Here is a 56413-nt window from a genome sequence, read left to right as displayed (position 1 = left end):
AGGCCCTCGACACCGGCAGCAGGTTCGAGGAGAGCCTCACCACGGAGGAACAGATCGCCCGGACGGTCGGCCATCTGTCCGCCTTCCTGGACAAGCTGTACGCCTGAGCTCCCGGGCGGGCCGCAAGTCCGGGCAAAGCTCATGTCCGAGCCCCGGGCAAGCCGCAAGTCCGAACCTCTCGCCGGTGGGGTGGAACCGCCGTACGCACGCGGGTGAAACCGCCGCACGCACGGGGGCCGCCCCTCCTCCTGCCGAATCGTTCCGGTGATTAGGGTCCTCGGTCAGGAGTTCGGCGTACCGGCACGGGGAACAGCGCAAGGATGCGAGACGTACGTGGTGTGTGGACCCCGGTGAGGACACGGGTGTCCAAGTGGCGACAGGATCCGGTGGTCGTGCAGTCGGTGCGGTCGGCCGCCGCGGCGACGGTCGCGTATGTGGTGGCGCTGCAGTTCAGCACGTCGTCGGCCCCCCTGACCGCACCGCTGACCGCTCTCCTCGTCGTCCAGGTCACCCTCTACGCCACCCTCACCAACGGCATCCGCCGGGTGAACTCGGTGGTCGCCGGCGTGGTCGTCGCCATCGCCTTCAGTGTGCTGGTGGGCCTGACCTGGTGGAGCCTCGCGTTGCTGATCCTCGCCTCACTGGCCGTCGGCCACCTGGTCCGGGTCAGCGAGTACGTGCCCGAGGTGGCGATCAGCGCGATGCTGGTGCTCGGGGTGACGAGGGTCGGGGACACGGCGTGGACACGGGTGCTGGAGACGCTGATCGGCGCCGTGGTCGGCCTCGCCTTCAATCTGCTGCTCGCTCCCCCGGTGTGGGTGGAGGCGGCCGGTGAGTCCATCGAGGACCTGGCCCGCCGTATGCGGCGGCTGATGATCCGGGTCGGCGAGGAGGCCGCCGGCCGCCCCGCCTTCGAGGTGGCGGCGGCGCGGCTGCACGAGGCGCGTGAGCTCGACTTCGACATCGTCGAGGTGGACGCGGCCCTCAAACAGGCCGAGGACAGCCTGAAGCTCAATCCGCGGGTCCGGGAGGGGCTGCTGCACCGGGTCGTGCTGCGCACCGGTCTGGACACGCTGGAGATCTGCACGGTGGTGCTGCGCGTGCTGGCCCGCACCCTCACCGATCTGGCCCGCGAGCGGGAGCCCAGCCCCCTGTTCTCCCCCGAGGTGGGGGCGACCCTGGAACGGCTGCTCGGCGAGATCGGCGACGCGGTGGTCAGCTTCGCGGTACTCGTCACCACCGACGTCAGCCGCAGCGCCGAGTCCGCGGAGGACCGCCTCGCCGCCGAGCTGTCAACGGCCGCCGCGACCCGCGACAAGCTCGCCCAGCTGCTGCTGGAGGAGGTCCGGCGGGACCCGGGTCACTGGCAGCTGCACGGCGCCGTACTGACCGAGGTCAACCGCATACTGGACGAGATGGACACGCAGCACCGCTCCCAGCGGCTGCTGGAGGAACTCGACCGCTGCACCCGCGAACAGCGGGAGCGCGCCCCTCGCCTCACCGGCCTCCGTGACCGCCTGCGCATCGTGCTTCCCTCCCGGCGGAACCGGTCCGCCCTCATGGGACGTACTAAGGGACAAGGCACGACGCGATGACGAGGGGAGCGTACGGAATGGCCGATGGCACCGTGCGGATCGACGGGACGACACTTCACCTGCCGGGTGGGGTGCGGGTGCGCTTCATCCGCACCCTGCGCCTGCCCGAGACGGGTACGCACCAGCTTCCGCCCGGCCTGGGCGACTTCCCGATCCGCCGGGTCGAGGACTATCCGCACACGGCCCCCGAGGAGATGCGGGCGCGCGGCGGGGTGATGCTCCCCGTGTATCTGCGCGAGGCCATGTGGCTGCACTTCGGCGGCTCCCTGGAGCCGGCCGCGCTGCAGGTCGGCGTCGGCAAGGTGTGCGCCGTGTCGGGCGAGCCGTGGAGCAACCGGCTCAGCCGGGACCCGCAGAACTACGTGGTGCTGCCGCGTCAGCCGTGGCTCGACGGTATCAACTCCGGCAAGGGCACGGTCCGCCAGTTCGTCGCCGTACCGCTCGGGCTCGGTGCGACGGTCGAGGGTCAGGTCACCGGCGAGGAGGTCTTCGGCGGGGTGCAACTGCAGTCGTTCCCGCTGAACGACACCCGGCTCGCCCTCTGGCGGGAGGAGCAGCGGCAGCGGGCCACGCGCGAGCGGAACCCCGGGGCGTTCGGCGGGTACGGCGACCCGGTCCCGATGCCGCCGCCGGGCGCCGCGCCCATGCCCGCACCGTTCGCCGCGCCGCCCGGCGGTGCGCCCCTGCCTCCCCCGGCGCCGGGCGCCGCCCCGACGGCTGCGGGCGGCGCGTACCCGATGGCGGCTCCGGGTGCCGCGCCGGCGGCCCGTGCGGCGGTGCCACAGCGGGCGCCGGCCGCGATGGGGCTCGGTGTCGGCGGCTCGATGCGCCAGGAGGTCTACAAGGACACCTGGCCGCGCGGCAGCTGGGCGGAGCAGCCGGCCGGCCGGGTCTTCGTGCACCTGGTCACCCCGCCCGAGTGGCGCCGGATCACCGGTGAGGCCCCGCCGCCGTCGCCGGTGGACCGCGCGGCCTACACGAACGCGGGGCTCCCCTGGTTCGACTACTACGACCAGGACGGGATCGACGTCGAGCCCGCCGACACCCTCGGCGCGGTCAAGCCGGTCGGCGACTGGCTCGGCACCGACCTCGACCCCTGGCAGCCGCCCGTCCCCGGGCAGATCAAGCCGCTCGGCGACGCGCCGGGCAGGCCGATCCAGGACGGCGACTGGTAGCGGCCGGACAGGCCCTGTCCGGGGCCGTGGCCCTTGCCGGGGCCGTGGCCCTTGCGGGACCGCGACCGGACGGCCACCGCGCTCCGGGCTCCTCGACGGTGGACGTCGCATGGCGCGCGGCGTCCGACGTCCGTCTTTGCGCCGGGCCCCTCGCAGCCGTCAAGGTGGTGTCCGACGGGACGGGCGACACCTGGGGTGCGACGGATGACGAGTGAGGCGGGGCGGGAGCCCGGCGGCTGGAGCAGGCGCCGGGTTCTGGGCATGCTGACGGCGACGGCGGTACCGGCGTCCCTGGCGGGGTGCGGCGGGTCCGAAGGGACCGCCGGCCCCTCGTCGCCGTCGCCTTCGGCGAGCGCCCCGGCGGTGGAGGCGGAGGGCCGTTCCCCCTCGCCCTCCCCCGCCCCCACCGGCCCGCGGCCGCTGTTCCTCGGTACGTACACCTCGGCGGAGGGCGGCGGCACCGGTGTCGGCGTGGCGACGTACGACGCCCGCACCGGCCGGATCACCGGCCGGGGGACGATCAGCGGCGTCGGCGATCCGTCGTATCTCGCGGTCCATCCGGACGGCCGGACGCTGTACGCGGTGAACGAGCGCGCCGAGGGCGGGGTGACCGCGGTGCGGCTGTCCGACCGGAAGGTCCTCGGCACCCGGAGCAGCGGCGGCGAGGCCCCGTGCCATCTCTCGGTGCACCCCGGCGGGCGGTGGCTGCTGAGCGCGAACTACGGCACGGGCAGCGTGGCCGTGCACCCCGTCGAGGCCTCCGGTGCTCTCGGCGAGCGCACGGACCTGGTCGTGCACCGCAGCCCGGCGCCGGGCCCGGGGCAGCAGGGCCCGCACGCGCACCAGGTCGTCACGAGCCCCGACGGCGGTCACGTCCTCGCCGTCGATCTGGGCACGGACACGGTGTACACGTACCGCCTCGACGAGAGCCGGGGCACGTTGAGCGAGGTCTCCCGGGCTCGGACCCGGCCGGGCGCGGGGCCCAGGCACCTCACCTTCCACCCCGGCGGCCGGTACGCCTACCTGGCCGACGAGGTCGACAACACCGTCGTGGTCTGCGCCTACGACCCGGACAGCGGCCGGCTCACACCGGGCGCCCCCCAGTCCACGGGGACGGGGTCCGGCACGAACCATCCGGCGCAGCTGGTGGTGACACCGAACGGCGCGTACGCGTATCTGGCCAACCGGGGGCACGACAGCCTGACGCGGTACGCGGTCGAGGCCGAGGGCGCCCGGCTGCGGCTGTTGGACACGGTGCCGGTGGGCGGGGAGTTCCCCCGTCAGATCGCGCTCTCCCCCGACGGCGGTCTGCTGTTCGCCGCGCTCCAGCGGTCCGGCGCGGTCAGTGTCTTCCAGGTCGACCAGGAGTCCGGTGAACTGCGGCGCGCGGGCGAGCCGTTCGCGTCACCCGTCGCCGTCTGCGCGCTGCCGCTGTAGGGCGCGGGGGCAGGACGCGGCGCTCGCCTGCGAGAGCAGAGCGTGCATGCGCTCGGTGAGCTGCGCCATGTCGTCGGCGGGTCGGTGGAACGTCAGACGTACGTCTCCGTTGGTGCGGGCCCGTTCGATGCGCAGGGTGAGCCCGTGGCGGTCGACGGCGAGCGGCTGGACGCGTACGGCGCCGTGCAGCGTGTCGGGCGGGGCGAGTCGGGTGAGTCGCTCGACGGCGTCGGGGTGCGCGTCGGCGAGATGGGTCAGCAGCCGGGGCTCGGCCGTCGCCAGCGGGTCGGGGGCCGCGGCGGCGAAGTCGTCGAGGTCGACCACGACCGCGCCGGACGGCTCGCGCAGCACGATCCGGGTGGCCCGGAACTCCAGGTCGCCGTCCTTGGGCGCGAGCCGGCCGGCCAGCCAGAGCCGGGCCCTGATGCGGTCGCGCACGGGGACGGGCGCCACGTCGGCGAACTCCAGCACGGCGGACGGCTCGCCGCGCGGCGCGCAGATCGCGGCGGCGACGAGGGTGCTGTCCTCGGGGACGGAAAGGATCACCCGGCCGTCCTCGGTGACGCTGTGCGCGCCGACGAACTCCTCGCGGCCGCCCTCGGCGGTCACCGCACAGGACCACGCCGCGGCCAGCACCGAGCGGGCGCGCTCCGCCGCCGCGGGCGCGGCCGTCCAGGTGTGACGGTCAGCCATTCCCCACCTCCATTAGGTAAGCCTTGCCTAACCTATCGAAGATCCGGGCGCACGCCAACCGGCACCCGCAGAGTCCGCGGGCTTCGACTCGGGGACAGTGACGTCGGGTCAGGGAGCGAGGACCCCGAAGAGCGCCCGCACACACAGGTCCCGCACCTGCTCCCGTGAGAGCTCCGAACCGCGAAGCCACTCCAGGCAGACGGCGGTCGTGAAGGACAGCCACCCCCGAACGGCGAGCCGCGTCCCGGCCCGCCCGTCCAGCGCCGCCCCGAACTCGGCGTCGGTCGCGAGCACCTGAAGGATCTGCGCCTCCTGGGCGGCGAGCGCCCGCTGGTAGACCCTGCGCACGACCTGGTCCCCGGTGGCGTCGGCCCGGTGGAAGGCCCGGAAGCCATGGGCGTGCTCCTCGACGTACGCGAGGAAGACGTCGAGGCCGTTGGTGAGCCGCTCCCGTGCCGAGCGGCCGGGCGCCGGGGTCATCGTGCGCAGCATCCGCTCGCTCTCGCACTCCACGACGGCCGCGAAGAACTCCCGCTTGTTCGGGAAGTAGTGGTAGAGCAGGCCCCGCGAGACGCCCGCGATCTCGGCCACCTGCTCGATCCACACATCGTCGTACGGGCTCTCCGAGAACAGCCGGGCCCCGACGTCGAGGAGCTGCTCCCGCCGCTCGGCGGTGCTGAGCCGCCGACGCGGGCGCTCCCCCTGCTTGGCTGCCATGGCGTCACCTTACTTGACGTGTATTCAACAGGGGGCAGACACTGAACCCGTTATTGAACCCGAGTACAACAGCTTCGACGGGGCCTGTGCGCAAGGGAGACGGTGTCATGACGGCGACGAAGGGGGCCACGGCCGCCAGGGGTTTCCGCAGCGCGGAGCTGGGCTGGCCGGAGCTCCGTCGGATACCGCATCCGCCGCACCGGCTGCCCCTGATCGGCGACGCCCTCGGCTCCAGCCCCCGTACGCCGGTCCAGGACTCCACGCGGCTCGGGCAGCGGCTCGGGCCGATCTTCCGGCGGAAGGCGTTCGGCAAGGAGATCGTCTTCGTCGGGGGCGCGGCTCTCGCGGCCGACATGGCGGACGAGTCGCGGTTCGCCAAGCACGTGGGGCTGGGGGTCGCCAATCTGCGGCCGGTCGCCGGGGACGGGCTGTTCACGGCGTACAACGACGAGCCCAACTGGCAGCTCGCGCACGACGTCCTGGCCCCGGGCTTCAGCCGGGAGGCCATGGCCGGCTACCACCCGATGATGCTCGACGTCACCGAGCGGCTGATGGACCACTGGGACCGGGCGGGTGCGGCCGGGCGGTCCGTGGACGTTCCCGGCGACATGACCAAGCTGACCCTGGAGACGATCGCCCGGACCGGCTTCGGCCATGACTTCGGCTCCTTCGAGCGCGAACGCCCGCACCCCTTCGTCTCCGCGATGGTCGGCGTCCTGGGCTACGCCCAGCGCCGCAACGTCGTCCCCGACCCGCTGGCGCCCCTGCTGCTGCGGGCCGCCTCACGGCAGAACGCGGCGGACATGGCCTACCTGAACGACACGGTCGACGCGGTGGTGCGGGCACGCCGGTCGTCCGGTGCCGGCGGAGGCGGCGGCGCCGGAGACCTGCTCGACCGGATGCTGGAGACGGCGCATCCGGAGACCGGGGAGCGGCTGTCCGCCCGGAACGTGCGCCGCCAGGTCATCACCTTCCTGATCGCCGGCCACGAGACCACCTCGGGCGCCCTGTCGTTCGCCCTGCACTACCTCGCCCGGCGCCCCGAACTCGCCGCCCGCGCCCGCGCCGAGGTGGACCGGGTGTGGGGCGACACGGCCAGGCCCGGCTACGACCAGGTCGCCAGACTGCGCTACGTACGGCGGGTGCTCGACGAGACGCTGCGGCTGTGGCCGACGGCGCCCGCCTACTCAAGGGAGGCCCTGGCGGACACCGTGCTGGGCGGTGTCCATCCGATGCGGCGGGGTGCCTGGGCGCTGGTCCTGACGACGCTGGTGCACCGGGATGCGGAGGTGTGGGGCGCGGACGCCGAGCGGTTCGAGCCGGACCGCTTCGACGCGGCGGCCGTCCGCGCACGGCCCCCGCACACCTACAAGCCGTTCGGCACGGGGGCACGGGCCTGCATCGGCCGCCAGTTCGCGCTGCACGAGGCCACGCTGGTGCTGGGGCTGCTGCTGCGCCGTTACGAGCTGCGGCCGGACCCGGCGTACCGGCTGACGGTCGCCGAGCGGCTGACGCTGATGCCGGAGGGGCTGCGGGTGCGCCTGGAGCGCCGGCCGGAGGGCCGGGCCGAGGCCGCATCGGGCGCGGGCACCGAAGGGAGGGCCGGGGGCGCGGAGGTGGGGCCGTCCCGGTCACGCCGCCCAGTGGGCGGGGCGGGTGACTGACTCCGGGAGGCGGGTGCCGGCACTGCCCCGGGCGGCGTTGATCTGCGGCTGGGTGAGGAAGAAGGCGCCGGTCAGGTCCGCGTCGGTGAGGTCCGCGTCGCGCAGGTCAGCACCGATCAGATCGGCGCCGCGCAGGTCGGCTCCGGTCAGGTCGGCGGCTATCAGGTACGCGCCGCGCAGGCTGGCCTTCCTGAGGTCGGCGCCTTTGAGACGCGCGCCCATGAGGTCGGCTCCCCTGCGGTTCTTCCCACGTGCCGCGCCCGCCCCCATGAGGCCGCTGACCTTCAGCAGCACCTCGTTGACCCGCTGCCGGTGCGCTGCGACATCCAGCTCCGCCAGTTCCCCGGCCGTGCGCCGGGTCAGCCGCTCGGTCTCGTCGAGCGCCCGGCGGACCTCGGCGTGCGCCGGGCGGGCGGCGGTCAGGGTCAGCGCTTCGGTGAGGTACCAGAGCAGTTCGTGCAGGTGGCGTACGACCGGGAACACGTCGAACATCCGCCTGGCGTGCTCACGGCCGCCCGTACGCCAGTCCCGGCCGCCGAAGGTGACCTGCGAGACCTTCTGTCCGGCGCCGAAGCAGTCGTAGACGGTGCAGCCGGTGAAGCCCTCGTCCCGCAGCCGGGTGTGGATACCGCACCGGAAGTCGTCCCGGAGGTTCCCGCACGGTTTCCCCGCGGCCTTGTCGACGGCGAAGTCCGCCGAGGCGGCGAAGGGCAGCGCGACACAGCACAGGCCGAAGCAGTTGCCGCAGTCGGCGCGCAGGTCGTCCGGGCCCGGCGGGTCCTGCGGAGCCTGTGAAGTGTGCGGGTTGAGCACATCACCGGATGTTCGTTCCATAGGGCTCACCCTAACGACCCCGCCCGCGTCGCCGGCCGCGTCCAAAGGGCGGCGCAGGGCGGTGCCGTCGGCGTCCGGCCCGCCCCTGCCGGTGTCCTCGTCACTCCTCGTCGCGTGCCAGCGCCAGCAGCCGGTCCAGGACCCGCGGCCCGCCGGCCCGTACGCCGTCGTGTTCGAACTCGTCGGTGACCCAGGTGCGCAGGCCCCGGACGGCACGGGCCGTCCGCAGCGAATGGGCGGTGTCGACGTACATGTCGTCGTGGTAGATCGCCGCGGCGACCGGGACGTCGTTGACGGCGAGCCGGTCCGGGTCGTACAGGGGTCCCCACCCTCGCTCCCCGGCCAGGTCCTCGGCCGTCTCGCGCAGGGGGCGCAGGGCCGGATCGTTCTCGAACATCCAGGGGTGGACGGACTCGCCCGTGAACAGCAGCGGGCCGTCGCCGGTGAGGGTCTTGGCGGCGTCGAACTGCGGGAACTCGGCGCGCACCCGCTCCGCGGCCCAGTCCGTGGGGCCCGGGTCCTGGCCGTAGATCGCCTCGTGGAGGAGCGCGTACAGCGGATGGCCCGCGTACGACAGGAGCCCCTGGACCTCCTCCTGGAAGGCGTCGGAGAGGGCGGGCCCCGTGGGGGTGCGGACGAAGGCGTCCTCCAGCAGGAAGTGCAGCCGGTGGCTGCCGTCGGAGCGGCCGAGCATGATGCCCAGCGACTGGAACGCCTCGACGGTGAACCGGTAGCCGTTCGGCAGGACCACGTCCTGCTGGAGCAGGTGCTCGGCGATCCGCCGGGCCCGCTCGACGTCCTGCGGGTAGCGGGCGTAGTGGGCGGCGACCTTGCGTTCGATGCGCGGGTAGGCGGCGCGGTAGACGTCGTCGGCGGTCGCGTCGAGGGAGGGCAGTCCGCCGGTGATGACGGCGGTGCTCAGCCCCTCGGGGGCGAAGGACAGATAGGTGACCGCGCAGAAGCCGCCGAAGCTCTGCCCGAGGACCGTCCAGGGGGCGCCGCCGGTGACCTCGCGGCGGATGGCCTCGCAGTCGCGGACGATGGAGTCGGCGCGGAAGCGGGCGAGGTAGTCGGCCTGCTCCCGGGGCCCGCCGCGCAGCGGGAGCGTCTGGCGGTTGGCCGGGGTGGAGGCGCCGGTGCCGCGCTGGTCGAGGAGGAGGACCCGGTACTCCTTCAGCGCCCGGTCCAGCCACGCCTGACGGCCGACGAACCGGTTGGCGCCGAAGCCGGGGCCGCCCTGCAGATAGAGCAGCCAGGGCAGGTCCTGGCCGGCCTTGCCGCTCGCGACGACCTCACGCCCGTAGAGCTCGATCCGCTCCCCCGCCGGGTCGTGGTGGTCGAGGGGGACGGCGAAGCGGCGGTCGGTGAGGACGACACCGGGCTGCCGGTAGCTGACGGACAACAGGGCTCCTTGAACGGACGGACTCCGGGCCGTGGCCCAGTCCAGCACAGATTCTCCGCCCGGCCGAGTCCGTGGATCAAGAAAATCCGGCTGACTCCGGAGTCGGTAAGAGCGGCGGTGCGGCCGGGCGGCGGCCGGCCGCTCAGCGCGCCGAGAGGCTGGAGCGGCGCACCACCAGCTCCGGCTGGAGGACGACCCGCCGGTGCTCGTGCGGGCTCGGCGCTGTGTCGGCCTCGGTCTCCTCCAGGAGCAGCTCGGCGGCGAGGGCGCCCATGGTGACGGCGGGCTGGCGTACGGAGGTGAGGGGGACGGCGGCGGCCGCGGCGAACTCGATGTCGTCGTAGCCGACGATGGCGAGGTCGTCGGGGACGCTGACACCGGCCGCGTACATGGCCTGGAGGACGCCCAGGGCGAGCAGGTCGTTGGCGCAGAACACGGCGGTCGGGCGCTCCGCGAGACCGAGCAGTCGGGCGCCCGCGTCCCGCCCGGCGGCCACGTCGAGGCGCTCGGTGGGCAGTTCCCGCAGGGCCTCGGGGCCGAGGCCCGCCTCCTCCAGCGCCTTCAGGGCGCCGGTGCGGCGGTCGCGGACCTGGTTGAGGCCCGAGGGGCCGCTGACATAGGCGATGGAGCGGTGGCCCGCGTCCACCAGGTGCCGCACGGCGAGGGCGCCCCCGGCGACGTCGTCGACGGACACCGAGCACTCGGTGGTGCCCTCGGCGACCCGGTCGACGAGGACGAAGGGGATGCCGTGGCGGCGGAACGCCTCGATGTTGCGCCCGGTCGCGTCCGCGGGGGTCAGCAGCACGCCCCGTACGCGCTGTTCGGCGAAGAGCGACAGGTACTCGGACTCCTCGCCGGCGCTCTGCGCGCTGTTGCAGACCATCACGCCGAGCCCGGCGTCGCGCGCGGCCCGCTCGGCACCGCGCGCGACGTCGACGAAGAAGGGGTTGCCCATGTCGAGCACGAGCAGCCCCATGATCCGGCTCCGCCCGGCCCGCAGCTGGCGCGCCGACTCACTGCGGACGTAGCCGAGTCGGTCGATGGCGGCCAGCACCCGGGCACGGGTTCCGGAGGCCACCGAATCCGGCCGGTTGATGACGTTCGACACCGTGCCGACGGAGACTCCGGCGGCAGCGGCGACGTCCTTGATACCCACCGACTGGGCCATGGGGTGGGGACCTCCAGGAAGGTGCGGAGCGGCGGGCATACGTTCACATTACCTTCGGGCCACCGCAGGAATGACCGGGTCGGGCGCAGGAACGCCGCCGTCGTGGGGGAATCAGGCGGGGAGGGCGAAGTCGATGACGCGGAGCGCCGACGGAGTGGTTCCGCTGGACTTCACCTGGTACATCACGGACAGGACGTTGTCCTGGGCGATGCGGGTCTCGTCGATGACGACCTCGCCGAAGGCGTTGAGTCCTGCGCCGTCGAAGAGGATCCTCCAGTCGGTGTGCCCGGAGGCCACCGAGGCACCGGCGATCCGGCCGAACGGGAAGATCGCGTAGGCGTTGTCGTACTTGTCCATGACCAGCTTGGTGCGCTGGCTGGAGTTGAGCGGCACCGGTATCTCGGTCTTCGCCCACGCGCCGGAGGAGCTCTTGCGGACCAGGAAGGCACGGCCGTTGGCCGTTCGGTCGGCGACGTAGTTCGTGGTGCACTGGCCGAAGCGGCCCGGAACGTAGCTGATGACGGCGTGCGGGCGGCCGGCGGAGTCGGTGGTCTGGCTCTCCTGGTTCATCAGCGAGTGGTCGGGGTTGAGCGGGTCGACGACGAGGCCCGCGTCGTTGACGGATACGCGGTCGGAGCCGCCGGTGACGCCGACGACGGTGCCCGCGTTGTTGCGCCAGGTGCGGCCGCGGTCGTCGGAGTAGACGTAGCCGGTGTCGTGGTTGGTGATGCCGCCGCCGTTGCACATCACGGCGCCGTTCTGCTCGCGCCAGGTGAACATGGCGTGCAGGCGCCCGCCTCGGTCGTAGTCGATGCCGTGCAGGTACATGTTGCGGGCCGTGCTGGAGCCGTGCTCGCTGGTGTACGTGCCGGTGGAGCTCGTCCACTCGCCGAGGTTGGTCCAGGTGGTGCCGTTGTATTCGGCGAGGGCGTTGCGGCCGTTGCCGGAGATGCCGGCGCGGTAGCTCAGCTGGAGGTTGCCCTCCGGGGTGGAGATGAACTGCGGGTAGGTGAACTGGGAGGTGAGGGCGAGCCCGTCGAGGGTGGTCTGCGGGGCGCCGAAGCGGCTGGTGGTCCAGCTCAGCCCGGCCGGGTTGTCCATGAGGCCGGCGACGGACTTGACGTAGGTGAAGCCGTCGCTGTGGGAGTCCATGTTGAGGTGGAGGCGGCCGTCGCCCTTGGAGACGCCCATGGAGATGACGTTGTGGGAGTCGTTGTAGCGCAGCGTGTGGCCGACCTTGACGGTGGACCAGGTGCCGGAGCCGAGGGCGCGGCGGCCGACGACGGCGTTGCGGTCGGCGGTGTACCAGACGGCGTACTGGTAGCCCTTGTAGGTCAGCAGGCCGTTCTTCTGGAACGAGTTGTTGTTGACCAGCCCGTCGTAGGAGACGAAGTAGATGGCCTGGCCGTCCAGCAGGGTGTTGCCGGTCTGGCTGACCGAGGGCCCCGGGTCGGCGGCGCGTGCGGTGGCGGAGCCGAGGGCGGGGGTCACCACGGCGCCTGCGACGGCGGCGCCGAGCAGCGTGCGTCTCTTCATCTCTGGGGACTCCGTTGTCGTCGAAATGAGAAGGGGAGGAAGCAGGTCGAGCAGGAGGTCAGGCCAGGTGGAACACCTCGGTGAGGGGCTTCATGGCCTCGTCGGGGCGGGCGCCGTCGAGGGACTCGAAGAACGGCCCCATCTCCTTCTGCCAGCGGGCGTTGACCTCGGTGGCCTCCATGCCGGCGAGGGCGGCCCGGAAGTCCTCGGTCTCCAGGTAGCCGACGAGGAGGCCGTCGTCGCGCAGGAAGAGGGAGTAGTTGTGCCAGCCGGTGGCCGAGAGCGCCTGGAGCATCTCCGGCCACACGGCGGCGTGCCGCTCGCGGTACTCGTCGATCCGGTCCTCGCGGACCTTGAGCAGGAAGCAGACGCGCTGCATGAGATACCGCTCCTGGGGGGGTGAGGGGGGTGGCTGTGGCTCGTTCGGAGGATCGGGGGATCAGACGGTCGGGTGGCCGGTCCGCCGGTCAGAAGTCGAACTTGTCGATGTTCTCCTTGGTGAAGACGGTGGGCTTGCCGAGGTTGATCACACCGTCCTTGCCGATGGTGTACTCGCCCATGTCGCCGGCGGTGAAGGTCTCGCCCTCCTTGCCGGTGATCTGGCCGGAGACCAGCGCCACCGCGGTGCGGGCGGCCAGCTCGCCGAGCTTCGCCGGGTCCCACAGCTCGAAGCCCTCGACGGTGCCGTCCTTGACGTACTTGCGCATGTCGTTGGGGGTGCCGAGGCCGGTCAGCTTGACCTTGCCCTTGTACTTGGAGCCCGACAGGTACTGGGCGGCGGCCTTGATGCCGACCGTGGTCGGGGAGATGATCCCCTTCAGGTTCGGGTACTCCTGGAGCAGGCCCTGGGTCTGCTGGAAGGACTTCTGGGCGTCGTCGTCGCCGTAGGCGACCTTGACGAGCTTGATGTCCTTGTACTTGTCCTGCTTGAGCTCGTCCTTCATGAACTCGATCCAGGTGTTCTGGTTGGTCGCGGTCTGCGCGGCCGACAGGATCGCGATCTCGCCCTTGTAGCCGATCTGCTCGGCGAGCAGCTGGACCTCGGTGCGGCCCAGGTCCTCCGCGCTGGCCTGCGAGACGAAGGCGTTGCGGCACTCGGGCTTGGTGTCCGAGTCGTAGGTGACGACCTTGATGTCGTTGGACATGGCCTGCTTGAGCGCGGTGCACAGGGCGCCGGGGTCCTGCGCGGAGACGGCCATGGCGTCGACCTGCTGCTGAGTGAGGGTGTTGACGTAGTTCACCTGGCCGGAGGTGTCCGTGGCGCTGGAGGGGCCGACCTCCTTGTAGCTGGAGCCCAGCTCCTTCAGGGCGGCCTCGCCGCCCTTGTCGGCGGAGGTGAAGTACGGGTTGTTGACCTGCTTGGGCAGGAAGCCGACCGTCAGGCCCTTCTTCAGCTCGGCGTTCGGGTCGGCCTTTCGGGTCGCGCTCGCCGAGGCGGCGTCGTTCTTGACGTCCTCCTTGGTGGTGCCGCCGCAGGCGGTGGCCGCCAGGGCGAAGGAGGTGACGGCCGCGAGTGCCGCACAGGAGCGACGCAGGGTTGCCTTGCGCATGAGGATTCCTTGGATACGGAGGGACGGGCGGGTGTGCGTGTGCGGATGGCGGTGGGGGCCCAGCCGTCAGGGGGCTGGAGTGGGCGCCTTGGGAACCGGCGCTGAGGCCGCGCCGCGGCCGGCCCTCGCGACGGAGATCTGACGTGCGACCCGGGGGCCGAGCACGGAGAGGACGAGCAGGACACCGGTGACGACGATCTGCGACTGGGCGGAGACGTCCTGCAGGCTCATCACGTTCTGGAGGGTGCCGAGGAGGAACACACCGGCGATCGCGCCGCCGAGGGTGCCCTTGCCGCCGTCGAAGTCGATACCGCCGAGCAACACGGCGGCGATGACGGAGAGTTCGAGACCGGTGGCGTTGTCGTAGCGGGCGCTGGCGTAGTGCAGGGCCCAGAAGATTCCGGTGAGGGAGGCCATCAGACCGGTGACGGTGAAGAGGATCAGCTTCTGGCGCCTGACGCGGATGCCGGTGAAGCGCGCGGCCTCCTCACTGGCGCCGATCGCGAACAGGGAGCGCCCGAACGGGGTGGCGTGCAGGGCGACCACGGCGATGACGAGCAGCACCAGGAAGGGGATGAAGGCCTGCGGGACGAAGCTGTCGCCGATGCGGCCGGCCGCGAAGTCCAGGTACTGCGTGGGGAAGTCGGTCACCGCGTCGGAGCCGAGCACGATCTGCGCGATGCCCCGGTAGGCGGCGAGGGTTCCGATGGTGACGGCGAGGGAGGACAGACCGAGCCGGGTGACCAGCAGGCCGTTGATCAGGCCGCACACCACACCGAGGGCCAGACAGATCGGAATGATCGCCTCGATGGTCATGCCCTGGTTCCACAGGGCGCCCATCACCGCGCCGGACAGCCCGGCCGTGGAGGCGACCGACAGGTCGATCTCGCCGGACACCACCAGCAGGGTCATCGGCAGGGCGATCAGCGCGATCGGCAGGGTGTTGCCGATGAGGAACGACAGGTTGAGCGCGTTGCCGAAGCCGTCGACGGTGGAGAAGGACAGCAGGAGCACGACGATCAGGAGGGCGCCGACCACGGTGTCCCAGCGAATGGCGCGCGACAGGGTGGAGTCAGCCATGGCGGGCGTTCCTCTTCTTCAGGGCGGTCGCCACCCGCAGTGCGACCGCGCGGTCCACGGCGATGGCGAGGATGAGCAGGATGCCGTTGATGGCGAGCACCCACACCGAGCTGACGCCGAGGGCGGGCAGCACGCTGTTGATGGACGTCAGCAGCAGGGCACCCAGTGCGGCCCCGTAGACGCTGCCGGAGCCCCCGGTGAAGACGACTCCGCCGACCACGACCGCGCTGACGACGGTCAGTTCGTAGCCGTTGCCCGTGCCGGAGTCGACGTTGCCGAAGCGGGCCAGGTACAGCGCTCCGGCGAGGCCGGCGAGAGCGCCGCAGAAGGTGTAGGCGACCAGGATCCGCTTGCGGACCGGGATGCCGGCGAGCCGGGCGGCCTCCGGGTTGGAGCCGAGCGCGTACAGCTCGCGTCCGCTGCCGAAGTGCTTCAGGTAGTACGCCGTGGCCACCAGCACCGCCAGGGCGATCAGCGCCAGGTACGGCACCGCGGTGATGCCGCCGGAGCCGAAGTCCACGAAACCGTCGGGCAGGTCGGCCGCGGTGATCTGACGGGAACCGACCCAGATGGAGTCGATGCCGCGGATGATGTACAGCGTGCCGAGGGTGACGACTAGGGCCGGGACCTGGCCGAGGCTGACGAGCAGTCCGTTCAGCAGCCCGAAGCCGATGCCCATCAGGACCGCCAGGAACACGGCGACGACCGCGTTGCCGCCGCCCTGGAGATAGGTGCCGGCGGCGAAGGCGCTGATGCCGAGCGTGGAGCCCACCGACAGGTCGACGTTTCGGGTGATGACGACCAGCGACTGGCCTACGGCGACCAGCACCAGGATGGTCGCGTTCAGCAGCAGGTCCTTGATGCCCTGCTCGGTGAGGAACTCGCTGTTGCCGAGCTGGGTGACGACGATCATCGCCACGAAGACGACGAGGATGGCGAGTTCCCGCATCTTGAAGACGCGGTCCACGAGCCGGGTGCCGCTGGACCGGGGCACCTCGACGGGGGTGTTCTGCGGAGTGGTCACCGTCATGCGGCGGCCCTCCCCGTGGCTGCGGCCATCACGGATTCCTCGGTGGCTTCGGAGCGAGGGATCTCGGCGGTGAGCCGGCCCTCGTGCATCACGAGCACGCGGTCGGCCATTCCGAGGATCTCGGGCAGGTCGGAGGAGATCATCAGCACCGCCACACCGTCGGCGGCGAGTTCGCTGAGGAGGCGGTGCACCTCGGCCTTGGTGCCGACGTCGATGCCGCGGGTGGGCTCGTCGACGATCAGCACCTTCGGGCCGGTGGCGAGCCACTTGGCGAGCACGACCTTCTGCTGGTTGCCGCCGGACAGGGTGTTGACGGTGTCGGCGATACGGGCGTACTTCACCTGGAGCCTGACCGCCCAGTCGAGGGAACGGCTGCGCTCCGCTCCGCGGTCGACCAGGCCGGCCTTCACGGTCGTCCGGAGCCCGGTGAGACCGATGTTCCGCTCGATGGACATGTCCATCACCAGCCCCTGGGCGCGGCGGTCCTCGGGGACCAGGGCGAGTCCGGCGGACATGGCGGTGGAGGGCGCCCCGTTGGTGAGGGGCTTTCCGTCGACGGCGACCTCGCCCGCGTCCCAGCGGTCGATGCCGAAGACGGCCCGTGCCACCTCCGTGCGGCCGGCGCCGACGAGGCCGGCCAGGCCGACGATCTCGCCCCGGCGGACGTCGAAGGAGACGTCGGTGAAGACGCCCTCTCGGGTCAGCCGGCGGACGCTCAGGGCGACTTCACCGGGCTCGACCTGCTGCTTGGGGTACAGCTCCGCCAGGTCGCGGCCCACCATGCGGCGGACGAGGTCGTCCTCGGTCATGCCGTCGAGGGGTTCGCTGGAGATCCAGGCGCCGTCGCGCAGGGTGGTGACCCGTCGGCAGATCTGGAAGATCTCCTCCAGCCGGTGGGAGATGAAGAGGACCGCCGAGCCCTGCTCGCGCAGGGTGCGGACGACGCCGAAGAGCCGGGCCACCTCGCTGCCGGTGAGGGCCGCCGTCGGCTCGTCCATGATCAGGACGCGGGCGTCGAACGAGAGCGCCTTGGCGATCTCGACGATCTGCTGGTCGGCGATGGACAGGCCGCGTGCCGGGCGGTCGGGGTCGAGTTCGACGCCGAGCCGCTGCATCAGGGCGAGGGTCGCCGTGTGCGTGGCCTTGTGGTCGATCCGGCCGAGGGCGCGCCGCGGCCGGCGGCCCATGAAGATGTTCTCGGCGATCGACAGGTCGGGGAAGAGCGTGGGCTCCTGGTAGATGACGGCGATGCCCGCGTCCCGGGCGTCGGCCGGACCGTGGAACACCGTGGGCGCTCCGTCGAGGAGCACCTGGCCGGAGTCCGGTCGGTGCACCCCGGCGAGCGTCTTGATCAGGGTCGACTTGCCCGCGCCGTTCTCACCGGCGAGTGCGTGCACCTCGCCCGGGAACAGTTCGAGGGACACGTCCCGCAGGGCGCGTACGGCGCCGAAGGACTTGGAGATGCCCTTCAGTGCGAGAACGGGGGCCGGACCCGTGTCGGACCGGTCTGTCATGAGGGCTCCTTGACGACGCCGGTGGCGGAGGGCGGGGCCCTCACTGCGTCGTGAAAGGTTTCAACTTGGTTGCCGGGACGTTAGGCACCACACGCAGGTCACGTCAATGGGTTTCGATCGAAATTTTTTCGACAGGAGAGGTCACAACAGGGTCACGACCGACGGTCTTGACCTGGGGGGTTGACAGTCGGACGAGCCGCTCATAGTTTCCCGTGCTGAATCGTTTCAGACATCAAAGCCGGTAGGAGCCCTGACGTGACCGAGCTCGCCGCGGTGAAGGCCGCCCTCAAGACCCAGGCCGTCGAGACGCCGTCGTGGGCGTACGGAAACTCCGGAACCCGTTTCAAGGTGTTCGCCCAAGCCGGTGTGCCGCGCAACCCCTGGGAGAAGCTCGACGACGCCGGCAAGGTGCACGAGTTCACCGGTGTGGCCCCGACCGTGGCCCTGCACATCCCCTGGGACAAGGTCGACGGCTCCGATGGATACGCAGAGCTCGCCAAGCACGCCGAACAGCGCGGGGTGAGGCTCGGCGCGATCAACTCCAACACCTTCCAGGACGACGACTACAAGCTGGGCAGCATCTGCCACCCGGACGCGGCCGTGCGCCGCAAGGCCGTCGACCATCTGCTGGAGTGCGTCGACATCATGGACGCCACCGGGTCCCGCGATCTGAAGCTGTGGTTCGCGGACGGCACGAACTACCCCGGCCAGGACGATGTGCGCGAGCGGCAGGACCGGCTGGCCGAGGGTCTGGCCGAGGTGTACGAGCGGCTCGGGGACGGGCAGCGGATGCTTCTGGAGTACAAGTTCTTCGAGCCCGCCTTCTACACCACCGACGTCCCGGACTGGGGCACCGCCTACGCGCACTGCCTGAAGCTCGGGCCGAAGGCGCAGGTCGTGGTCGACACCGGGCACCACGCGCCCGGCACCAACATCGAGTTCATCGTGGCGACGCTGCTGCGCGAGGGGAGGCTCGGCGCGTTCGACTTCAACTCCCGGTTCTACGCGGACGACGACCTGATGGTCGGGGCCGCCGACCCGTTCCAGCTGTTCCGGATCATGTACGAGGTGGTGCGCGGGGGCGGGTTCACTCCCGAGGTCGCGTTCATGCTCGACCAGTGCCACAACATCGAGGCGAAGATCCCGGCGATCATCCGGTCGGTGATGAACGTCCAGGAGGCCACGGCGAAGGCGCTGCTGGTGGACCGGGAGGCGCTTCGCTCCGCCCAGCAGGCCGGGGACGTGCTGGAGGCCAACGCGGTGCTGATGGACGCGTACAACACGGATGTGCGGCCGCTGCTTCGTGAGGTGCGGGAGGAGATGGGGCTGGACCCCGACCCGATCTCCGCGTACCGCCGGTCCGGGTGGGCCTCGAAGATCGTCGAGGAGCGGGTCGGCGGGGAGCAGGCGGGGTGGGGAGCGTGACCGCTGCGGTGGGCTGACGGCGATGGCCGAGCCCCGTCTGCCGGGTCCTGCCGGTCGCGGACTGCGGGCCGGTTCGTGGCTGGTCGCGCCCACGCGGCGGTGGCCGCCATTCGGCACAGCCCCGTGCCCCTGAGAAGTCTCCCCCTGGTTACATCGTCACGTAAGGATTGATCGCACATGGCTACCCATCCCGAAGCCGCCGCCCTGCTCGCCCGGTCCCGTCGCCTCGGTGCCGACCCCCGCAACACCAACTACGCCGGCGGCAACGCGTCCGCCAAGGGGACCGCCACCGACCCCGTCACCGGGGGTGATGTGGAGCTGATGTGGGTGAAGGGGTCCGGGGGTGACCTCGGGACGCTCACCGAGGCCGGCCTCGCGGTACTGCGGCTGGACCGGATGCGGGCCCTCGTCGACGTGTACCCGGGGGTGGAGCGCGAGGACGAGATGGTCGCCGCGTTCGACTACTGCCTGCACGGCAAGGGCGGGGCGGCGCCGTCCATCGACACGGCCATGCACGGCCTGGTGGACGCCGCCCACGTGGACCATCTGCACCCCGACTCCGGGATCGCGCTGGCCTGCGCGGCCGACGGGGAGAAGCTGACCGCCGAGTGCTTCGGGGACAGCGTGGTGTGGGTGCCGTGGCGACGGCCGGGCTTCCAGCTGGGGCTGGACATCGCCGCCGTGAAGCGGGAGAACCCGCGGGCCATCGGGTGTGTGCTCGGCGGACACGGCATCACCGCCTGGGGCGACACGGCCGAGGAGTGCGAGCGGAACTCGCTCCGCATCATCCGTACCGCCGAGGCGTTTCTGAAGGAGAAGGGGAGGGCCGAGCCCTTCGGAGCGGTCATCGAGGGCTACGAGGCCCTCGACGCCGCCGCGCGCCGGGAGCGGGCCGCCGCACTGGCGCCCCACGTCCGGGCCGTCGCCTCGCAGGACAGGCCGCAGGTCGGGCACTTCACCGACTCCGAGGCCGTGCTCGACTTCCTGTCCCGTGCGGAGCACCCGCGGCTCGCCGCGCTGGGCACCTCGTGCCCGGACCACTTCCTCCGGACGAAGGTCCGTCCGCTCGTGCTGGACCTGCCCCCGAGCGTGGACCTGGACACGGCGATCGCCCGGCTGAAGGAGCTGCACGCCGAGTACCGCGAGGAGTACGCCGCCTACTACCGGCGGCACGCCGAGCCCGACTCCCCGGCGATGCGCGGCGCCGACCCGGCGATCGTGCTGATCCCGGGCGTGGGCATGTTCAGCTTCGGCAAGGACAAGCAGACGGCACGGGTGGCCGGCGAGTTCTACGTCAACGCGATCAACGTGATGCGGGGGGCCGAGGCGGTCTCCACGTACGCGCCGATCGAGGAGTCGGAGAAGTTCCGCATCGAGTACTGGGCGCTGGAGGAGGCCAAGCTCCGGCGGATGCCCCAGCCGAAGCCGCTGGCCACACGGGTGGCGCTGGTGACGGGGGCGGGCAGCGGGATCGGCAGGGCCATCGCGCACCGGCTGGTCGCCGAGGGCGCGTGTGTCGTCGTCGCCGATCTCAACGGCGACAACGCCGCCACCGTCGCGGAGGAGCTGGGCGGGCCGGACAGGGCCGTCGCCGTGACCGTCGACGTGACCGACGAGGAGCAGATCGCCGGGGCCTTCAAGGCGGCCGTGCTCGCCTTCGGCGGTGTCGACCTCGTCGTCAACAACGCCGGCATCTCGATCTCCAAGCCGCTGCTGGAGACCACCGCCGGGGACTGGGACCTCCAGCACGACATCATGGCCCGCGGTTCGTTCCTCGTCTCGCGCGAGGCGGCGCGGGTGATGATCGCGCAGGGGCTGGGCGGCGACATCGTCTACATCGCCTCCAAGAACGCCGTCTTCGCCGGCCCGAACAACATCGCGTACTCCGCGACCAAGGCCGACCAGGCCCACCAGGTGCGGCTGCTCGCCGCCGAGCTGGGCGGGCACGGCATCCGCGTCAACGGCGTCAACCCGGACGGTGTGGTGCGCGGGTCCGGCATCTTCGCCGGCGGCTGGGGCGCCCAGCGGGCGGCGACCTACGGTATCGAGGAGGAGAAGCTCGGCGAGTTCTACGCCCAGCGGACCATCCTCAAGCGCGAAGTGCTGCCCGAGCACGTGGCGGCCGCGGTGTTCGCGCTGACCGGCGGGGAGCTGACGCACACCACCGGGCTGCACGTCCCGGTCGACGCCGGCGTCGCCGCCGCCTTCCTGCGATGAGCACGGCCGTGACGTCGTACGCCGCGGTCGACCTCGGCGCGTCCAGCGGGCGGGTCATGGTCGGCCGGGCGGGCCGGGACTCGCTGGACCTGGTCGAGGCGCACCGGTTCCCGAACCGGCCGGTGCGGACACCCGAGGGGCTGCGCTGGGACGTGCTCGGCCTGTACGCGGGGGTCCTCGACGGGCTGAGGGCGGCCGGGCAGGTCGACTCCGTCGGCATCGACAGCTGGGCCGTCGACTACGGGCTGCTGGACGCCGACGGCGCCCTCCTCGGCAACCCGGTGCACTACCGGGACACCCGGACCGAGGGCGTCGCGGAGAAGGTGTGGGCCACCGTGCCCGCCGCCGAGCTGTACGCGGCCACCGGCCTGCAGTACGCCCCTTTCAACACGCTGTACCAGCTGGTCGCCGCCAGGTCGTCCGCGCAGCTGGCGTACGCGAGGCGGCTGCTGCTGATCCCGGACCTGCTGTCGTACTGGCTCACGGGCGAGTTCGGCACGGAGCTGACGAACGCCTCCACGACCCAGCTGATCGATCCGCGCACCCGCGACTGGGCGTACGACGTGGCGGAGCGGCTCGGCGTCGACCTGGGGCTGTTCGCCCCGCTGCGGCGGCCGGGCGACCCGGCGGGGCTGTTGCGTCGGCGGGTGCTGGAGGAGACGGGGCTGACCGGACCGGTGCCGGTGACGACCGTGGGGTCCCACGACACCGCCTCGGCGGTCGCCGCCGTGCCCGCGACCGGGGAGCGGTTCGCGTACATCTGCACCGGCACCTGGTCCCTGGCGGGGCTGGAGCTGGAGGCGCCGGTGCTGACCGAGGAGAGCCGGGCCGCCAACTTCACCAATGAGCTGGGGCTGGACGGCACGGTCCGTTACCTGCGGAACATCATGGGCCTGTGGCTGCTCCAGGAGTGCGTACGGGACTGGGGGAACCCCGATCTCGGGGCGCTGCTGCGGGCCGCCGCCGATGTGCCGGCGCTGCGGTCGGTCGTGGACGCCGGGGATGCGGCGTTCCTGGCGCCCGGCCGGATGCCGGAGCGGATCGCGACGGCGTGCCGGGAGTCGGGGCAGCCGGTGCCCTCCTCCCCCGCCGAGACCACCCGCTGCATCCTCGACTCCCTCGCCCTCGCCCACCGGCGGGCCGTCGCCGAGGCCCAGGCGCTCGCCGACCACCCGGTGGACGTCGTCCACATCGTCGGGGGCGGCACCCGCAACGCCCTGCTGTGCCGGCTCACCGCCGACGCCTGCGGGCTGCCGGTGGTGGCGGGCCCCGCGGAGGCTGCGGCCCTGGGCAACGTACTCGTCCAGGCCCGGACGCACGGTGTGGTGGGCGACCGGGCCTCGATGCGACGGCTCGTCGCCCGCACGCAGCCGCTGGTGCGGTACGAACCGCGGGGCGACCCGGCTGCCTGGCGCGCCGCGGAGGACCGGCTCGCCCCGAGGTGAGCTGCGCCGTGCCGGGGCGGCCGGTGAACGACACCCCGGTGCGGCGGCCGATGGACGCCCCCGGCACCCGGCTCCGCGGCCGGGTGAGTGAGCGACGGCCCGCGGCATGCCGTCCGGCTGGACGACCCCGTCCCGCCCGGCGCACGTTCGGCTTGGCGCCCCGTACGCACAGCCGCGAGCCGGACGCGCGCGGCCAACCCCGCCGCCGGGGCCCTCTCGCCCTCCGGGCACAGGCGTCGTACCCTGCTTTCATCCGATGACCGACCTTCAAGGAGCCGCGATGCGTGTCGCCCTGTTCCTGACCTGCGTCAACGACACGCTCTATCCGGACACCGGCCGAGCCGTGGTGAAACTGCTGACCAGGCTAGGCGTGGACGTGGACTTCCCGATGGGTCAGACCTGCTGCGGGCAGGCCCACTACAACACCGGCTACCGGCATCAGGCAGAACCACTCGCCCGTAAGTTCTCCGATGTATTCGGAGGGTACGAGGCGATCGTGACGCCGTCCGGTTCCTGCGGGGCGATGGTGCGGGAGCTGTATCCGCGCATGGGTGAGCGGGCGCGGGCCGAGGGGCGCGGCGACACGCTGGCGCGGACTCTCGCGCCGGTCGTGCCGAAGACGTTCGAGCTGACCGAGTTCCTGGTGGACGTGCTCGGTGTGACGGACGTCGGGGCGTACTACCCGCACACGGTGACCTACCACCCGACCTGCCACGGCCTGCGCGGTCTGGGGCTCGGTGACCGGCCTCGCCGCCTGCTCCAGGCGGTGAGGGGACTGGAGCTGGTGGAGCTGCCGGGGGCGGAGGAGTGCTGCGGCTTCGGCGGCACCTTCGCCGTGAAGAACTCCGACGTCTCGGCGGCGATGGGCAGGGACAAGGTGCGCAACGCCGAGTCGACGGGCGCGGAGGTGCTGTGCGCGGCCGACAACTCGTGTCTGATGCACATCGGCGGCACCATGGCACGGCTGCGCACGGGTATGCGTCCCGTCCACATCGCGGAGATCCTGGCGAGCACGGAAGAGGAGCCGGCGGCATGACGGTTCGTACGGAGCAGACGGTGAGCGGGACCGGGAGCCGCGGATGAGCGGGACGTTCGTCGGGATGCCGGCGTTTCCGAAGGCGGCCCACGAGGCCGTGCACAACGCGACCCTGCGCGGCAATCTGCGGCACGCCACGCACACGATCCGCGCGAAGCGGGAGAAGGCCGTCACGGAGGTGTCGGACTGGGCGGAGCTGCGCGAGGCCGGAAAGCGGATCAAGGACCACACGCTCCGTCATCTCGACCGGTATCTGGTCCGGTTGGAGGAGTCGGTGACGGCGGCGGGCGGCACCGTCCACTGGGCCGCCGACGCGGACGAGGCCAACCGCATCGTGACCTGTCTGGTCAAGGCGACCGGTGAGACGGAGGTCGTCAAGGTCAAGTCGATGGCGACGCAGGAGATCGGGCTGAACGAGGCGCTGGAGGCCGAGGGCATCCACGCCTACGAGACGGATCTCGCGGAGCTGATCGTGCAGTTGGGCAAGGACCGCCCGTCGCACATCCTCGTCCCCGCGATCCACCGGAACCGGGGCGAGATCCGGGACATCTTCGCGCGTGAGATGAGCGAGTGGGGCCGCCCCGCCCCCGAAGGCCTGACCGACACACCCGCGGAGCTGGCGGAGGCGGCGCGGCTGCATCTGCGGGAGAAGTTCCTGCGGGCCAGGGTCGGCGTCTCCGGCGCCAACTTCATGGTCGCCGACACCGGCACGCTGGTCGTGGTGGAGTCCGAGGGCAACGGCCGGATGTGCCTGACCCTGCCCGAGACGCTGATCTCGGTCGTCGGCATCGAGAAGATCGTGCCGACCTGGCGGGACCTGGAGGTGTTCCTGCAGACCCTGCCCCGCTCCTCCACGGCCGAGCGGATGAACCCGTACACGTCGACGTGGACCGGCACGACCGACGAGGACGGCCCGAGCACCTTCCACCTCGTCCTCATCGACAACGGCCGTACCGACGCGCTCGCCGACCAGGTCGGCCGTCAGGCGCTGCGCTGCATCCGCTGCTCGGCGTGTCTGAACGTCTGCCCCGTCTACGAGCGGGCGGGCGGCCATGCGTACGGCTCGGTCTACCCCGGGCCCATCGGCGCCATCCTCAGCCCTCAGCTCCGAGGCATCGGCAGCGAGATCGACGCGTCGCTGCCGTACGCATCGTCGCTGTGCGGCGCCTGCTACGAGGTGTGCCCCGTGGCCATCGACATCCCCGAGGTGCTGGTGCATCTGCGGGAGCGTGTCGCGCAGGGCGGGCAGACGACCGAGAGGGGCAACAAGGTCGTCCTCAAGCCCGCGAGGGGACACGCCGCCGAGCGGGCGGCGATGCGGGCGGCCCGCTGGGCCTTCAGCCACCCCGGCGCGCTGCGCACCGGCCAGCGGCTCGCGTCCCGCACCCGCCGCTTCCACCCGCGCACGCTGCCGGGCCCCGGCATGGCGTGGAGCGCGAGCCGCGACCTGCCGACGCTGCCGGCGGAGCCGTTCCGCGACTGGTGGCAGCGGACGGACGGGGGGCGGACGGAGGCCGGGGGCGCGGACGCCGGCCGAGGGGACGAAGGGCGTCCGAGCGGCGGGCGTGTGAGGGGCGAACGGGCGGACGGCGGAAGGGACACCGGCAAGTGAGCAGCAGGGATCTGATCCTGGGGCGCGTGCGGCGCGCCCTCGCCGACGTGCCGCGCGAGGACATTCCGTACGAGCGGGCCGTTCCGCGAACCTACCTCCGGGAGCACGGCGAGCGCAGCGTCACGGAGACGGTGGATCTGCTGGCCGGGAACCTGGCGGACTACCGGGCGATCGTGCACCGCACGGACACCGCCCAACTCCCCGGTGTCATCGCGGGGTTGCTGACCGAGCACGGGTCGGCCTCGGTACTCGTCCCGCCCGCGCTGCCCGAGGAATGGCTGTCGGCGACCGAGGTGACACGGGTCCCCGACCGCGTCGAGAGCACCCCGCACGAACTGGACGGTGTGGACAGCGTCGTCACGGCCTGCGCCCTCGCCGTCGCGGAGACCGGCACGATCGTGCTGGACGGCTCCCCGGACCAGGGCCGCCGCCGGATCACCCTGGTCCCCGACCACCACATCTGCGTCGTACGCGTCCCCGACCAGGTCGTCTCCTCGGTCCCCCGGGCCCTGGAACGCCTCGACCCCACCCGCCCGTTGACCTGGATCTCCGGCCCCTCCGCCACGAGCGACATCGAACTGGACCGCGTGGAGGGCGTCCACGGCCCGCGCACGCTGGAGGTGGTGCTGGTCGGCGGGGGCGACGGCGAGTGAGCGTCGTCGGCTGCCCGTGGACGGCGGGCAAGGAGCGGCGTCCTCGCGGACTCGCGCCCTCGCCGAAGACCGTCCGCGTGGCGTCCTCGTACAGCGGGCAGCCGCGGCAGTCGGCCGCCGCGCGCCGGTGTGCCGCGAGCCCGCCACGGCTCGGCAGGAACGGTTCCGCGTCGTAGGCCCGGCCGCTGTCGGGCGAGGCGCTCCTGGACCGGGTGCCGCTCGTGGACCGGGTGTCCCTCCCGGGCTCTGTGTCGCTCGTGGAGCGTGTGACGCTCGTGGGTCGGGCGGGGTGCGGGGTTCATCCGGGTCCGCCTCCTTCGCCGGAGCCGGTGCTGCGGGGCCCGTCCCGGGTACCCCGCCCGGCGGGCGTCCACCCCGGACCGCCGCGCCCGGGGTGGCACCGGGCTCACCCGTCCTCCAGCGCCGCGAGGACGTCGTCGTCCGTGAGCTGGTCGAAGTTCTCGTACCAGAGGCCGACGGCGCGGAAGCCGTGCGGGCTGCGCAGACAGATCACCCGGTCGGCCTCACCGCGCAGCAGCTCGACGGACTCGGGTGCGCCGACGGGCACGGCGAGGACCACGCGGGCGGGACCCCCGCGGCGGACGGAGTGCAGCGCGGCTCGGGCCGTGGCGCCGGTGGCCAGTCCGTCGTCGACGACGATCACGGTGCGGCCGCGCAGGTCGGGGGCGGGGCGGCCGCGCCGGTAGCGGCGCTCCCGGCGGTGCGCTTCCTCCCGCTCCCGTGCCACCACGGCGGCGAGGTCGGCTTCGGTGAGCCCCAGCCAGGCGAGTGCCGACCGGTCGAACAGGGGCGGGTCGTCGCCGACGAGGGCGCCGACGCCCAGTTCCTCCTGGAACGGCGCGCCGATCTTGCGGGCCACCAGCACGTCGAGCGGCGCGCCGAGCGCCCGTGCGACCTCCCGCGCCACCGGGACGCCACCGCGCGGCAGGGCGAGGACGACCGGGTCGGGCAGCTCCCCCCTCTCCCCCGCCCTGCGCAGGCGCGCGGCCAGCTCCCGGCCGGCGTGCGCACGGTCGCGGAAGCGTGTCGACGCCGGGGCGCCACCCCGGCTCAGGCGCGGATTCATGACATCCCTCGGTTCCAGTGTCACCGCACCCGAGCGGGCCGTCACGCCGAACCGTCGCACCGACGCACCGACGCACCGACGCACCGACGCACCGACGCACCGACGGTGTCCGAAACCGTTCACCAAACTTGGGTCATTCGTTTTCTTGAACAGTTCGTGTTTGAGGGAGTAGGTTGGGCGTCATGACCGAGCCCCAGACTCCGACCACCGCCGAGGCGCTGCGCGGTGCCGGCCTGCGGGTGACGGCCGCGCGGGTCGCTCTGCTGGAGACCGTCCGGGACGGCGACCACCTCGGCGTCGAGGCGATCGCCTCCGGCGTGCGCGATCGCGTCGGCCACATATCCGTCCAGGCCGTGTACGACGCGCTCAGCGCACTCACCGAAGCGGGACTCGTACGCCGCCTCGAACCACCCGGCAGCCCGGCCCTGTACGAGGGCCGCGTCGGGGACAACCACCATCACCTCGTGTGCCGGTCCTGCGGCACCGTGGTCGACGTCGACTGCGCGGTGGGCCACGCCCCGTGCCTGACCGCGTCCGACGACCGCGGCTTCGCGATCGACGAGGCCGAGGTCATCTACTGGGGCCTGTGCCCGCAGTGCTCGCAAGCCAAAGCCAGCAGTTCAGCACCGTGATCCACCCAGTTCGGAAGGACTCCCATGACTGAGAACCACGACGCGATCGTCACGGATCAGAAGGCCGAGGGGGCCGGCGGCTGCCCGGTCGCTCATGGCCGCGCCGCGCACCCCACCCAGGGTGGCGGAAACCGTCAGTGGTGGCCGGAGCGGCTCAACCTGAAGATCCTTGCCAAGAACCCCGCCGTGGCCAACCCCCTCGGTGAGGAGTTCGACTACGCCGAGGCGTTCAAGAACCTCGACCTGGCGGCCGTGAAACAGGACATCGCCGAGGTACTGACCACCTCCCAGGACTGGTGGCCGGCCGACTTCGGCAACTACGGGCCGCTGATGATCCGTATGGCCTGGCACAGCGCCGGCACCTACCGGATCAGCGACGGCCGCGGCGGCGCCGGCGCCGGCCAGCAGCGCTTCGCGCCGCTGAACAGCTGGCCGGACAACGCCAACCTGGACAAGGCGCGCCGTCTGCTGTGGCCGGTGAAGAAGAAGTACGGCCAGTCCATCTCCTGGGCCGACCTCATGATCCTCACCGGCAATGTCGCGCTGGAGCAGATGGGCTTCGAGACCTTCGGCTTCGCCGGCGGCCGCGAGGACGTCTGGGAGGCCGACGAGGACGTCTACTGGGGTCCCGAGACCACCTGGCTCGACGACCAGCGCTACTCCGGCGACCGCGAGCTGGAGAACCCGCTCGCCGCCGTCCAGATGGGTCTGATCTACGTCAACCCCGAGGGCCCCAACGGCAACCCGGACCCGATCGCCGCCGCCCGCGACATCCGTGAGACGTTCCGCCGCATGGCGATGAACGACGAGGAGACCGTCGCCCTCATCGCCGGTGGCCACACCTTCGGCAAGACCCACGGCGCCGGCCCCGCGGACAACGTCGGCGCCGACCCCGAGGCCGCCTCGTTGGAGGAGCAGGGCCTGGGCTGGAAGTCCGGCTACGGCACCGGCAAGGGCGGCGACACCATCACCTCCGGCCTGGAGGTGACCTGGACGGCCACGCCGACCCAGTGGAGCAACGGCTTCTTCAAGAACCTCTTCGAGTACGAGTACGAGCTGACGGAGTCCCCGGCCGGCGCCAAGCAGTGGGTCGCCAAGAACGCCGAGGCGATCATCCCCGACGCGCACGACCCGTCGAAGAAGCACCTCCCGACCATGCTCACCACCGACCTGTCGCTGCGTTTCGACCCGGTCTACGAGCAGATCTCCCGTCGCTTCTACGAGAACCCGGACCAGTTCGCGGACGCCTTCGCCCGCGCCTGGTACAAGCTGACCCACCGTGACATGGGCCCGAAGTCGCTGTACCTCGGCCCGGAGGTCCCGGAGGAGACGCTGCTCTGGCAGGACCCGCTGCCGGAGGCCGAGGGCGAGGCCATCGACGCCGCCGACATCGCGGCGCTCAAGGCCAAGCTGCTCGACTCGGGTCTCACCGTCTCCCAGCTGGTGTCCACCGCGTGGGCGTCGGCGTCCACGTTCCGCGGCAGCGACAAGCGCGGCGGCGCCAACGGTGCCCGTATCCGCCTGGAGCCGCAGCGCGGCTGGGAGGTCAACAACCCGGACGAGCTGCGTCACGTCCTGAGCATCCTCGAGGGCATCCAGGCCGGGTTCAACACCGGCGCCAAGAAGGTCTCCCTCGCCGACCTGATCATCCTCGGTGGTGCCGCCGCCGTGGAGAAGGCCGCCAAGGACGCCGGCTTCGACGTGGAGGTCCCCTTCACGCCGGGTCGTGTGGACGCGACGGAGGAGCACACCGACGTCGAGTCGTTCGCCGCGCTGGAGCCGACCTCCGACGGCTTCCGCAACTACCTGGGCAAGGGCAACCGCCTCCCCGCCGAGTACCTGCTGCTCGACCGGGCGAACCTGCTCACCCTGAGCGCCCCCGAGATGACGGCCCTCGTCGGTGGTCTGCGCGTCCTGGGCGCCAACAGCGGCGGGTCCACGCACGGCGTCTTCACCGAGACCCCGGGCAAGCTGACCAACGACTTCTTCGTCAACCTGCTCGACCTGGGCACGACCTGGAAGTCCACCTCAGAGGACCAGACCCTCTTCGAAGGCCGTGACGCGGCCACCGGCGAGGTCAAGTGGACCGGCACCCGTGCCGACCTCGTCTTCGGCTCGAACTCCGAGCTGCGTGCCCTCGCCGAGGTGTACGCGAGCGACGACGCCAAGCAGAAGTTCGTCAACGACTTCGTCGCGGCGTGGGTCAAGGTCTCCAACCTGGACCGGTTCGACCTCGTCTGATCCCGCGGGTCCCCGGGATCCGATCACCGAGTGACGCGGGTCGGGAGCTGATCCGACCCCGTCCGACCCCCGCGTCCGGGCCGGCCCCCACGGGCCGGCCCGGACGTCCCCGTGTGGCGGCCTCCCGCGGCCCAGGTCGGCGGCAATGTCCGGGGCTGCTCCCGGGGTACCTGGGGCGAGCGGACCCCGTACGGCCGTGACGTGGCATGGCCCGTGCGCGTGGACAGCTGTCTCGCGGACGGGTGCCCGGCACGCGACCGTGCACCTCGCCCCCCGTCTCGGCACCCATGTGGCCCTGCTGAACGCACCCGCGGACGCTGCGCCCGACGCGCTGGACCCACACCATGATCAAGACGATGTCGCCGCAGGTGCCGACGAGTCTGTGACCCCGGCCGTGGGTGCGATGACCAGTTCCTCGATCAGCGTCCGCTCCGGGAGCGAGACGCACAGCAGTACTGCCCGTGCCACGTCCTCCGGCCGCACCATGGCCGCCCGCTGCTCCGGGCTCGGTGGCACGGGGCGGCTGTCGAGGACGGGGGTGTCGACCGCGCCCGGCAGGACGCAGGTGGCCCGGATGCGGTCGTCGCGGTAGCTGTTGCGGAGGTAGGCCATGAAGTTCCGCACCCCGGCCTTCGCCGCGCCGTAGGGGGCGCCGCCCAGGAGGGTGGGCCGGATCGCGGCCATGGAGGAGATGGTGACGATCGAGCCGCCGCCCCGCTCCAGCATGTCCGGGAGGACGGCCCGGGTGAGCAGGTAGACGGCGGTGAGGTTGACGTCCATGACGGCGTTCCACTCGTCCTCGCCGGTCCAGCGGACGTCGCCGACCTGGCCGGCGCCGCCCGCGTTGTTGACGAGGATGTCGACGGGCCCGGCCGCGCCCCTGGTCCAGGCGACGAGGTCGCGTACCTCCTCGGCGTCCTCGATGTGCGCGGGGCGGGTGAAGGCCGTGCCGCCGGCTTCCCCGACGGCGGCGGCGACCTCGTCCAGCGGCTGCGGGCGCCGCCCCACGAGGACGACGGCCGCGCCCTCCTCGGCGAGCAGCAGCGCCGTCTCCCGGCCGATGCCGGTGCCCGCGCCGGTGATCAGCGCGGTCCTGCCCTCCAGGGGACGCATCTTCCCCTCCGGAGGTCGCGCCTGCCTGCGGTCCCCGATTCCCATGCCCCATCACCCTCCAGCCGGAGCGCATCACACGCCCTTTGAGGTGAGCATGCCCACCGGATGGGAAGCACCAAGGGGCCGGGCCCGGCGGCGAGCCACCGCCGGACCCGGGCGGCCGTACGGGAGGTCAGGGGCCGTGGAAGTCGGGGCGGTCCACGAGGGTCACCTCGACGCGGCCGCCCTCGGTCTGGGAGCGGACCGCCGCCTCGCAGATCGCCGCGACGGCGTAGCCGTCCCAGGTGCCGGGGCCGGTGACCTCGCCGCGGCGGGTGGCGTCGACCCACGCCTGGACCTCGCGGTCGTAGGCGTCCTCGAAGCGCTCCAGATAGCCGGGGGTGACCGTGCCGCCCCAGCGGCCCGCGGTGGTGACCAGCAGGTCGTGCCCGTCGCCGATGCGCGCCGTGCCGTGCTCGCAGACGGCCTCGGCCTGCACCTGGTAGCCGTAGCGGGCGTTGAGGTAGATCTCGACGTCGGAGAGGGCGCCGCCGTCGGTCTCGAAGACGACGAACTGGGGGTCGGCCAGGCCCACGGGGGCGTTCGCGGACGGCCGGGGCCGCAGCACGGTGACGGCGGTGATCTCCTGGCCCAGCAGCCAGCGGGTGATGTCCATCTCGTGGGCCACGGAGTCGTTGAGGGCCATGGCGCTGGTGAAGCCGGGCGGGTTCTCGGGGTTGCGGTGCCGGTGGTGCAGCATCAGCGGCCGGCCCAGTTCCCCGCTGTCCAGCAGGGCCTTGAGTCTGGCGTACTCGCGGTCGTGGCGGCGCATGAACCCCACCTGCACCCTGCGGTGGCCGAGCCGCTGTTCCGCCTCCAGCAGGCGGAACGCGGAGGCGGTGTCCGGGGTGAGGGGCTTCTCGCACAGGACGGGCAGGTCGTGGGCGAAGGCGGTGAGCAGGGCCGCCTCGTGGGCCGGGCCCGGGGAGGCGACCAGCACGGCGTCGACGCCCGGCGCGGCCAGCGCCTCGGCGGTGTCGGCGAAGGCCGTGCAGCCCTCGATGCCGGCGGCGATCGCCTCCGCGCGGTCGGTGTCGAGGTCGACGACGGCGGCGACATGGGCCCCGCTGGTGACCTCGGTGATCCGGCGCACATGGTCGGCGCCCATCCGGCCGGTGCCGATGACGGCGACACCGAGGGAGTTCTGCTGGGTCATTCGGGTCCCTCACTCGACGGGAGACGACAGGGCCGTACGGCGCCTCGACGGGCCGTGGGGTGATCGCCGGGCCCGCTGCCGGGGTTCTACCCGTCGGTGAACCCACGGCGTCGCGAACCCGATGATCACATGGTCTCAATATCGTTTCGCGGCCGGACGATCACCCGCTAAGCTCCCCCGGCGCGCACGGGGCGCGCACGGGGTGGGGGGACATGAACGACCGTCAAGGGGAGCCCGGGAAGGGCACGGGGGCGTGGGGCCAGGCGATACTGGCGTTCGTCCTGTTCGGGGTGGTGGCCGGTGGCCTGTGGCTGCAGGACGCCTTCGACGGGACGGCCACGAGCACCGGGCCGGCCACCTGCTCGACCTCGGACGACGCCTCACCGGCGCCGAGGAATCGGGTGTCGGGGGCTCGGTTGTGCACCGCGCTGAACCGCGAGGACCTGCCGAAGCTCGTCGGCACACCGCTCGAGGAGGCGGTGAACGCCTCGGGCGGCGAGAGCGAGTCCCGCTGGGCGGGGGGCACCAAGACCATCACCCCCGAGGCGAAGGTCGAACTGGAGTCCCACACCGTACAGATCTCGGCGTCCTACGACGATCTCCCGGTCAGGGACTCGATCGGCTACCTGGGCGGCGGCGCCGAGCCCAAGGAGGTCCTGGGGCATCCGGCGGTCCTCTACTCGGGCCGGACCATCGCCATCTCCTTCCGACTCGACGGCGGCGACGCCACGTCGGGCCCCGGCGGTGTAGCCCGCCATCTGCTGGTGGCGGGCGACACCGAGGACAAGGGAGACTCCTACGACCTGGTCATCTGGCGTGAGGACCGGCTCCCGCCGGACGACGCGGCACTGTTCCGCATCGCGGAGAAGGTGCTGCCGACGCTGCCCGGCTGGAAGTCCGGCTGAGGCAGGGGCGGGACGGGCGGAGGACGGGCGGCACGAGGGTGGTCAGGCCAGGGTCACCTCGACCGGCAGCTTCTTGATGCCGTTGACGAAGTTCGACCGCACGCGCGGGACGTCACCGGCGAGCCGGATGCCGGCGAGCCGGGGGATCAGCTCCTCGAACATGATGCGGATCTCGGTGCGGGCCAGCAGATTGCCGAGGCACAGGTGCGGGCTGCCCTTGCCGAAGGTGACGTGGTCGTTGTTCTGCCGGGCCACGTCGAAGTCGTACGGGTTGCCGAAGACCTCCTCGTCGCGGTTGCCGGAGGCGAACCACATGACGACCTTCTCGCCCTCCTTGATGTGCTTGCCGCCCAGTTCCACGTCCCGGGTCGCGGTGCGGCGGAAGTGGTAGACGGGCGAGGCCCAGCGCAGGAACTCCTCGACCGCGACCGGGATCAGCGACGGGTCCTCCTGGAGGCGGGCGAGCTGCTCGGGGTGCTGGAGCAGGGCCAGCATGGAGTGGGAGATGGTGTGCCGGGTGGTCTCGTTGCCGGCCACCACCAGCAGCAGGAAGTAGTTGTCGAAGTCCTGCGCGGACAGCGGCACACCGTCGCGCGGGACCGTGTTCACCAGGCGCGAGACCAGGTCGGTGCCGTCCCCGCCGCGCCGCTGCCGGGCCAGTTCGCGGCCGTACTCGAAGACCTCCACCGAGGCGGGCGAGCGGAACGGCAGATGACGGTACTTCTCGCTCTCCGCGCTGTGCAGCAGGACGTCGGCGTAGTCGGGGTCGGTGTTGCCGATGATGCGGTTGCCCCAGTCGATGAGCTGCTGGTTGTCCTCCGGCGGCACGTCGAGGAGGCGGGCCAGGACATTGATGGGGAAGTCGGCGGAGACGTCGGCGACGAAGTCGAAGGTGCCCTTCGCCAGTGCCGCGTCCAGCGTGGTGGCGGTCAGACCGCGCAGGAAGTCGGTGTAGCCGTTGATCACGCTCGCGCCGAACTGCCGCTGGATCACGCTGCGCAGCGCGCGGTGGCGTACGCCGTCCATCTCCAGGATGGAGGCGCGGGTCTTGATCTGGTCGTCGTCGACCTCCTCCAGGTTGACGAACCTGGTCGAGGTGAAGGTCTCGGCGTCCCGGTCGACGCGGGCGATGTCGGCGTGCCGGGTGACGGACCAGAAGCCGGAGTTGGGGGCCTGCTCGGGCTGCCAGTGCACCGGGTCCTCGTGGCGCAGGGTGTGGAACATGCGCCAGGGGGTGACGCCGTCGGTGAAGTTGTCGAGGTCGGCGAGATCCACGTCGGCCAGCGGCAGGGGCTCCTGCACGGCCTCGCGGGCGGAGGGAAGGTGGGCGGAAGTGGTCATGGTCTTCGTTCTCCTGGACGTCACAGGTGGTAGGCGTACTCGGTGAACTCCCAGTCGGTGACGTGCCGGTGGAAGCGTTCGACCTCGTTCCGCTTGTAGCCGAGGTACGAGGTGGTGAAGTCCTTGCCGAGCACCTCGGTGAGGGCGGTGTCCGCCTCCAGTGCGTCGAGGGCGTCGGACAGGCTCATGGGCAGGAGGGCCGACCGGGCGGTGTCGTAGCCGTAGCCCTCCAGCGGGGCGGGGGGCTCCTCGCCCGCCCGCACCCCGAGCAGGGCGGCGGCGAGCGTGCCGGCGATCAGCAGGTACGGGTTGGCGCTCGCGTCACCGAGCCGCAGTTCGAGTCGGGCGCCGGAGCCGCGCTCGGGCGGGATGCGGACCATGGCGCTGCGGTTGTCGAGCCCCCAGTCGATCAGCCAGGGCGCGAGGGTGTCCGGGCCGAAGCGCTTGTAGGAGTTGACCGTGGGGTTGGCGAGCGCGGCGAGGGCCGGGGCGTGGGCGAGGACGCCGGCGATGGCGTGCCGGGCGGTGGCGGACAGGCCGTGGGCGCCGGACGGGTCGTCGAAGGCGTTCCTCCCGTCCTCGCCGTCGCAGGACAGATGGAGGTGGAAGCCGGAGCCGCCCGCGTCGTTGAACGGCTTGGCCATGAAGGTGGCGATCCTGCCCTCCTTTCGGGCGAGTTCCTTGACGGCGGCCTTGAAGCGGAAGGACCGGTCGGCGGCCGACAGTGCCTCGGAGTGGTCGAGGTTGATCTCGAACTGTCCGCCGTCGAACTCGTGGTTGCCGTTGGTGGCGCCGATCCGCAGGTCGCGGAGGTGGCGCAGGGTGCGCAGCAGATGGTTGTCGGGGTCGGCGCGCAGGCCGGCGGTGTAGACGACTCCGTCCGCGCCCGAGTAGCGCTTCCAGCCGCTCGGGGACGCCGGGTCCTCGTCGCACAGGAAGTACTCCAGCTCGGGTCCGACGATCGGGGTCAGGCCCTGTTCGGCACAGCGGTCGAGCACGCCGCGCAGCAGGTCGCGGGGCGACTCGGGGGCGGGTGACCCGGTGGCCGGGTCGACGGTCTCGCCCAGACAGACGGCGACGCCGGGCTCCCACGGCAGGGGGACCAGGGTGTCGAGGTCCGGTCGTACGTGGATGTCGGGCAGTCCCGCGTCGAGGCCCCCGGGCACGGGGACGACGTCCCCCTGGGGCGAGGTGTGGTAGACGGCCCGACAGAAGGTGAGTCCGTGCGCGCAGGCCGCGGGAAGGCTGTCGAGCAGGACGTCACGGGCGCGGTCGGTGCCGATGAGATCGGGATAGGTCACCCGGACCACGTCGATGCCGTCGGCGGCGAGCCGCTCCTGGTGCTGACGAACGTCCGGTGTTGGGGATGCGCTCACCGTTGTCTCCTCGGCGGCAGGCAAATGTTTGAGGCCAAACGATAAGAAGGGGCACACCGGCCCGCAAGGGGCTGAGGGCAAAAAATTATCCACCTGGACAGGTATTGACCAGGGGTGCGCCGCTTCCTATTTTGTTTGGAACCAAATGACCCGAGGAGGACCGGCCATGAAGGTCGTCGTCGACATGAACAAGTGCCAGGACCACGGCCAGTGCGTTTTCGCCGCCCCCGAGGTCTTCCAGCTGGACGCGAACGGGCGGCTGGCGTACGTCAGCGACCCTGACGACGCGCTGCTCGACGAGGTCGAGGAAGCCGCCGACGTCTGCCCGCTCCAGGCCATCCGGATCGAGGTCTGACCATGGCTCCCACCAGCGCACGCGTCGTCGTGGCCGGCGCCTCCATGGCCGGTCTGCGCGCCGCCGAGCAGCTGCGCGCGGCCGGCTGGACCGGGGCGATCACGCTCGTCGGCGACGAGCCCCACATGCCCTACAACCGGCCCCCGCTCTCCAAGGAGGTGCTGGCCGGGAAGGCGCCCTTCGAGTCCCTCGCCTTCCGGCCCCGCGCGAGCGTGGCCGACGCGGAGTGGCGCCTCGGCACCAGGGTCGTCGCGTCCCGCCTCGCCGAACGGACCGTGGTGCTCGACGACGGCTCGCAGCTGTCGTACGACGGGCTGGTGGTCGCCACGGGTATGCGGCCCCGGCGGCTGCGCTGCCCCGGTCCCCTCGCCGGACGCCACACGGTCCGCACCCTCGCCGACGCGCAGGGCCTGCGGGCGGAGCTGACCCGGCCCGGCGCCCGGGTGGTCGTCGTCGGCGCCGGGTTCATCGGCTGCGAGGTGGCCGCCACCGCGGTGGGCCTCGGTGTCGCCGAGGTGACCGTCGTCGATCCGCTGCCGCTGCCCATGGCCGGCCCGCTCGGCGACCTGCTCGGCCGCGCGCTGCTCGCCCGGCACGAGGAGCGCGGGGTGCGCTTCGCCCTCGGCACCGGGGTCGCCGGCTTCGCGGGCGAGGACCGCGTCACCGGGGTGATCCTCGACGACGGGACGGTGCTGCCCGCCGATGTGGTGGTGGAGTCGGTCGGCTCGCTCGCCAACACCGAGTGGCTGGACGGCAACGGCCTCGACCTGACCGACGGGGTGCTCACCGACGAGCAGCTGCGGGTCGGCGGACGGCCCGAGGTCGTCGCGGTGGGGGACGTGGCGCGTTTCCCCAACGCCCGCTACGACGGCGTACCGCGCCGGGTGGAGCACTGGTGCATCCCCACGGACACCGCCAAGCACGCGGCCAAGGTACTCACCGGCGCCGAGACCGCGCCCTTCGCCCCGCTGCCCGCCTTCTGGAGCGACCAGCACGACTTCCGGCTCCAGTCCTTCGGCGCCCCTGTCCTCGGCAAGGACGACGTACGGGTCCTGGACGGCGACCCGGCCGGGGACGTCCTGGCCGGCTACCACCACGACGACCGGCTGGTCGCCGTCGTGGCGCTCGGCGGCCCGGCCGCCATGTCCGCCGCCGCCCGCTACCGCGCCGAACTCCTGAAGCAGCCCGCCCTCACCGCGTAAGGAACCGCCTGACCATGACCACCGTCCGTGGATTCTTCCAGCCCAAGACGGCGACGGGCTCCTCGTCGCTGATCCCGTCCCCGCCCTGGCGCTACTCGGGCGACCTGCTCACCGTCGAGTACCGCACGGACCCCGCCCGCGTGCGCGAACTGCTGCCGGAGCCGCTGGAGCCTGCCGACGAGGACCCGGGCGCGGTCGCGCTGATCTGGGCCGACTGGCAGTCCTGCTCGGCGTCCGGCGCGGAGCTGCTCGACCCGGTGCTCTCCCAGTACAAGGAGGCCTTCGCGGTCGTCCGGTGCAAGTACAAGGGGCTGACGTACTCGCGGTGCGTCTACATCTGGGTCGACAAGGACTTCGCGATCGCGCGCGGGCTGCACCAGGGCTATCCCAAGAAGCTCGGGTCCATCCACCAGACCCGGCCCCACCCCTACGGGCCCGCTCCCCGGATCGAGGCGGGGGCCCGCTTCGGGGCGACCCTCGCCGCGGCGGACCGGCGGCTCGCGCAGGCGGTGGTGACGCTGCGGGAGCCGTCGGAGACGAACGGGTTCGTCAACGGGCACCCCATGGCCCACCACCGGTGGCTGCCGTCGATCGAGAAGGGGAAGGGACTGGCGCTGGACGAGCTGATCGAGTCCGGCGCGGCCTCCTTCGAGGGCGGGCAGCCGTGGGTCGGCGACGCGGAGCTGGAGCTGTTCGAGGCGCCGACGGAGGAGTTGGCGCGACTGACGGTGGAGGAGCCGATCGCCGCCTACTACCGCCAGGTCGGCGTGGTGTGGGACGGGGGGCGCCTGCTGGAGACCGGGACGTCCGAGGCGGCCGCCGGGTGAGGTCCGCGGTCGCCCATGGGTTCGCCGTGACCGGCCGCGCCCATGCGGCGCGGCCGCATACCGATACGGCCCGCGCCCCTGGGCGGGCGCACTGCCCCTTCATGGAAAAGGAAGCTCCCTCTCATGTCTGACAAGATCATCGTCGGCGGTGTGTCCGTCGACACCCGGCACTGGATCGGTGGCGAACGTGTCGCCTCCTCCGGCACCTTCACCGACCACTCCCCCATCGACGGCGCCGCCCTCGGCGAGATCGCCCGGGGCGGGCCCGCCGAGGCCGCCGCCGCCGTCGCCGCCGCGAAGGCCGCGTTTCCCGGGTGGGCCGCCACCTCGCGGGCCGAGCGGGCGCGGATCCTGCACGCCGTCGCGGACGGCGTGGAGAAGCGCCTCGAGGAACTCGCGGTCGTCGAGACCACCGACAACGGCGCCCTGCTGCGGTCCCACCGGCGCGGGGTGATGCCTCGGGTCGCGCACAACTTCCGGTTCTTCGCCGACTGGCTGCTGCGGCTGGAGCACGAGGAGTTCGAGACACGGGGGCACACGAACCACGTGTCGTGGGACCCGGCCGGCCCCTGCGTGCTGATCACACCGTGGAACGCCCCGCTGATGCTCGCCACGTGGAAGGTCGCCCCGGCGCTCGCCGCCGGGAACACCGTGGTGCTGAAGCCCGCCGAGTGGTCGCCGCTGACGGCCTCCCTGCTCGCCGACATCGCCGCCGAGGCGGGACTGCCGGCCGGCGTGCTGAACGTCGTGCAGGGGTACGGCTCCGAGATCGGCGACGCCCTCACCTCGCACCCGGACGTGCGCCGGATCAGCTTCACCGGATCGGTGCCCACGGCCCGGCGGATCGCCGCCTCGGCCGCCGCCCGTCTGACCCCGCTCAGCCTCGAACTCGGCGGCAAGTCGCCGCTGCTGGTCTTCGCGGACGCCGACCTGGACCTCGCCGTCGACCTGGCGGTGGAGCAGTACGACAACGCCGGGCAGGTGTGTCTGGCCGCGACGCGCTTCCTCGTCGAGGAGGCGGTCGCCGAGGAGTTCACACGCCGGTTCGCCGAGAAGGCGAGCGCGCTGAAGCAGGGCGATCCCCGGGACGAGGCCACCGACATCGGGCCCAACATCCATCCCCGGCAGCTGGAGAAGATCGACGGGTTCGTCCAGCGGGCCCTCGCGGCCGGGGCGCGGGCCGTCATCGGCGGGCACCGGCTCGACGGGCAGTACTACGCGCCGACCCTGCTCACCGATGTGGCCCAGGACTCGGAGATCGTGCAGGAGGAGGTCTTCGGGCCGGTCCTCACCCTCCAGACCTTCGCCGACGAGGACGAGGCCGTCCGGCTCGCCAACGACACCCGCTTCGGGCTCGCCGCCACCCTCGCCACCGGCGACCGGGCACGCGCCGAACGGGTCACCGCACGACTCGTCGCGGGCACGGTCTGGGTCAACTGCTTCTTCGTACGCGACCTCCAGGCGCCCTTCGGCGGCTCCCGCCAGTCGGGGGTGGGCCGCGAGGGCGGCACCTGGAGCTTCGACTTCTACTGCGACCTGAAGAACACCGTCACCGCACCGAACGGATGGACGAACCATGGGTGAGATCGTCGGGGCGGGCCTCCTCGCCCACGTCCCCACCATCGTGCTGCCGGAGGAGGACCGGCTGGAGCTCAACGAGGGCAAGGAGATCACCCTCGTCACCGGCCTCCAGCAGCTCCGCAGGGACGTCTTCGAGCGGGACGACTACGACACCGTCGTCGTCCTCGACTCGCACTGGGCGACCACGGTCGAGTTCGTGGTCACCGCGCAAGCGCGGCGGGCCGGGCTGTTCACCTCCGAGGAGCTGCCGCGCGGCATGTGCCGGATGCCGTACGACTTCCCCGGCGACCCCGAACTCGCCCGCAACATCGAGAAGTTCGCTGACAAGCACGGCACCTGGATCACCGCGATCGAGGACGACTACCTGCCGGTCTACTACGCCACCATCAACCTGTGGAAGTTCCTCGGGGAGGGGCTGCCGGACAAGCGGTGGGTGACGATCGGCGTCTGCCAGACCGGCGACATGGAGGACCATCTGCGGCTGGGCCGGGCGCTGGCCGACGGCATCGCGGCCACCCCGGGCCGCCGGGTGCTGCTGATCGCCTCGGGCGCCCTCTCCCACACCTTCTGGCCGCTGCGCGAACTGCGCGACCACGAGGCCAGCGACCCGGTGCACATCTTCACGCCCGAGGCGCGTGCGGCCGACGAGGAGCGGATCGCCTGGTTCAAGGAGGGCCGCCACGACCGGGTCCTCGACACCATGGACGAGTTCTGGAAGTACAAGCCGGAGGCGAGGTTCTTCCACTACCTGATGATGGCCGGCGCCCTCGGCGAGCGCGCGTGCGTGGCCAGCGCCCGCCAGTACGGCGAGTACGAGAACTCGATCGGCACCGGCCAGGTGCACCTCTGGTTCGACCGGCCCGCCGACGGCTGGACCGCATCCCACACCCCCGTAGAGGAGTCCGCCCATGCCTGAGTACCGCCGCATCCTGCTCGACGGCGCCGCCGTCCAGGTCACCGTCGACGGTGACGAGCTGGTCGCCGGGGACGGCCGCCGGGTCAAGACCGAGGAGGCGCACCACCTGACGCCGGTCGTGCCGTCGAAGGTGATCGCCGTCCACCTCAACCACCGCAGCCGGGTCGACGAGTTCGGGATCGAACTGCCGGACACGCCCACCTACTTCCACAAGCCGACCTCGGCCCTCAACTCCCACAAGGGCGCGGTCGTGCGCCCCGAGGGCTGCAAGTGGCTCAACTACGAGGGCGAGGTCGCCATCGTCATCGGACGCACGGCGCGGAACATCTCCCCGGACGAGGCGGGCGAGTACATCGCGGGCTACACCGTCGCCAACGACTACGGCCTGCACGACTTCCGTGACACCGACGCCGGCTCCATGCTCCGGGTCAAGGGCTCCGACACCCTCTGCCCGCTCGGGCCGGGGCTGGTCACCGACTGGGACTTCCGCGGCAAGAGCCTCAGGACATACGTCAACGGCGAGGTCGCGCAGGACGGTTCGACCGACGAGATGCAGTGGGACATGCACTACCTCGTCGCCGACATCGCCCGCACCATCACCCTGTACCCGGGCGACGTCCTGCTGTCGGGCACCCCGGCCAACTCCCGGCCCGTACAGCCGGGCGACGTCGTCGAGGTCGAGGTGGAGGGCCTCGGACGGCTCACCAACCACATCGTGACCGGCCCGACCCCGATCCGTACCGACGTCGGCGCGCAGCCCACCGAGTCCGAGGAGGTGCTGTCCACCGCGCTCGGCGGCGACTGGGAGTTCCGCGGCATCCGCCCGCCCCGGCGCTGACGCCGCCCTTCGCCGGAGGCTGCGGAACCGTACCGGTAGGGTCACCGGCATGACCGAATCCGCCGACGCGCCCGAGAGCCGGAAACCCCGTAAGCGCCTGCACTACGGCGAAGGACGGGAGGCCCTGCTCAACGCCGCGGTACGGGTGGTGGCGCGCGGCGGACTGCGCAAGCTCACCTATCGGGCCGTCGCGGAGGAGGCCGGTGTCACCCATGGTCTCGTGGTCCACCACTTCGGGTCGCGGGACGCGCTGATCGAGGAGGCGCTCGCCCACACCATCCGCACGTCGTTGAGCGTCAGCGCGCTCGAACCCGGCACCGGCAGGGTCGCCGACTTCTCGACGGGGCTGTCCGAGATGGTCACGGCGGACCCCGGGAGGCAGGCGTTCCAGTACGAGCTGCTGCTGGAGTCACGCCGCAGCCCGGAGCTGCTGCCTCAGTTGCGCGCGCTGTACGACGAGTACTTCGACGCCACCCGGCGGGAGCTGAGCCGGATGCTGCCGGCCGGCGCGGACCATGCGCTGGCCCGGCTGGTGTTCGCCGCGCTCGACGGTCTGGTGCTGCACCAGCTCGTGCTGGGTGAGCCGGAGGTCACGGACGCCGCCCTGGAGCGGCTGCGCGCCCTGCTGCGGCTCCTGGACGCCGACGGGGACGACAGCCGGGCGGGCGGCGGCAGCGTCGCCGACGACGCCGGAGACGCCCCGGAGTAACGCTCCCACCTGCATATTCCGAGGCCCCGGACGCCGAGCGTCCGGGGCCTGCCCGTGTTCCTGGGCGGCGATCGGGGGCAGCTGTGCGGCGCTGTCCACCCACTGGAAAATCTTGCTCCCAGCCCCTTGCCAAACGGATAGTTCAAGCCCACGATAAGGCAACTCGTTTGGCCCTAAACGAACCTCCATCCCTCCCCGTCCCCGACAGGTGATCCGAGTGGACAGTCAGACGGCGGTCGCCCCGCACACCACGCAAGGTTCCTCCACGGCCCGCAGGCTCAAGCCCGATTCCCTCGGCGTCCTGGGCATCCTCTTCTTCGTCCTATCCGCCCAGGCCCCGCTGACCGGCATCGCCGGTGCCGTGCCCATCGCCGTCGTCATCGGCAACGGGGCGGGCGCCCCCGCCGCGTACGTCGCGGCCGGCGTGGTGGTCCTGCTGTTCTCCATCGGCTTCGTCGCCATGGGCCGCCACGTCGTGGACGCCGGCGCCTTCTACACGTACATCGGCAAGGGCCTCGGCCGGTCGACGGGCTCCGGCAGCGCCGGGGTCGCGCTCTTCGCCTACTGCGCGATCCAGGCCGCGATGTACGGGCTGTACGGCGCGACGATGAGCGGCCTGGTCGAGCACTACGCCGACGTACGCATCGCCTGGTGGGTCTGGGCGCTGGTCACGATGGCGGTCGTCCAGGTGCTCGGCGCCGCCGGGATCGAGATGGGCGCCAAGGTGCTCGCCGTGTTCGTGCTCGCCGAGTTCAGCATCCTCACCGCCTTCGCCCTGGTGACCTTCTTCAAGGGCGGCGGCCCCGAGGGGCTCGGCCTCGCCGACAGCTTCTCCCCCGACGCGGCGCTCCAGGGCGCCCCGGGTGTGGCGCTGATGTTCGCGGTGGCGTCGATGTTCGGCTTCGAGGCCACCGCCATCTACGGCGAGGAGGCGCGGGAACCGAGGAGAACCGTCCCCCGGGCCACCTATCTGTCGGTCGCCGTCGTCACCTGCTTCTTCGCCTTCACCTCATGGATGCTGGTCTCCGCGCACGGCGCCTCCCGGGCCACGGCCGAGGCGGGCAGGGCACTGGAGAGCGGCGACGCCACGGCCTGGGTGTTCGCCCCGATCGCGGACCTGTTCGGCGCGTGGACGGGCGATGTCCTGCCGATCCTGCTGGCCACCTCACTGTTCGCGGGCGTCCTGGCGTTCCACAACTCCGCCAACCGCTACCTGTTCTCCCTGGGCCGCGAGGGTCTGCTGCCGCACGGTCTGACCGCGCTCAACGGCCGTCACTCCCCCTGGGTGGCCGGCACCGTCCAGACGGTGATCGCGGTGGCCCTCGTCGTCCCGTTCGCGCTCCTCGGCAAGGACCCGGTGCTGACGCTCTTCTCCTGGTTCAGCGGGGTCGCCGTGCTCGCGATGATGCTCCTCTACTTCCTGACCTCCGTGTCCGTGGTCGTCTTCTTCCGCCGCTCACGCGCCGACACCCGGCCCTGGAACACGCTGATCGCCCCCGTGCTGGGCGCGCTCGGCATCGCCGGGGCGATCTGGCTGATCATCGAGAACTTCACCACCCTGATCGGCGGCGACCCCGCCACCGCCGTCTGGCTCCAGCTGACCGTGCCGGCCGTGCTGGTCCTGGGGCTCGTCGCGGCCCGCCTGACCCGGCGGAGCCACGCCGCCGCGGGCTGACCCCGACGTCCCGCCACGCGGCCGGCGGCGGCGCCACTCCCCTGGTGCCGCCGCCGGCCCACCCACCGCCGTCGAACCGCCTCGTCGGTACGACCCCGCCCGTCGGTACGACCCCGCCGATCGATCCGACGGCCCAACGCTCCCACCGCCCGTCGATCCGACCTGCCGCCGACCCGAACCAGGAAGAGGAGAGCTGATGCCGGCCCTCGCCCACGACGACCTCCTGCGCAGCGCCAAGGACCTGGACCTGCCCGCCCACCACCACATCGACGGGGTGGACGAGCCGGGCGGGGGCGCGGCGTTCACGGTCGTCTCGCCCCGGAACGGGCAGGTCCTGCGCGAGGTCGCCGACGCGCGCCCCGCCGAGGTCGACCTGGCCGTGGCCGCCGCGCGGCGCGCCTTCGACTCCGGCCCCTGGCCCCGGCTCGCGCCCGCCGACCGCGGCCGGATCCTGCTGCGCGTCGCCGAACTGCTCGAAGAGCAGCGGGAGAAGCTGGCCCTCACCGTCAGCCTGGAGATGGGCAAGCCGATCACGGACGCCTACGGGATCGAGCTGCGGGCCGCGATCAACACCTTCCGCTGGTACGGACAGCTGGCCGACAAACTCACCGACGAGTCCCCCCACACCGCCCCGGACGCCCTGGCCCTGGTCACGCGGGAGCCGGCCGGTGTCGTCGGCGCCGTCGTGCCCTGGAACTTCCCTCTCACCCTGGCCAGTTGGAAGGTCGCCCCGGCGCTCGCCGCCGGCTGCACGGTCGTGCTGAAGCCGTCGGAGAACTCGCCCCTCTCGGCACTGCTGCTCGGCCGGATCGCCACCGAGGCCGGGCTGCCGCCGGGCGTCCTCAACGTCGTCACCGGCGACGGACCCGCGGCCGGGCAGGCCATCGGGCTGCACCCGGACGTGGATGTGCTGGCGTTCACCGGCTCCACCGCGGTCGGCCGCCACTTCCTGCGCTACGCCGCCGACTCCAACCTCAAACGCGTCTGGCTGGAGCTGGGCGGCAAGTCGCCGAACATCATCCTCCCCGACGCCCCCGACCTGGAGAAGGCGGCCGCCACCGCCGCCTGGGGCATCTTCTTCAACCAGGGCGAGATGTGCACCGCCCCCTCCCGGCTGCTGGTGCACTCCTCCGTCGCCGAGCGCGTCACCGAGGCGATCGTGGCCCGCGCCCGGGAGCTGCGCGTCGGCGACCCGCTGGACCCGGCGACCGAGATGGGCCCGCTGGTGGGCGAGGCCCATCTGGAGCGCGTCCTCGACCACATCGGCACCGGGCGGGAGGAGGGCGCGCGGCTGCGGGCCGGCGGCGAGCGCACCCTGACCGGCACCGGCGGCAGCTATCTGCGGCCCACCGTCTTCGACGGGGTGGACCCGGGCATGCGCCTGGCGCGCGAGGAGATCTTCGGCCCGGTGCTCTCGGTGCTGACCTTCGACGACCTGGACGAGGCCGTACGCCTGGCCAACGCCACCGAGTACGGCCTCGCCGCCGGACTGTGGACCTCCGACCTGTCCACCGCGCACCGGGTCTCCCGCGCCCTGAGGGCGGGCACCGTCTGGGTCAACTGCTACGAGGAGGGCGACCTCACCGTGCCCTTCGGCGGCATGAAGCAGTCGGGCAACGGCCGCGACAAGTCCATCCACGCCATCGAGAAGTACACCGAACTGAAGACCACCTGGATCCAGCTGTGACTCCTTCGCACCCGCGGCCCCTGATCGCGATTCCGGCCCGGTTCGCCGCCACCACGTCCGCGCTGCGGTACGCCGCCGAGGTCAACGCCCGCGCCCTGGTCGAGGCGGTGTGGCGGGCCGGCGGCGAGCCGGTGGGAGTGCACCCCGCCGCCGAGGACGTGGCCGCCCGCCTCGCCCGCTTCGACGGTGTCCTGCTGCCCGGTGGCGGCGACCTCGCCCCCCACCGCTACGGCGCCACCGACACCCACGACACCGTGTACGACGTGGACGAGGCGCAGGACGCCTTCGACCTGGCGGTCGCCCGCGAGACCCTCGCCCTGGGCCTGCCGCTGCTGGCGATCTGCCGGGGCCTCCAGGTCGTCAACGTCGCCCTCGGCGGCACCCTGGAGCAGGACATGGGCGGCCCGGAGCGCGAGCACCGGCACCTCGTGCACCCCGTCACCCTGCGTCCGGCGTCGCTGACGGCCCGGGTGACGGGTGCCGAGAAGGTCGACGCGTCCTGCTACCACCACCAGCGGGTGGACCGGCTCGGCGCCGGCCTGGAGGTGGCGGCCACGGCGGTGGACGGCACGGTGGAGGCGCTGGAACTGCCGGGTGCGCAGGGCTGGTTCACGGCCGTCCAGTGGCATCCCGAGGACACCGCCGCCGACGACCGCGCCCAGCAGAACCTCTTCGACGCCCTCGTCGGGGCCGCCCGGGATCGGATCTGAACCCGGCCTCAGTTCTGCGGGGCGAAGGAGAGCAGTTCGTCGCCGCCCTGCTGCACCACGCCGTAGCTGCTCTCCGGGACCTTGTTCCAGGCGCCGGGCAGATCGCCCAGGGGCTCGGAGACGACGAGCCGGGTCTCGTCGGAGACCTCGCGCAGGAAGGTCAGATCGGGGTGGAGCGACCGGAGCGTCTCCACCCGGGTGCTGTAGTAGAGGGAGCGTGAGGCGCCCTGGCTGGAGTAGCGGAAGGCCCACAGCCGCTCTCCCTCCGTGACGGCCACCGTCATCTGGAGCGGGAACTCCACCCCGTGCTCCCGGCCGGTCCGTTCCACCAGGCCGGCCATGCGCGCCACGGCACCCGGCGGATCCTGCTCCAGGCCGAAGGTGAGGGCCAGGTAGAACATCATCTCGGAGTCCGTCGAGCCCTCCATGTCGAGGAAGAGTTCCGGGTCGACGGCGAGCGCGAGGTCCCGGCGCATCCGCTGGAACTCGGCGATCGCACCGTTGTGCATCCACATCCAGCGGCCGTGGCGGAACGGGTGGCAGTTGGTCTGCTGCACCGCCGTGCCGGTCGTCGCCCGGATGTGGGCGAAGAACAGCGGGGACTCGACGTGGTCGGCGATCTCCCGGAGATTGCGGTTGCTCCACGCCGGTCCGATGTCCCGGAAGACGGCCGGTGTGTGGGTGCGCGAGGAAGAGTCGTACCAGCCGATGCCGAACCCGTCGCCGTTGGTCGTCTCCACGCCCATCCGCGAGTGCAGGCTCTGGTCGATCAGCGAGTGCGCGGGCCGGTAGAGGATGGTGTCGAGCAGAACGGGTGTTCCCGAGTAGGCAAGCCACCGGCACATGGGTCTCCGCCTTTCTGGGTGTTCTGGTGCGCCGACCGGCGCGTCCCACCCGGTTCGGCCGGACGGGGTGGCCGTCGGGTGCCCGCTGCCCGCCCGGGGCCGGCCGGCCCTGGCGCGGGCCGGGGTGACGCGATGGCGCTACGGACGGACTGACCCGTGTCCCTCCGCCGGGGGGTCGACGCGCCACCGGGGGTGGGCCGGGGCCGGCCAGGACCCGGACGGCGAGGGGGACCGGCACCGGCCACGGCACGCCGCCGGCGGCGTGCACCGCCTGCGCCGGGAGGGGCGCTGTCGCGTCCGGGACCGGCCGACCGTCCGTACCGGGCGGTGTGGGCCAGGGGCCGGCCCGGGCGGTGTGGGCCAGGGGCCGGCCCGGGCGACGGCGGCGAGAGCCCCCGGCGCCACGGCCGTTCCCGCGCGGCGCTTCCGTCCTGCGTCCCTCACATGTCGCTCGATGCGAGGGAGTCGTCCTTGCGCACCACGCACAGGGCCCAGATGACGAAGCCGGACATCGCGATCATCACGATCGACCAGGCCGGGTAGTACGGCAGCGAGAGGAAGTTCGCGATGATGATGAGCGAGGCGATCCCCACGCCGGCGACGCGTGCCCACGTGGACGCCTGGAACAGGCCGGCACTCACGATCAGGGCGACGGCACCCAGGATCAGATGGATCCAGCCCCAGCTGGTGAGGTCGAACTCGTAGACGTAGTTGCGGGTGGCGAGGAAGATGTCGTCCTCGGCGATCGCCGCGATCCCGCGCATCACATCGAGAACACCTGCGATCAGGAGCATGACGGCGGCGAACGCCGTCAGTCCGACGGCCCATCCCTGCTTGGCCGAGTGTGTGCCCGTGGGGCGGGTGTGGTGTGTGGTTGCCATTCTGCTGCCTCGTTTCGTGTCGGCTCCGGGCGCGGTCGGCGACCGGAGCAGTGGGGGACGTGAGTCAGCGTTCCGAGGTGCCGGAGCCGCTCAGCACCAGTTCCTTGGCCCGGCGGAACTCGTCGTCGGTGATGTCACCCCGGGCGCGGATCTCGGACAGCCTGGTGAGTTCGTCGACGCTGGAAGGCCGGCCACCGGAGCCGGCCGCGGTCTCACGGACGTAGCTGTCGAAGGCCTGCTGCTGGGCCCGCGCCTGCGCCACCTCGCGGCGGCCCATGTTCTTGCCACGGGCGACCACGTAGACGAACACGCCCAGGAAGGGCAGGAGGATGGCGAACACCAGCCAGCCCGCCTTGGCCCATCCGCTCAGCTCGTCGTCGCGGAAGATGTCGGCGATGACCCGGAACAGCAGGACGAACCACATGATCCACAGGAAGAACACCAGCATCGTCCAGAAGGCGCTCAGCAGTGGATAGTCGTACGCGAGATAGGTCGGCCCACTCATGTCTCTCCTCCGTCCTGCCCGAGCCCGGCGGTCACGCCCGGCCTTGCCCCCTCAGCGTGCGCACGGCGGGGACCGCGCGTCCTCACCCGGGAAGGGTGAAGCCGAGGCGCCGTAGCGGACGGGGGGCACATCGGCTCACTCGTGGTCCGGCGTCCGGCGGCGAGGGAGGGCGGCCGTCCGGTACCAGGCGCTGGACGCGACCACCGGGCCGAGGGCCAGGCCCGACACGGCGACCAGGAAGACCGCGATCAGCCAGGACATGAAGGTGAAGACCGGCCCGAGCGGGCCGAACTCCTCCAGGCTGCGCTGCATGGCCGCGGGCATGAACAGGCGGGCCGCCCAGCTCAGCACCACTGTGCCCGTTCCCGCCAGCACGGCTCCGGGGAACAGCTCACGCCAGCCGACCCGTCCTCCCAGCAGCAGGTGCTGGGACCACCACCACAGCAGCGGCGCCGACAGCACGGACAGCACCAGCCCCGTCACGGCGCCCAGCCCGAAGCCGCCGCGCAGGGGAGCCTGGAACAGCAGGACGCCCAGCCAGACCACCAGCCAGAGCAGCCAGCGCCATGCCGTCACCCACCGCAGTGGTGCCCGCGGCAGGTGCCAGCACCGTTCGCACACCGCCTGGAGGGCCCGGCTGAAGGCGGTGGCGGAGACCAGCGTGATCACCACCCCCAGGGCGCCCACGGTGTCCCTGGTCGTGCCGGTCGCCGCGTAGGCCCGGCGCATCTCGTCGAGCGTGTCACCGCGTATCCCGAGCACCGCGCGGAGCGAGTCGACCAGCAGTTCCTGCACCGCTCCGGGCGCGAACGCCGCCACCGTCATGAGCAGGGGGAGGGCGGTGACGAAGGCCTGGGCGGCCAGGCGCACGGAGCCCTCCACCACGTTGAGGGCCGTGAGGCGGGGCAGGAGTCGGGCGGCCGGACCCGCGCGCAGCCCGGCGGCGACCCGTTCGGTCCTGCCCCTAGGGGTGGGCACCACCGGGGCACGCCTTCCGGCCTTGGCTCTCACCGCGTACGGCATCGCCGGAGTGGGGCGTGCCCGGGGTCTCCTCAGAGCCCATCGCTCCTCCTTCGGGCGGACGCCCTGCCGAGTGCGGCGCGCCCGCCGAGGGCTACGGCGCCCTCGGCCAGACCGAGCAGCACGAGCCACAGGCCGAGCAGGCGGGTCAGGGCCCGGGCGGACTCGGCCGGCAGAGCCAGCACCACGACCCCCGCGACGACGCCGAGCAGCGCGGCGCCGACGAGGAAGCCGCGATGGGGCAGGTCCCCGGACGAGATGGCCGTGTAGAGGGCGATGAGGCCCGTCACCAGCCACACCATGCCGACGATCAGTGCCAGTGCGGCGATGGTCTGCAGGGGGTTCCTCAGGCACAGCACTCCGGCCACGACGTACAGCACGGCGACCAGCAGTCCGGCGAGTCGTTCGCCGTGGCCGGGGCGGGCGAACACCGCGACGAAGCGGAAGCCGCCGAGCACGAGCAGGTGCAGGCCGACCAGGACCGCGAGGACGTGCAGCGTCCCGTCCGGCCAGACCAGCACCAGGATGCCCGGCACGATCGTGGCGACGGCCGAGCCCAGAAGCCAGGCCCGGGATCCGCCGAGGCCCCCGAGCGCCTCCGCCGGGCCGTCCGCCGGCCGGGAGGCCGCGGAGCCGGGTCCTGCCGCGGGGGCGTGCGCCGCCGGGTCCGGGCCGGCCGCGCGGTGGTGAGCCGCGGGGCCCGGTCCGGGTGCGGAGTGGTGGGCGGCGGAGCCGGGGGCCATCGTCGGCCGGGAGGTGACGGGGTCGGTTTCACCCGGCCGCCCGGAGGCCGGCGCGGGGTCGTGCGACGCGGTCATGGAGTCCTCCTCGCACTGTCACGCGGGGCGTTCGCACTCCCCTGGCCGTGGGACGGCCGACCGCCCCAGGGCCCGGTGGCGGCCGACTCGGCCGGCGTGCCCCGTTCGGCCGACTCGGCCAGCGTGCCCCGTTCGGCCGACCGCCGGGTCACCCGCGGCGGGTGATCCGGGGGCGTCCGGGCGGGGGCGGGCCGGTGGGAGGGGCATCCCCGTGGCGCCGGGCCGGTGGAGGCGGGAGCGCGCATCTGCCGTGTGGCGGAGAGGATGGGAACGAGATGAGTGATCCCTCTGAGATGCGGGCGGGCCACGGCCGCTCCCGTCCGGCCGGCTCCCGGCGGAACCGGGAGCGCCGTGCCCGGCGTCGGACGACGGTCACGGTGGTCACCCGGACGGTGCTCATGACCGCCGGTCTCCTCACCGCGTACTACCTGCTGCCGCTGGACGACTACCGCGCCGGCGGTGCTCTGGTGCTGATCGTGGGCGGCCTGCTGGCGGTCCTGCTGCTGTTCGTGTGGGAGGTCAGGACCATCGCGCGCTCGCCCTACCCCCGGCTGCGGGCCGTCGAGTCCCTCGCCGTCACCCTGCTCCTGTTCCTGGTGGTGTTCGCCACCACGTACTACCTGATGGAGCGCACCACGCCGGGCTCCTTCAGCGAGCCGATGACCAGGACGGACTCCCTGTACTTCACTCTGACGACGTTCACCACCGTCGGCTTCGGCGACATCTCCGCCCGTTCGCAGACGGCAAGGGTGGCGACCATGGTCCAGATGGTGGTGGGGCTGCTCCTCGTGGGCGGGGCCGCGCGGGTGCTGGCGACCGCGGTGGAGGTGGGGCTCCGCCGACGGGGCGGGGGACCGTCCCCCTCGGAGGGCTCCGATGCCGGTTCCGGGGGGCGGGAGGGGGAGTCAGGGCGGTGACTCACTCCGGCAGCTGCCGCATCTCCATGACTCGCAGTCCCAGCGATTGGCAGCGCGCCAGCAGCCCGTACAGGTGTGCCTCGTCGACGACGTGACCGAACAGCAGGGTCTGACCGGACATCAGCACATGGTCCAGCTCCGGAAAGGCCTTGGCCAGCGTCTCCGACATATGTCCCTCGACGCGGATCTCGTAGCGCATGAGCTGCTCTCCCGCGGGCGGCCGGGGTACGGACTCCGTCCCTACCCCAACGATCGTGCCGGTCGGTGTGTCCCGAGACCTCACCCCGTGCAGGTGAACCGGCCCGTGCCAGGGACCAGGGACCAGGGACCAGGGACCAGGGACCAGGGACCAGGGAAGCGGATCAGTGCTTCACGAGGAGCTTGAAGCAGATGATCGGCAGGCCGAGGAGCACATTGACGGAGGCCGCGATCACCACGAGGCGCCAGGAGGCCCCGGCCCAGCGTGCCGCCGCGACGGACCAGCCCACCTGCCCGGCCAGGGCGACCGAGAGCGCCAGCCAGACGGCGCCCTGGACGCCCAGGCCCAGGAGCGGGCTGATCGCCACCGCCAGCGCCGGTGGGACGGCGGCCTTCATGATCGGCCACTCCTCCCGGCAGACGCGCAGCACGACCCGGCGGTCCAGGGTGCGCTCGGCGAGACGTTCCCCGAACAGCACGGCGTGCACGTGCGCGATCCAGAAGACGATGCCGGTGAGCAGCAACAGCAGCACGATCTCCAGCCGTGGGAAGGAGCCCAGGGTGCCGGCGCCGAGTACCACGGACGCCGCCAGCATGGAGCCGTAGATACCGCCCGTGTAGTCCGCGTGGGCCCGGCGCTCGGCCCGCTTAGCCCGGGCCGTGGGGCGGTCGTGGGCGGTGGTCCGCGCCGGGCCGGTGGACTGCGCCGGGGTGGTGGACTGTGCCGGGGTGGTGGTCCGGTCGCTGTCGGACACGGGAGCCCCCTTCATGAGCGGCGGGTAGGTCCGGGCGTTCCGGCGGCCGGGGCGCCGGAGTCCGGCGGCAGTGCGCGGCCCTTCCCGCCCGTCCGTCCCGTCCGCCCCGTCGGCAGATGCGGTGTGACGAGGTAGCTGGCGAGGGTGATGCCGCCGGCGGCGAGGAGGGCCGCCTTGAGGCCGTTCAGCTGGGCCGAGGCGTACGCGTCGGTGAGCGCCTCGACCTCGGACGGCGGCAGTCCGGCCCGCTCGGCGGCCGAGCGCACCTGGTCGGTGGGGACGAACGAGATCCCTGCCTCCAGGGCGACGCCCGTCCGCTCACGGGTCTCCTCGGACAGGCGCGGGTCGTCGGCCACCTGCGAGGTGAAGGCGTGGGCCAGCGCGCCCACGAGGATCGAGCCGATGAGCGCCGTACCCAGCGCGGAGCCCAGGTTCTGCGCGGTGAACTGCAAACCGCCGGCCTCGCTGCGTTCCTCCTCGTCCACACTGGACTGGACTACGTTGCCCAGCTGCGAGGCGAGCATGCCCATGCCCACGCCGAGCAGGGCCATGGCGCAGGCGAACTGCGCGTCGTCGATGACGGGGTCCAGGGTGGCCAGCAGCCACACCACGGCCCCGACGAGTGCGGCCAGGCCCAGCCGGACCATGCGGCGCGGCCCCACCAGCCGCCCGAGCCGGGCGGCGACCGTGGACGCCACGAGCATGGTGACGGAGACCGGGAGCAGCCGCAGGCCCGTCTGGAACGCGTCGAACCCCTGGACGACCTGGAGGTACAACGGGACGGTGAAGAACAGGCCGAGGAGGATGAGGTTCTGGCTCAGCAGGGTCATCAGGCCGGACCGCAGCGCCGGTACGCCCAGCAGGGACAGATGCACCAGGGGATCGCGGTCCTGGCGCTCCCGGCGCGCTTCCCAGTGCCGGAAGAAGGCCAGTACGGCCACTCCGGCGGCGACGACGAACAGCGTCGGCGCGAATCCGAGAATCGTGAAGGGCGGGTTCCGGGGCTGCACCCAGCCCCAGGTGCCGCTCTGGAGCACCCCCAGCACACCCAGCGCGAGGCCGGCGGCCGAGAGGGTCGCGCCGACGGCGTCCAGCGTGGGACGCGGGCCGGTCCGCGGGGTGTCCGCGATCACCCGGCGGAAGAGAAGGACGGTCACGACGACGACCACCTCGCCGGCGAAGACCAGCCGCCAGGTGAGGTAGGTCGTGACCCAGCCGCCCAGCAGCGGGCCGACCGCGATGCCGGCACCGGCGAGTCCGCCGATGACGCCGTAGGCGACGGCCCGGTCCCGTCCCCGGTAGGACTCGGCGACGAGGGCCGCCATGGCCGGCAGCACCATGGCGGCCCCGATTCCCTCGATGACGGACCAGCCCAGCGCGAGGACCCACAGGGTGGGGGCGACGGCGGTCAGGGCCGAGCCGGTGGCGTAGACGACGAGGCCCAGGAGGAAGACACGGCGTCGCCCGAGGATGTCCCCGAGGCGTCCTCCGATGAGCATGAACGCTGCCATGACCAGCGCGTACAGGGTGATCACGGCCTGGATGGCCGTGACCTCGGTGTCGAAGTCCTCGACCAGCTGACTGATCGAGACGTTCATGACGGAGGTGTCCAGGACCATCAGGAACTGGGCCGTTCCGAGAACGATCAGAGCCCGCCAGTGCGCCACGGTGTCCCCTTCGCCGAGTCGGCCCGGGACACCGCTGGGCGTCACCCGGACAGCGACCCCCGCCGACGGGCCGCCACCCCCATCGCAGCCCAGTGGCCGTTCCGGCGCCTCACCCGCCACGGGGGAGCTGCCCCTTGTCCCGGCATGCCCGGTGACCGCGGGCCTCGGGCCTCGGCCCGATGGGCTCCCGTCCGCCGCCCTTTCGTGTCACCGCCTCACGCCTGACCAGGGGGAGAGTCGACCCCCGGAACGGGGTTGCCGGGGACGCGCGCAGGACACGCCGCCGGATGGTCTATCCGGCCTGTTCACCCGGGTCAGGGAAATACCGTGCCAAATATGAAGAAATCACATATCACCTCCATGGTGTGTGCCGCAGCGGTCATCGGCACGGGGCTCGCGGCCGCCCCGCCGGTCGCCGCCCACCCGATGATCCTGGTCTTCCCCGGGGAGTCGATCCAGGAGGCCGTGGACTCGGCCGAACCGGGTGACACCGTTCTCGTGACCCCTGGCACGTACCGCGAGAGCGTCACGGTGAGCACGCCCTGGATCACCCTGCGCGGCATGGGCCGCAGCACCGTCGTCAGACCGAGCGCGCGGAAGGCCGGCGACAGCTGCTCCCAGGGCGGCAACGGCATCTGCGTGACCGGCACGAAGGACCGCGACGTCCAGGGCGTCACCATCGCTTCCCTCACCGTGACCGGATTCGCGGGCAGCGGCGTGGTCGGCCTGGCGACCGACGGGCTGACGGTGCGCAACGTGACCGCGACGGACAACGGCATCTGGGGCATCGCCCAGGAGCGTTCCGTCCGCAGTGTGCTCCGGGGGAACACCGCCCGGGGGAACGGCGACGCCGGCCTGTTCCTGGCGAACACCATCAAGGCCGAGGAGGGCGCCAAGGACACCCGGGGAACGGTGGTCGAGGGCAACCGTCTGACGGGCAACCGCATCGGTGTCACCGTCCGGCGTCTGCGGAACCTCACGGTCGCGGACAACCACCTGACCGGCAACTGCGCGGGCGTGTTCGTCGTGGGCGACGAGAACAAGCCGAAGGCCGGCGCCCTGACCGTGCGCGACAACCTCGTCGCGCGGAACAACAAGTCCTGTCCCAAGACCGCGCGGCTGGACGCTCTGCAGGGTTCCGGCATCGTGCTGACCGGTACCGAGGACACCCTGGTGACGGGGAACCGGGTCATGGACAACGTCGGCGCCTCCTCGCTGTCGGGCGGCGTCGTCCTGTTCAAGAGCTTCGTGGGCACCCCCGGCGAGCGGAACCGGATCACCGACAACGTGGTGACGGGCAACGCTCCGGCGGACCTGGTCAACGCCGACACCGGCACGGGCAACGTCTTCGCGCGCAACTCCTGCCGGGCGTCCAAGCCGGCGGGACTGTGCTGACCGGCGCCATGGCCGCTCAGGAGCGTCTCTCATGAACTCGACGAAGGGAAGCGGCGCATGACGACCGCACAGACTGCACCACCGCCTGCCATGCGGCTACGGGAGCTGGTGTTCGGGGCCGCGTGTGCCGCCGCCATCCGTGCGGCCGCCCGGCTCGGGATCGCCGACGCCCTCGGAGACGAACCGCGATCCGTGACCGACCTCGCGGCCGCGGTGAAGGCGGAACCGAAGCCGCTGCGCCGGCTGTTGCGGGCGCTGTCCTGCTACGGCATCTTCGCCGAGCGGCAGGACGGGACCTTCGCGCACACCGACATGTCCCGTCTGCTGCGCGAGGACGCCCCGGACAGCCTGCACTTCATCTCGCTGTGGTGCACCGAACCGTGGACCTGGGACGCCTGGCCCAGGCTGGACGAGGCGGTCCGCTCGGGCCGGAACGTCGTGGAGGACCTGTACGGGAAGGAGTTCTTCGACTACCTCAACAACGACGCCCCGGAATCGGCCGATGTCTTCAACCGCGCCATGACGACCTCCAGCGCGCAGTCCGCGCGGGACGTCGCGCAGTTCCTCGACCTGTCGGGGAGCTCGTCCGTGGCGGACCTCGGAGGCGGCCAGGGGCACGTCGTGGCGAGCCTGCTGGAGAAGCACCCGTCGCTGAAGGGCATCCTGCTCGATCTGCCGCGCGTGGTGGAGAACGCCGACCCGCGGCTGCGACCGGGAGGCGCGCTCGCGGACCGGATGCGCATCGTGCCCGGGGACTGCCGCGTGGCCGTCCCGGCGGGGGCCGACGTGTACATCATCAAGAACATCCTGGAGTGGGACGAGGACAGCACCCGCCGGACCCTGCGCAACGTCATCGAGGCGGGCGGTCCCGGAGCGCGGGTCATCGTCATCGAGAACCTCGTCGACGACTCGCCGTCGATGCGGTTCAGCACCGCCATGGACCTGCTGCTGCTCCTCAACGTCGGAGGGGCCAAGCACACCACCGAGAGCATGGTCGCCCGGATCACGGAAGCGGGCCTGGTCATCGAGGACATCCGCCCCGTCAACCCCTACCTGCACGCGTTCGACTGCACCGTCCCCGGATGACCTCGTCCCCCGGCGGATCCGGACGGCCGGGGGGCGGGGGCCCCCCCCCGGGGGGGGCCCCCCCCCCCCCCCCGCGGGGGCGGGGGGGGGGGGGGGGTGGCGCGCCCCCCCGGTGAAGAAACCGGCCCCCGCCCGGCAGGGCGCGCCCCCCCG

51 protein-coding genes and 1 pseudogene (1 of these 52 cut by a window edge) are annotated in these 56413 nt (G+C 72.1%); 27 read left to right on the top strand and 25 right to left on the bottom strand.

Annotation, left to right across the window (positions count from 1 at the left end; translation table 11 throughout):
* The 4 genes from AC067N_RS30030 to AC067N_RS30015 form a co-directional block, all read left to right on the top strand.
* Positions 1-107, top strand: partial view of an FBP domain-containing protein gene (locus tag AC067N_RS30030; protein WP_478682030.1) — the final stretch only. Its footprint begins 388 nt before the window's first position; only the last 107 of its 495 coding nucleotides appear in the window; its start codon lies off the left edge, out of view; it ends in the stop codon at positions 105-107.
* Between the two features lie 213 nt (positions 108-320).
* On the top strand, positions 321-1595 hold the full coding sequence (locus tag AC067N_RS30025; protein WP_478682029.1) for an FUSC family protein: 1275 nt from the start codon (positions 321-323) through the stop codon (positions 1593-1595).
* Between the two features lie 17 nt (positions 1596-1612).
* The gene (locus tag AC067N_RS30020) at positions 1613-2770 is read left to right on the top strand and encodes a hypothetical protein (protein ID WP_478682028.1); all 1158 of its coding nucleotides are present in this window, start codon (positions 1613-1615) and stop codon (positions 2768-2770) included.
* 204 nt (positions 2771-2974) lie between these two features.
* Positions 2975-4207, top strand: coding sequence for a lactonase family protein (locus tag AC067N_RS30015; RefSeq protein WP_478682027.1), 1233 nt, complete (start codon positions 2975-2977; stop codon positions 4205-4207).
* Here the strand turns inward: AC067N_RS30015 and AC067N_RS30010 are convergent.
* Both AC067N_RS30010 and AC067N_RS30005 read right to left on the bottom strand, forming a co-directional pair.
* Positions 4175-4900, bottom strand: coding sequence for a DUF2470 domain-containing protein (locus AC067N_RS30010; RefSeq protein ID WP_478682026.1), 726 nt, complete (start codon positions 4898-4900; stop codon positions 4175-4177). The two genes, AC067N_RS30015 and AC067N_RS30010, sit on opposite strands and share 33 nt — an antisense overlap.
* 108 nt (positions 4901-5008) lie before the next feature.
* Positions 5009-5617, bottom strand: a complete 609-nt coding sequence (locus AC067N_RS30005; RefSeq protein ID WP_478682025.1) for a TetR/AcrR family transcriptional regulator — start codon at positions 5615-5617, stop codon at positions 5009-5011.
* A gap of 107 nt (positions 5618-5724) precedes the next feature.
* Between AC067N_RS30005 and AC067N_RS30000 the strand changes: the two genes are divergently transcribed.
* Complete coding sequence (locus tag AC067N_RS30000) at positions 5725-7281, top strand: cytochrome P450 (protein WP_478682024.1); 1557 nt, start codon at positions 5725-5727, stop codon at positions 7279-7281.
* On the opposite strand, the gene AC067N_RS29995 is transcribed toward AC067N_RS30000, so the two are convergent.
* The 9 genes from AC067N_RS29995 to AC067N_RS29955 all read right to left on the bottom strand — a co-directional run bounded on the left by AC067N_RS29995 (position 7249) and on the right by AC067N_RS29955 (position 17395).
* Positions 7249-8115, bottom strand: coding sequence for a pentapeptide repeat-containing protein (locus tag AC067N_RS29995; protein WP_478682023.1), 867 nt, complete (start codon positions 8113-8115; stop codon positions 7249-7251). The two genes, AC067N_RS30000 and AC067N_RS29995, sit on opposite strands and share 33 nt — an antisense overlap.
* A gap of 100 nt (positions 8116-8215) precedes the next feature.
* Positions 8216-9517 (bottom strand): alpha/beta fold hydrolase, encoded by a 1302-nt coding sequence (locus AC067N_RS29990; protein WP_478682022.1) that lies wholly within the window; start codon positions 9515-9517, stop codon positions 8216-8218.
* Between the two features lie 142 nt (positions 9518-9659).
* Positions 9660-10685: a LacI family DNA-binding transcriptional regulator gene (locus AC067N_RS29985; protein WP_478682021.1), complete on the bottom strand. Its 1026-nt coding sequence runs from the start codon at positions 10683-10685 to the stop codon at positions 9660-9662.
* 111 nt (positions 10686-10796) lie between these two features.
* Positions 10797-12221, bottom strand: a complete 1425-nt coding sequence (locus AC067N_RS29980) for a BNR repeat-containing protein (protein ID WP_478682020.1) — start codon at positions 12219-12221, stop codon at positions 10797-10799.
* Positions 12222-12279: 58 nt separating this feature from the next.
* Positions 12280-12600 carry an L-rhamnose mutarotase gene (locus AC067N_RS29975; protein WP_478682019.1) on the bottom strand — a complete coding sequence of 107 codons (321 nt, stop codon included), beginning with the start codon at positions 12598-12600 and terminating at the stop codon, positions 12280-12282.
* An 88-nt stretch (positions 12601-12688) separates the two neighbouring features.
* Entirely contained in the window at positions 12689-13771 is a 1083-nt protein-coding gene (gene rhaS, locus AC067N_RS29970; RefSeq protein ID WP_478682018.1) for a rhamnose ABC transporter substrate-binding protein, read from the bottom strand.
* Positions 13772-13837: 66 nt separating this feature from the next.
* Positions 13838-14851, bottom strand: a complete 1014-nt coding sequence (locus tag AC067N_RS29965) for an ABC transporter permease (protein ID WP_478682017.1) — start codon at positions 14849-14851, stop codon at positions 13838-13840.
* Entirely contained in the window at positions 14844-15881 is a 1038-nt protein-coding gene (locus AC067N_RS29960; protein ID WP_478682016.1) for an ABC transporter permease, read from the bottom strand. The genes AC067N_RS29965 and AC067N_RS29960 overlap by 8 nt, the downstream gene beginning before the upstream one ends.
* Positions 15878-17395 carry a sugar ABC transporter ATP-binding protein gene (locus tag AC067N_RS29955; protein ID WP_478682015.1) on the bottom strand — a complete coding sequence of 506 codons (1518 nt, stop codon included), beginning with the start codon at positions 17393-17395 and terminating at the stop codon, positions 15878-15880. The genes AC067N_RS29960 and AC067N_RS29955 overlap by 4 nt, the downstream gene beginning before the upstream one ends.
* A 255-nt stretch (positions 17396-17650) precedes the next feature.
* Between AC067N_RS29955 and rhaI the strand changes: the two genes are divergently transcribed.
* The 6 genes from rhaI (at position 17651) to AC067N_RS29925 (ending at position 25783) form a co-directional block, all read left to right on the top strand.
* Entirely contained in the window at positions 17651-18820 is a 1170-nt protein-coding gene (gene rhaI, locus AC067N_RS29950; RefSeq protein ID WP_478682014.1) for an L-rhamnose isomerase, read from the top strand.
* A gap of 177 nt (positions 18821-18997) precedes the next feature.
* Positions 18998-21037, top strand: coding sequence for a bifunctional aldolase/short-chain dehydrogenase (locus AC067N_RS29945; RefSeq protein ID WP_478682013.1), 2040 nt, complete (start codon positions 18998-19000; stop codon positions 21035-21037).
* Positions 21034-22482 carry a rhamnulokinase gene (locus AC067N_RS29940; protein ID WP_478682012.1) on the top strand — a complete coding sequence of 483 codons (1449 nt, stop codon included), beginning with the start codon at positions 21034-21036 and terminating at the stop codon, positions 22480-22482. The genes AC067N_RS29945 and AC067N_RS29940 overlap by 4 nt, the downstream gene beginning before the upstream one ends.
* A gap of 280 nt (positions 22483-22762) precedes the next feature.
* Positions 22763-23518 (top strand): (Fe-S)-binding protein, encoded by a 756-nt coding sequence (locus AC067N_RS29935; RefSeq protein ID WP_478682011.1) that lies wholly within the window; start codon positions 22763-22765, stop codon positions 23516-23518.
* Positions 23519-23561: 43 nt separating this feature from the next.
* A complete protein-coding gene (locus tag AC067N_RS29930; RefSeq protein ID WP_478682010.1) occupies positions 23562-25130 on the top strand; it encodes a LutB/LldF family L-lactate oxidation iron-sulfur protein in 1569 nt (522 codons plus the stop codon).
* A complete protein-coding gene (locus AC067N_RS29925) occupies positions 25127-25783 on the top strand; it encodes a LutC/YkgG family protein (protein ID WP_478682009.1) in 657 nt (218 codons plus the stop codon). The genes AC067N_RS29930 and AC067N_RS29925 overlap by 4 nt, the downstream gene beginning before the upstream one ends.
* A gap of 55 nt (positions 25784-25838) precedes the next feature.
* Here the strand turns inward: AC067N_RS29925 and AC067N_RS29920 are convergent.
* A pseudogene (locus AC067N_RS29920) lies at positions 25839-25961 on the bottom strand (UdgX family uracil-DNA binding protein); the annotation flags it as partial.
* 228 nt (positions 25962-26189) lie between these two features.
* Positions 26190-26870: a phosphoribosyltransferase gene (locus AC067N_RS29915; RefSeq protein ID WP_478682008.1), complete on the bottom strand. Its 681-nt coding sequence runs from the start codon at positions 26868-26870 to the stop codon at positions 26190-26192.
* 182 nt (positions 26871-27052) lie between these two features.
* On the opposite strand from AC067N_RS29915, the gene AC067N_RS29910 reads away from it, so the two are divergent.
* Together AC067N_RS29910 and katG are read left to right on the top strand one after the other, a co-directional pair.
* Positions 27053-27502 (top strand): Fur family transcriptional regulator, encoded by a 450-nt coding sequence (locus tag AC067N_RS29910; protein WP_478682007.1) that lies wholly within the window; start codon positions 27053-27055, stop codon positions 27500-27502.
* 24 nt (positions 27503-27526) lie between these two features.
* The gene (gene katG / locus AC067N_RS29905) at positions 27527-29743 is read left to right on the top strand and encodes a catalase/peroxidase HPI (protein ID WP_478682006.1); all 2217 of its coding nucleotides are present in this window, start codon (positions 27527-27529) and stop codon (positions 29741-29743) included.
* 348 nt (positions 29744-30091) lie between these two features.
* Here katG and AC067N_RS29900 read toward each other — a convergent pair whose 3' ends face one another.
* Positions 30092-30856, bottom strand: a complete 765-nt coding sequence (locus AC067N_RS29900) for an SDR family NAD(P)-dependent oxidoreductase (RefSeq protein ID WP_478682005.1) — start codon at positions 30854-30856, stop codon at positions 30092-30094.
* A gap of 172 nt (positions 30857-31028) precedes the next feature.
* On the bottom strand, positions 31029-32051 hold the full coding sequence (locus AC067N_RS29895; protein ID WP_478682004.1) for a Gfo/Idh/MocA family protein: 1023 nt from the start codon (positions 32049-32051) through the stop codon (positions 31029-31031).
* A 212-nt stretch (positions 32052-32263) separates the two neighbouring features.
* On the opposite strand from AC067N_RS29895, the gene AC067N_RS29890 reads away from it, so the two are divergent.
* Positions 32264-32956, top strand: coding sequence for a DUF6215 domain-containing protein (locus tag AC067N_RS29890; protein ID WP_478682003.1), 693 nt, complete (start codon positions 32264-32266; stop codon positions 32954-32956).
* Between the two features lie 42 nt (positions 32957-32998).
* On the opposite strand, the gene AC067N_RS29885 is transcribed toward AC067N_RS29890, so the two are convergent.
* Both AC067N_RS29885 and AC067N_RS29880 read right to left on the bottom strand, forming a co-directional pair.
* Positions 32999-34297 (bottom strand): cytochrome P450, encoded by a 1299-nt coding sequence (locus AC067N_RS29885; protein WP_478682002.1) that lies wholly within the window; start codon positions 34295-34297, stop codon positions 32999-33001.
* A gap of 20 nt (positions 34298-34317) precedes the next feature.
* Positions 34318-35673, bottom strand: a complete 1356-nt coding sequence (locus tag AC067N_RS29880; RefSeq protein ID WP_478682001.1) for a glutamine synthetase family protein — start codon at positions 35671-35673, stop codon at positions 34318-34320.
* 166 nt (positions 35674-35839) lie between these two features.
* Between AC067N_RS29880 and AC067N_RS29875 the strand changes: the two genes are divergently transcribed.
* The 10 genes from AC067N_RS29875 (at position 35840) to AC067N_RS29830 (ending at position 46173) form a co-directional block, all read left to right on the top strand.
* Positions 35840-36028, top strand: a complete 189-nt coding sequence (locus AC067N_RS29875; protein ID WP_478682000.1) for a ferredoxin — start codon at positions 35840-35842, stop codon at positions 36026-36028.
* A 2-nt stretch (positions 36029-36030) separates the two neighbouring features.
* Positions 36031-37230, top strand: a complete 1200-nt coding sequence (locus AC067N_RS29870; RefSeq protein WP_478681999.1) for an NAD(P)/FAD-dependent oxidoreductase — start codon at positions 36031-36033, stop codon at positions 37228-37230.
* Positions 37231-37244: 14 nt separating this feature from the next.
* The gene (locus AC067N_RS29865; RefSeq protein ID WP_478681998.1) at positions 37245-38057 is read left to right on the top strand and encodes an acetoacetate decarboxylase family protein; all 813 of its coding nucleotides are present in this window, start codon (positions 37245-37247) and stop codon (positions 38055-38057) included.
* A 123-nt stretch (positions 38058-38180) separates the two neighbouring features.
* Positions 38181-39641 carry an aldehyde dehydrogenase gene (locus AC067N_RS29860; protein ID WP_478681997.1) on the top strand — a complete coding sequence of 487 codons (1461 nt, stop codon included), beginning with the start codon at positions 38181-38183 and terminating at the stop codon, positions 39639-39641.
* Positions 39634-40554 (top strand): 3,4-dihydroxyphenylacetate 2,3-dioxygenase, encoded by a 921-nt coding sequence (locus tag AC067N_RS29855; RefSeq protein WP_478681996.1) that lies wholly within the window; start codon positions 39634-39636, stop codon positions 40552-40554. Before AC067N_RS29860 ends, AC067N_RS29855 begins: the two co-directional genes overlap by 8 nt.
* Positions 40547-41392, top strand: a complete 846-nt coding sequence (locus AC067N_RS29850) for a fumarylacetoacetate hydrolase family protein (RefSeq protein WP_478681995.1) — start codon at positions 40547-40549, stop codon at positions 41390-41392. The genes AC067N_RS29855 and AC067N_RS29850 overlap by 8 nt, the downstream gene beginning before the upstream one ends.
* A 49-nt stretch (positions 41393-41441) precedes the next feature.
* Positions 41442-42101: a TetR/AcrR family transcriptional regulator gene (locus AC067N_RS29845; protein ID WP_478681994.1), complete on the top strand. Its 660-nt coding sequence runs from the start codon at positions 41442-41444 to the stop codon at positions 42099-42101.
* Between the two features lie 217 nt (positions 42102-42318).
* Positions 42319-43776: an APC family permease gene (locus tag AC067N_RS29840; RefSeq protein ID WP_478681993.1), complete on the top strand. Its 1458-nt coding sequence runs from the start codon at positions 42319-42321 to the stop codon at positions 43774-43776.
* A 196-nt stretch (positions 43777-43972) separates the two neighbouring features.
* Complete coding sequence (locus AC067N_RS29835) at positions 43973-45463, top strand: aldehyde dehydrogenase (RefSeq protein ID WP_478681992.1); 1491 nt, start codon at positions 43973-43975, stop codon at positions 45461-45463.
* Positions 45460-46173 carry a gamma-glutamyl-gamma-aminobutyrate hydrolase family protein gene (locus AC067N_RS29830; RefSeq protein ID WP_478681991.1) on the top strand — a complete coding sequence of 238 codons (714 nt, stop codon included), beginning with the start codon at positions 45460-45462 and terminating at the stop codon, positions 46171-46173. The genes AC067N_RS29835 and AC067N_RS29830 overlap by 4 nt, the downstream gene beginning before the upstream one ends.
* Positions 46174-46181: 8 nt before the next feature.
* Here the strand turns inward: AC067N_RS29830 and AC067N_RS29825 are convergent, their stop codons facing one another.
* The 5 genes from AC067N_RS29825 to AC067N_RS29805 form a co-directional block, all read right to left on the bottom strand.
* The gene (locus AC067N_RS29825) at positions 46182-47018 is read right to left on the bottom strand and encodes a class II glutamine amidotransferase (protein ID WP_478681990.1); all 837 of its coding nucleotides are present in this window, start codon (positions 47016-47018) and stop codon (positions 46182-46184) included.
* Between the two features lie 440 nt (positions 47019-47458).
* A complete protein-coding gene (locus AC067N_RS29820; RefSeq protein WP_478681989.1) occupies positions 47459-47899 on the bottom strand; it encodes a DUF7144 family membrane protein in 441 nt (146 codons plus the stop codon).
* A gap of 64 nt (positions 47900-47963) precedes the next feature.
* Positions 47964-48404, bottom strand: coding sequence for an SHOCT domain-containing protein (locus AC067N_RS29815; RefSeq protein WP_478681988.1), 441 nt, complete (start codon positions 48402-48404; stop codon positions 47964-47966).
* Between the two features lie 135 nt (positions 48405-48539).
* Positions 48540-49385: a YhjD/YihY/BrkB family envelope integrity protein gene (locus AC067N_RS29810; protein ID WP_478681987.1), complete on the bottom strand. Its 846-nt coding sequence runs from the start codon at positions 49383-49385 to the stop codon at positions 48540-48542.
* Between the two features lie 71 nt (positions 49386-49456).
* A complete protein-coding gene (locus AC067N_RS29805) occupies positions 49457-50242 on the bottom strand; it encodes an HdeD family acid-resistance protein (protein ID WP_478681986.1) in 786 nt (261 codons plus the stop codon).
* Positions 50243-50517: 275 nt separating this feature from the next.
* Here AC067N_RS29805 and AC067N_RS29800 point away from each other — a divergent pair, with 275 nt between their 5' ends.
* A complete protein-coding gene (locus AC067N_RS29800) occupies positions 50518-51159 on the top strand; it encodes a potassium channel family protein (RefSeq protein WP_478681985.1) in 642 nt (213 codons plus the stop codon).
* 1 nt (position 51160) lies between these two features.
* On the opposite strand, the gene AC067N_RS29795 is transcribed toward AC067N_RS29800, so the two are convergent.
* The 3 genes from AC067N_RS29795 to AC067N_RS29785 all read right to left on the bottom strand — a co-directional run bounded on the left by AC067N_RS29795 (position 51161) and on the right by AC067N_RS29785 (position 53779).
* A complete protein-coding gene (locus tag AC067N_RS29795) occupies positions 51161-51358 on the bottom strand; it encodes a hypothetical protein (RefSeq protein ID WP_478681984.1) in 198 nt (65 codons plus the stop codon).
* A 163-nt stretch (positions 51359-51521) separates the two neighbouring features.
* Positions 51522-52112: a hypothetical protein gene (locus AC067N_RS29790; protein WP_478681983.1), complete on the bottom strand. Its 591-nt coding sequence runs from the start codon at positions 52110-52112 to the stop codon at positions 51522-51524.
* Between the two features lie 11 nt (positions 52113-52123).
* On the bottom strand, positions 52124-53779 hold the full coding sequence (locus AC067N_RS29785; RefSeq protein WP_478681982.1) for an MFS transporter: 1656 nt from the start codon (positions 53777-53779) through the stop codon (positions 52124-52126).
* Between the two features lie 336 nt (positions 53780-54115).
* Between AC067N_RS29785 and AC067N_RS29780 the strand changes: the two genes are divergently transcribed.
* Together AC067N_RS29780 and AC067N_RS29775 are read left to right on the top strand one after the other, a co-directional pair.
* Positions 54116-55174 (top strand): right-handed parallel beta-helix repeat-containing protein, encoded by a 1059-nt coding sequence (locus AC067N_RS29780; RefSeq protein ID WP_478681981.1) that lies wholly within the window; start codon positions 54116-54118, stop codon positions 55172-55174.
* A gap of 57 nt (positions 55175-55231) precedes the next feature.
* Positions 55232-56260, top strand: a complete 1029-nt coding sequence (locus AC067N_RS29775; RefSeq protein ID WP_478681980.1) for a methyltransferase — start codon at positions 55232-55234, stop codon at positions 56258-56260.
* The last annotated feature ends 153 nt before the right edge of the window (positions 56261-56413 follow it).

Source organism: Streptomyces sp. NPDC042364, from assembly GCF_056437585.1.
Note: the sequence above shows the minus strand (reverse complement) of the source record. Positions and strands in the feature narration are given on the sequence as shown.

What these genes read in the sequence shown, in the direction of transcription:
- AC067N_RS30025 (WP_478682029.1), top strand. Translation starts at nt 321, where the DNA reads ATGCGAGACGTACGTGGTGTGTGGACCCCGGTGAGGACACGGGTGTCC.
- AC067N_RS30020 (WP_478682028.1), top strand. Translation starts at nt 1,613, where the DNA reads ATGGCCGATGGCACCGTGCGGATCGACGGGACGACACTTCACCTGCCG.
- AC067N_RS30015 (WP_478682027.1), top strand. Translation starts at nt 2,975, where the DNA reads ATGACGAGTGAGGCGGGGCGGGAGCCCGGCGGCTGGAGCAGGCGCCGG.
- AC067N_RS30010 (WP_478682026.1), bottom strand. Translation starts at nt 4,900, where the DNA reads ATGGCTGACCGTCACACCTGGACGGCCGCGCCCGCGGCGGCGGAGCGC.
- AC067N_RS30005 (WP_478682025.1), bottom strand. Translation starts at nt 5,617, where the DNA reads ATGGCAGCCAAGCAGGGGGAGCGCCCGCGTCGGCGGCTCAGCACCGCC.
- AC067N_RS30000 (WP_478682024.1), top strand. Translation starts at nt 5,725, where the DNA reads ATGACGGCGACGAAGGGGGCCACGGCCGCCAGGGGTTTCCGCAGCGCG.
- AC067N_RS29995 (WP_478682023.1), bottom strand. Translation starts at nt 8,115, where the DNA reads ATGGAACGAACATCCGGTGATGTGCTCAACCCGCACACTTCACAGGCT.
- AC067N_RS29985 (WP_478682021.1), bottom strand. Translation starts at nt 10,685, where the DNA reads ATGGCCCAGTCGGTGGGTATCAAGGACGTCGCCGCTGCCGCCGGAGTC.
- AC067N_RS29980 (WP_478682020.1), bottom strand. Translation starts at nt 12,221, where the DNA reads ATGAAGAGACGCACGCTGCTCGGCGCCGCCGTCGCAGGCGCCGTGGTG.
- AC067N_RS29975 (WP_478682019.1), bottom strand. Translation starts at nt 12,600, where the DNA reads ATGCAGCGCGTCTGCTTCCTGCTCAAGGTCCGCGAGGACCGGATCGAC.
- rhaS (WP_478682018.1), bottom strand. Translation starts at nt 13,771, where the DNA reads ATGCGCAAGGCAACCCTGCGTCGCTCCTGTGCGGCACTCGCGGCCGTC.
- AC067N_RS29965 (WP_478682017.1), bottom strand. Translation starts at nt 14,851, where the DNA reads ATGGCTGACTCCACCCTGTCGCGCGCCATTCGCTGGGACACCGTGGTC.
- AC067N_RS29960 (WP_478682016.1), bottom strand. Translation starts at nt 15,881, where the DNA reads ATGACGGTGACCACTCCGCAGAACACCCCCGTCGAGGTGCCCCGGTCC.
- AC067N_RS29955 (WP_478682015.1), bottom strand. Translation starts at nt 17,395, where the DNA reads ATGACAGACCGGTCCGACACGGGTCCGGCCCCCGTTCTCGCACTGAAG.
- AC067N_RS29945 (WP_478682013.1), top strand. Translation starts at nt 18,998, where the DNA reads ATGGCTACCCATCCCGAAGCCGCCGCCCTGCTCGCCCGGTCCCGTCGC.
- AC067N_RS29940 (WP_478682012.1), top strand. Translation starts at nt 21,034, where the DNA reads ATGAGCACGGCCGTGACGTCGTACGCCGCGGTCGACCTCGGCGCGTCC.
- AC067N_RS29935 (WP_478682011.1), top strand. Translation starts at nt 22,763, where the DNA reads ATGCGTGTCGCCCTGTTCCTGACCTGCGTCAACGACACGCTCTATCCG.
- AC067N_RS29930 (WP_478682010.1), top strand. Translation starts at nt 23,562, where the DNA reads ATGAGCGGGACGTTCGTCGGGATGCCGGCGTTTCCGAAGGCGGCCCAC.
- AC067N_RS29915 (WP_478682008.1), bottom strand. Translation starts at nt 26,870, where the DNA reads ATGAATCCGCGCCTGAGCCGGGGTGGCGCCCCGGCGTCGACACGCTTC.
- AC067N_RS29910 (WP_478682007.1), top strand. Translation starts at nt 27,053, where the DNA reads ATGACCGAGCCCCAGACTCCGACCACCGCCGAGGCGCTGCGCGGTGCC.
- katG (WP_478682006.1), top strand. Translation starts at nt 27,527, where the DNA reads ATGACTGAGAACCACGACGCGATCGTCACGGATCAGAAGGCCGAGGGG.
- AC067N_RS29900 (WP_478682005.1), bottom strand. Translation starts at nt 30,856, where the DNA reads ATGCGTCCCCTGGAGGGCAGGACCGCGCTGATCACCGGCGCGGGCACC.
- AC067N_RS29895 (WP_478682004.1), bottom strand. Translation starts at nt 32,051, where the DNA reads ATGACCCAGCAGAACTCCCTCGGTGTCGCCGTCATCGGCACCGGCCGG.
- AC067N_RS29890 (WP_478682003.1), top strand. Translation starts at nt 32,264, where the DNA reads ATGAACGACCGTCAAGGGGAGCCCGGGAAGGGCACGGGGGCGTGGGGC.
- AC067N_RS29885 (WP_478682002.1), bottom strand. Translation starts at nt 34,297, where the DNA reads ATGACCACTTCCGCCCACCTTCCCTCCGCCCGCGAGGCCGTGCAGGAG.
- AC067N_RS29875 (WP_478682000.1), top strand. Translation starts at nt 35,840, where the DNA reads ATGAAGGTCGTCGTCGACATGAACAAGTGCCAGGACCACGGCCAGTGC.
- AC067N_RS29870 (WP_478681999.1), top strand. Translation starts at nt 36,031, where the DNA reads ATGGCTCCCACCAGCGCACGCGTCGTCGTGGCCGGCGCCTCCATGGCC.
- AC067N_RS29865 (WP_478681998.1), top strand. Translation starts at nt 37,245, where the DNA reads ATGACCACCGTCCGTGGATTCTTCCAGCCCAAGACGGCGACGGGCTCC.
- AC067N_RS29860 (WP_478681997.1), top strand. Translation starts at nt 38,181, where the DNA reads ATGTCTGACAAGATCATCGTCGGCGGTGTGTCCGTCGACACCCGGCAC.
- AC067N_RS29855 (WP_478681996.1), top strand. Translation starts at nt 39,634, where the DNA reads ATGGGTGAGATCGTCGGGGCGGGCCTCCTCGCCCACGTCCCCACCATC.
- AC067N_RS29850 (WP_478681995.1), top strand. Translation starts at nt 40,547, where the DNA reads ATGCCTGAGTACCGCCGCATCCTGCTCGACGGCGCCGCCGTCCAGGTC.
- AC067N_RS29845 (WP_478681994.1), top strand. Translation starts at nt 41,442, where the DNA reads ATGACCGAATCCGCCGACGCGCCCGAGAGCCGGAAACCCCGTAAGCGC.
- AC067N_RS29835 (WP_478681992.1), top strand. Translation starts at nt 43,973, where the DNA reads ATGCCGGCCCTCGCCCACGACGACCTCCTGCGCAGCGCCAAGGACCTG.
- AC067N_RS29825 (WP_478681990.1), bottom strand. Translation starts at nt 47,018, where the DNA reads ATGTGCCGGTGGCTTGCCTACTCGGGAACACCCGTTCTGCTCGACACC.
- AC067N_RS29820 (WP_478681989.1), bottom strand. Translation starts at nt 47,899, where the DNA reads ATGGCAACCACACACCACACCCGCCCCACGGGCACACACTCGGCCAAG.
- AC067N_RS29815 (WP_478681988.1), bottom strand. Translation starts at nt 48,404, where the DNA reads ATGAGTGGGCCGACCTATCTCGCGTACGACTATCCACTGCTGAGCGCC.
- AC067N_RS29805 (WP_478681986.1), bottom strand. Translation starts at nt 50,242, where the DNA reads ATGACCGCGTCGCACGACCCCGCGCCGGCCTCCGGGCGGCCGGGTGAA.
- AC067N_RS29800 (WP_478681985.1), top strand. Translation starts at nt 50,518, where the DNA reads ATGAGTGATCCCTCTGAGATGCGGGCGGGCCACGGCCGCTCCCGTCCG.
- AC067N_RS29795 (WP_478681984.1), bottom strand. Translation starts at nt 51,358, where the DNA reads ATGCGCTACGAGATCCGCGTCGAGGGACATATGTCGGAGACGCTGGCC.
- AC067N_RS29780 (WP_478681981.1), top strand. Translation starts at nt 54,116, where the DNA reads ATGAAGAAATCACATATCACCTCCATGGTGTGTGCCGCAGCGGTCATC.
- AC067N_RS29775 (WP_478681980.1), top strand. Translation starts at nt 55,232, where the DNA reads ATGACGACCGCACAGACTGCACCACCGCCTGCCATGCGGCTACGGGAG.